General features: G+C 71.2%; 49 protein-coding genes, 4 tRNA genes and 1 pseudogene. 26 read left to right on the top strand and 28 right to left on the bottom strand.

Annotation, left to right across the window (positions count from 1 at the left end):
• Positions 1 to 653: 653 nt before the first annotated feature.
• The 3 genes from AC529_RS11210 to AC529_RS11200 all read right to left on the bottom strand — a co-directional run bounded on the left by AC529_RS11210 (position 654) and on the right by AC529_RS11200 (position 7103).
• Complete coding sequence (locus AC529_RS11210) at positions 654 to 3506, bottom strand: FAD-binding and (Fe-S)-binding domain-containing protein (protein ID WP_068756349.1); 2853 nt, start codon at positions 3504 to 3506, stop codon at positions 654 to 656.
• A 43-nt stretch (positions 3507 to 3549) separates the two neighbouring features.
• Positions 3550 to 4752 carry a serine/threonine-protein kinase gene (locus AC529_RS11205; RefSeq protein ID WP_068756348.1) on the bottom strand — a complete coding sequence of 401 codons (1203 nt, stop codon included), beginning with the start codon at positions 4750 to 4752 and terminating at the stop codon, positions 3550 to 3552.
• A 680-nt stretch (positions 4753 to 5432) separates the two neighbouring features.
• Complete coding sequence (locus AC529_RS11200; protein WP_068756346.1) at positions 5433 to 7103, bottom strand: serine/threonine-protein kinase; 1671 nt, start codon at positions 7101 to 7103, stop codon at positions 5433 to 5435.
• 245 nt (positions 7104 to 7348) lie between these two features.
• Between AC529_RS11200 and AC529_RS11195 the strand changes: the two genes are divergently transcribed.
• Both AC529_RS11195 and AC529_RS11190 read left to right on the top strand, forming a co-directional pair.
• On the top strand, positions 7349 to 7651 hold the full coding sequence (locus AC529_RS11195; protein ID WP_083948145.1) for a TFIIB-type zinc ribbon-containing protein: 303 nt from the start codon (positions 7349 to 7351) through the stop codon (positions 7649 to 7651).
• 11 nt (positions 7652 to 7662) lie between these two features.
• On the top strand, positions 7663 to 8298 hold the full coding sequence (locus tag AC529_RS11190) for an AAA family ATPase (protein ID WP_068756342.1): 636 nt from the start codon (positions 7663 to 7665) through the stop codon (positions 8296 to 8298).
• Positions 8299 to 8324: 26 nt separating this feature from the next.
• Here the strand turns inward: AC529_RS11190 and AC529_RS11185 are convergent, their stop codons facing one another.
• From AC529_RS11185 to AC529_RS11180, 3 genes are read right to left on the bottom strand one after another with little or no spacing between them, the layout of a single operon-like run.
• Positions 8325 to 10577, bottom strand: a complete 2253-nt coding sequence (locus tag AC529_RS11185; RefSeq protein WP_068756340.1) for a heavy metal translocating P-type ATPase — start codon at positions 10575 to 10577, stop codon at positions 8325 to 8327.
• Complete coding sequence (locus tag AC529_RS20140; RefSeq protein WP_157080189.1) at positions 10574 to 10762, bottom strand: hypothetical protein; 189 nt, start codon at positions 10760 to 10762, stop codon at positions 10574 to 10576. The genes AC529_RS11185 and AC529_RS20140 overlap by 4 nt, the downstream gene beginning before the upstream one ends.
• Positions 10763 to 10808: 46 nt before the next feature.
• The gene (locus AC529_RS11180; RefSeq protein WP_083948143.1) at positions 10809 to 11603 is read right to left on the bottom strand and encodes an ion transporter; all 795 of its coding nucleotides are present in this window, start codon (positions 11601 to 11603) and stop codon (positions 10809 to 10811) included.
• A 196-nt stretch (positions 11604 to 11799) separates the two neighbouring features.
• Here AC529_RS11180 and AC529_RS11175 point away from each other — a divergent pair, with 196 nt between their 5' ends.
• From AC529_RS11175 to AC529_RS11165, 3 genes are all read left to right on the top strand, one after another.
• Positions 11800 to 11985 carry a hypothetical protein gene (locus AC529_RS11175; protein WP_068756338.1) on the top strand — a complete coding sequence of 62 codons (186 nt, stop codon included), beginning with the start codon at positions 11800 to 11802 and terminating at the stop codon, positions 11983 to 11985.
• 124 nt (positions 11986 to 12109) lie between these two features.
• Positions 12110 to 12592, top strand: coding sequence for a DivIVA domain-containing protein (locus tag AC529_RS11170; RefSeq protein ID WP_068756336.1), 483 nt, complete (start codon positions 12110 to 12112; stop codon positions 12590 to 12592).
• Positions 12593 to 12662: 70 nt separating this feature from the next.
• Complete coding sequence (locus tag AC529_RS11165) at positions 12663 to 12878, top strand: hypothetical protein (protein WP_068756334.1); 216 nt, start codon at positions 12663 to 12665, stop codon at positions 12876 to 12878.
• Positions 12879 to 13043: 165 nt separating this feature from the next.
• On the opposite strand, the gene AC529_RS11160 is transcribed toward AC529_RS11165, so the two are convergent.
• The 4 genes from AC529_RS11160 to AC529_RS11145 form a co-directional block, all read right to left on the bottom strand.
• Positions 13044 to 13117, bottom strand: a tRNA-Phe gene (locus tag AC529_RS11160).
• A 25-nt stretch (positions 13118 to 13142) separates the two neighbouring features.
• Positions 13143 to 13217: transfer RNA gene (locus AC529_RS11155), tRNA-Asp, on the bottom strand.
• 112 nt (positions 13218 to 13329) lie between these two features.
• Positions 13330 to 13402 (bottom strand) — tRNA-Glu (locus AC529_RS11150).
• Positions 13403 to 13505: 103 nt separating this feature from the next.
• The gene (locus AC529_RS11145) at positions 13506 to 15098 is read right to left on the bottom strand and encodes a metallophosphoesterase family protein (protein WP_232306701.1); all 1593 of its coding nucleotides are present in this window, start codon (positions 15096 to 15098) and stop codon (positions 13506 to 13508) included.
• Between the two features lie 89 nt (positions 15099 to 15187).
• On the opposite strand from AC529_RS11145, the gene AC529_RS11140 reads away from it, so the two are divergent.
• Together AC529_RS11140 and AC529_RS11135 are read left to right on the top strand one after the other, a co-directional pair.
• Positions 15188 to 15532, top strand: a complete 345-nt coding sequence (locus AC529_RS11140; protein WP_068756333.1) for a metallopeptidase family protein — start codon at positions 15188 to 15190, stop codon at positions 15530 to 15532.
• A gap of 179 nt (positions 15533 to 15711) precedes the next feature.
• Complete coding sequence (locus AC529_RS11135; protein WP_083948141.1) at positions 15712 to 17076, top strand: MFS transporter; 1365 nt, start codon at positions 15712 to 15714, stop codon at positions 17074 to 17076.
• A 16-nt stretch (positions 17077 to 17092) separates the two neighbouring features.
• On the opposite strand, the gene AC529_RS20135 is transcribed toward AC529_RS11135, so the two are convergent.
• The 3 genes from AC529_RS20135 to acs form a co-directional block, all read right to left on the bottom strand.
• Positions 17093 to 17233, bottom strand: coding sequence for a hypothetical protein (locus AC529_RS20135; protein WP_157080188.1), 141 nt, complete (start codon positions 17231 to 17233; stop codon positions 17093 to 17095).
• Positions 17230 to 17490, bottom strand: a complete 261-nt coding sequence (locus AC529_RS11130; protein WP_068756331.1) for a PspC domain-containing protein — start codon at positions 17488 to 17490, stop codon at positions 17230 to 17232. The genes AC529_RS20135 and AC529_RS11130 overlap by 4 nt, the downstream gene beginning before the upstream one ends.
• 234 nt (positions 17491 to 17724) lie before the next feature.
• Positions 17725 to 19698, bottom strand: a complete 1974-nt coding sequence (gene acs / locus AC529_RS11125) for an acetate--CoA ligase (protein ID WP_068756329.1) — start codon at positions 19696 to 19698, stop codon at positions 17725 to 17727.
• A 313-nt stretch (positions 19699 to 20011) separates the two neighbouring features.
• Between acs and AC529_RS11120 the strand changes: the two genes are divergently transcribed.
• The 7 genes from AC529_RS11120 (at position 20012) to AC529_RS11090 (ending at position 28351) form a co-directional block, all read left to right on the top strand.
• Entirely contained in the window at positions 20012 to 21007 is a 996-nt protein-coding gene (locus tag AC529_RS11120) for a sensor histidine kinase (RefSeq protein WP_198156409.1), read from the top strand.
• On the top strand, positions 21007 to 21801 hold the full coding sequence (locus AC529_RS11115) for a LytR/AlgR family response regulator transcription factor (protein ID WP_068756894.1): 795 nt from the start codon (positions 21007 to 21009) through the stop codon (positions 21799 to 21801). Before AC529_RS11120 ends, AC529_RS11115 begins: the two co-directional genes overlap by 1 nt.
• Positions 21801 to 22151: a hypothetical protein gene (locus AC529_RS11110; protein ID WP_068756326.1), complete on the top strand. Its 351-nt coding sequence runs from the start codon at positions 21801 to 21803 to the stop codon at positions 22149 to 22151. The genes AC529_RS11115 and AC529_RS11110 overlap by 1 nt, the downstream gene beginning before the upstream one ends.
• A 29-nt stretch (positions 22152 to 22180) precedes the next feature.
• The gene (locus AC529_RS11105; protein ID WP_068756892.1) at positions 22181 to 23839 is read left to right on the top strand and encodes a sodium/solute symporter; all 1659 of its coding nucleotides are present in this window, start codon (positions 22181 to 22183) and stop codon (positions 23837 to 23839) included.
• A 264-nt stretch (positions 23840 to 24103) separates the two neighbouring features.
• A complete protein-coding gene (locus AC529_RS11100) occupies positions 24104 to 24454 on the top strand; it encodes a DUF485 domain-containing protein (RefSeq protein WP_068756324.1) in 351 nt (116 codons plus the stop codon).
• 5 nt (positions 24455 to 24459) lie between these two features.
• Positions 24460 to 26064 (top strand): solute symporter family protein, encoded by a 1605-nt coding sequence (locus AC529_RS11095; RefSeq protein WP_198156408.1) that lies wholly within the window; start codon positions 24460 to 24462, stop codon positions 26062 to 26064.
• Positions 26065 to 27148: 1084 nt separating this feature from the next.
• On the top strand, positions 27149 to 28351 hold the full coding sequence (locus tag AC529_RS11090) for an MFS transporter (RefSeq protein ID WP_068756321.1): 1203 nt from the start codon (positions 27149 to 27151) through the stop codon (positions 28349 to 28351).
• A 467-nt stretch (positions 28352 to 28818) separates the two neighbouring features.
• On the opposite strand, the pseudogene erm reads toward AC529_RS11090, so the two are convergent.
• Both erm and AC529_RS11080 read right to left on the bottom strand, forming a co-directional pair.
• A pseudogene (gene erm / locus AC529_RS11085) lies at positions 28819 to 29568 on the bottom strand (23S ribosomal RNA methyltransferase Erm); the annotation flags it as partial.
• Between the two features lie 211 nt (positions 29569 to 29779).
• On the bottom strand, positions 29780 to 30499 hold the full coding sequence (locus tag AC529_RS11080) for an RDD family protein (protein WP_083948137.1): 720 nt from the start codon (positions 30497 to 30499) through the stop codon (positions 29780 to 29782).
• Positions 30500 to 30947: 448 nt separating this feature from the next.
• Between AC529_RS11080 and AC529_RS11075 the strand changes: the two genes are divergently transcribed.
• Positions 30948 to 31023: transfer RNA gene (locus AC529_RS11075), tRNA-Lys, on the top strand.
• A gap of 365 nt (positions 31024 to 31388) precedes the next feature.
• Here AC529_RS11075 and AC529_RS11070 read toward each other — a convergent pair.
• Together AC529_RS11070 and AC529_RS11065 are read right to left on the bottom strand one after the other, a co-directional pair.
• Positions 31389 to 31802, bottom strand: a complete 414-nt coding sequence (locus AC529_RS11070; protein ID WP_068756317.1) for a nitroreductase family deazaflavin-dependent oxidoreductase — start codon at positions 31800 to 31802, stop codon at positions 31389 to 31391.
• 66 nt (positions 31803 to 31868) lie between these two features.
• A complete protein-coding gene (locus AC529_RS11065) occupies positions 31869 to 32300 on the bottom strand; it encodes a MarR family winged helix-turn-helix transcriptional regulator (RefSeq protein WP_083948136.1) in 432 nt (143 codons plus the stop codon).
• A gap of 164 nt (positions 32301 to 32464) precedes the next feature.
• Between AC529_RS11065 and AC529_RS11060 the strand changes: the two genes are divergently transcribed.
• Positions 32465 to 32869, top strand: coding sequence for a DUF6069 family protein (locus tag AC529_RS11060; RefSeq protein ID WP_068756315.1), 405 nt, complete (start codon positions 32465 to 32467; stop codon positions 32867 to 32869).
• A 238-nt stretch (positions 32870 to 33107) separates the two neighbouring features.
• Here AC529_RS11060 and AC529_RS20130 read toward each other — a convergent pair whose 3' ends face one another.
• Positions 33108 to 33281 carry a hypothetical protein gene (locus AC529_RS20130; protein WP_157080187.1) on the bottom strand — a complete coding sequence of 58 codons (174 nt, stop codon included), beginning with the start codon at positions 33279 to 33281 and terminating at the stop codon, positions 33108 to 33110.
• A 352-nt stretch (positions 33282 to 33633) separates the two neighbouring features.
• Here AC529_RS20130 and AC529_RS11055 point away from each other — a divergent pair, with 352 nt between their 5' ends.
• The 3 genes from AC529_RS11055 (at position 33634) to AC529_RS11045 (ending at position 35653) form a co-directional block, all read left to right on the top strand.
• Positions 33634 to 34443 (top strand): exonuclease/endonuclease/phosphatase family protein, encoded by an 810-nt coding sequence (locus tag AC529_RS11055; RefSeq protein WP_068756314.1) that lies wholly within the window; start codon positions 33634 to 33636, stop codon positions 34441 to 34443.
• A 134-nt stretch (positions 34444 to 34577) separates the two neighbouring features.
• A complete protein-coding gene (locus AC529_RS19635; RefSeq protein WP_198156394.1) occupies positions 34578 to 35438 on the top strand; it encodes a helix-turn-helix domain-containing protein in 861 nt (286 codons plus the stop codon).
• Positions 35439 to 35467: 29 nt separating this feature from the next.
• Positions 35468 to 35653, top strand: coding sequence for a DUF397 domain-containing protein (locus AC529_RS11045; protein ID WP_332307056.1), 186 nt, complete (start codon positions 35468 to 35470; stop codon positions 35651 to 35653).
• A 109-nt stretch (positions 35654 to 35762) separates the two neighbouring features.
• Here the strand turns inward: AC529_RS11045 and AC529_RS11040 are convergent, their stop codons facing one another.
• The 7 genes from AC529_RS11040 to AC529_RS11015 form a co-directional block, all read right to left on the bottom strand.
• Positions 35763 to 36728: a hypothetical protein gene (locus tag AC529_RS11040; protein WP_232306700.1), complete on the bottom strand. Its 966-nt coding sequence runs from the start codon at positions 36726 to 36728 to the stop codon at positions 35763 to 35765.
• Between the two features lie 193 nt (positions 36729 to 36921).
• On the bottom strand, positions 36922 to 37830 hold the full coding sequence (locus tag AC529_RS11035) for a thiopeptide-type bacteriocin biosynthesis protein (RefSeq protein ID WP_083948133.1): 909 nt from the start codon (positions 37828 to 37830) through the stop codon (positions 36922 to 36924).
• Between the two features lie 31 nt (positions 37831 to 37861).
• On the bottom strand, positions 37862 to 38983 hold the full coding sequence (locus AC529_RS11030) for a lanthionine synthetase C family protein (protein ID WP_269745544.1): 1122 nt from the start codon (positions 38981 to 38983) through the stop codon (positions 37862 to 37864).
• Between the two features lie 122 nt (positions 38984 to 39105).
• Positions 39106 to 42060, bottom strand: coding sequence for a lantibiotic dehydratase (locus AC529_RS11025; protein WP_269745543.1), 2955 nt, complete (start codon positions 42058 to 42060; stop codon positions 39106 to 39108).
• Between the two features lie 205 nt (positions 42061 to 42265).
• Positions 42266 to 42433: an FxLD family lanthipeptide gene (locus tag AC529_RS19630; RefSeq protein ID WP_083948129.1), complete on the bottom strand. Its 168-nt coding sequence runs from the start codon at positions 42431 to 42433 to the stop codon at positions 42266 to 42268.
• A 64-nt stretch (positions 42434 to 42497) separates the two neighbouring features.
• Positions 42498 to 43742, bottom strand: a complete 1245-nt coding sequence (gene fxlM, locus AC529_RS11020; RefSeq protein WP_068756887.1) for a methyltransferase, FxLD system — start codon at positions 43740 to 43742, stop codon at positions 42498 to 42500.
• Positions 43743 to 44423: 681 nt separating this feature from the next.
• Positions 44424 to 44960 (bottom strand): NUDIX hydrolase, encoded by a 537-nt coding sequence (locus AC529_RS11015; protein ID WP_068756305.1) that lies wholly within the window; start codon positions 44958 to 44960, stop codon positions 44424 to 44426.
• 722 nt (positions 44961 to 45682) lie between these two features.
• Here AC529_RS11015 and AC529_RS11010 point away from each other — a divergent pair.
• Positions 45683 to 46066, top strand: coding sequence for a hypothetical protein (locus AC529_RS11010; RefSeq protein WP_157080186.1), 384 nt, complete (start codon positions 45683 to 45685; stop codon positions 46064 to 46066).
• Positions 46067 to 46372: 306 nt separating this feature from the next.
• Positions 46373 to 46672 carry a hypothetical protein gene (locus AC529_RS11005; protein ID WP_068756301.1) on the top strand — a complete coding sequence of 100 codons (300 nt, stop codon included), beginning with the start codon at positions 46373 to 46375 and terminating at the stop codon, positions 46670 to 46672.
• A gap of 30 nt (positions 46673 to 46702) precedes the next feature.
• Here AC529_RS11005 and AC529_RS11000 read toward each other — a convergent pair whose 3' ends face one another.
• Entirely contained in the window at positions 46703 to 47119 is a 417-nt protein-coding gene (locus AC529_RS11000) for an SSI family serine proteinase inhibitor (protein ID WP_068756299.1), read from the bottom strand.
• A gap of 303 nt (positions 47120 to 47422) precedes the next feature.
• Here AC529_RS11000 and AC529_RS10995 point away from each other — a divergent pair, with 303 nt between their 5' ends.
• The 3 genes from AC529_RS10995 (at position 47423) to AC529_RS10985 (ending at position 49718) form a co-directional block, all read left to right on the top strand.
• Complete coding sequence (locus AC529_RS10995; RefSeq protein ID WP_232306698.1) at positions 47423 to 48148, top strand: phosphotransferase; 726 nt, start codon at positions 47423 to 47425, stop codon at positions 48146 to 48148.
• Between the two features lie 36 nt (positions 48149 to 48184).
• Positions 48185 to 48805, top strand: a complete 621-nt coding sequence (locus AC529_RS10990; protein ID WP_068756297.1) for a class I SAM-dependent methyltransferase — start codon at positions 48185 to 48187, stop codon at positions 48803 to 48805.
• 94 nt (positions 48806 to 48899) lie between these two features.
• Positions 48900 to 49718 (top strand): SAM-dependent methyltransferase, encoded by an 819-nt coding sequence (locus tag AC529_RS10985; RefSeq protein ID WP_068756296.1) that lies wholly within the window; start codon positions 48900 to 48902, stop codon positions 49716 to 49718.
• Positions 49719 to 49855: 137 nt separating this feature from the next.
• Here the strand turns inward: AC529_RS10985 and AC529_RS10980 are convergent, their stop codons facing one another.
• Positions 49856 to 50200 carry a histone-like nucleoid-structuring protein Lsr2 gene (locus tag AC529_RS10980; protein ID WP_068756294.1) on the bottom strand — a complete coding sequence of 115 codons (345 nt, stop codon included), beginning with the start codon at positions 50198 to 50200 and terminating at the stop codon, positions 49856 to 49858.
• A 601-nt stretch (positions 50201 to 50801) separates the two neighbouring features.
• On the opposite strand from AC529_RS10980, the gene AC529_RS10975 reads away from it, so the two are divergent.
• The gene (locus AC529_RS10975; protein WP_068756292.1) at positions 50802 to 51989 is read left to right on the top strand and encodes a serine hydrolase domain-containing protein; all 1188 of its coding nucleotides are present in this window, start codon (positions 50802 to 50804) and stop codon (positions 51987 to 51989) included.
• Between the two features lie 7 nt (positions 51990 to 51996).
• Here AC529_RS10975 and AC529_RS10970 read toward each other — a convergent pair whose 3' ends face one another.
• Positions 51997 to 52467, bottom strand: a complete 471-nt coding sequence (locus tag AC529_RS10970) for a DUF4442 domain-containing protein (RefSeq protein ID WP_198156392.1) — start codon at positions 52465 to 52467, stop codon at positions 51997 to 51999.
• A 701-nt stretch (positions 52468 to 53168) separates the two neighbouring features.
• Here AC529_RS10970 and AC529_RS10965 point away from each other — a divergent pair.
• Positions 53169 to 53777: a hypothetical protein gene (locus AC529_RS10965; RefSeq protein WP_232306697.1), complete on the top strand. Its 609-nt coding sequence runs from the start codon at positions 53169 to 53171 to the stop codon at positions 53775 to 53777.
• The last annotated feature ends 205 nt before the right edge of the window (positions 53778 to 53982 follow it).

Here is a 53982-nt window from a genome sequence, read left to right as displayed (position 1 = left end):
CGTGCGTGGGGAGCACTCGGGCCACGCCATCTGCACCCCCGCGTAGGCCGGACCATCCCCACGTGCGTGGGGAGCACGGCGGCGGCGCGGATCGCGGCGTCGCGTTCGGCGGACCATCCCCACGTGCGTGGGGAGCACGCATGGTTCTCTGGGGAGCCAACGGTACGCGGAGGACCATCCCCACGTGCGTGGGGAGCACGACTGGGGGGAGTGGTCCGCGTGAGCGCGCCCCGGACCATCCCCACGTGCGTGGGGAGCACAGAAACTGACCTGCGGTTTTTCGGGGCGTTATCTTGCCGTGATCAACCTTGCAGGCAGTCTCAGCCCGTCAGTCACCTTAGACCAATTTTGGCGGAAGAACACTGGCGTTCCGAGCGGGCGGTCGGGTGCTGGAGCCGCTGACGGGGCCCCGGGGGTGGGGGCGATGCGGGCGGGGAAGCCTCCGGTCTGCTCCTGCCGGGAGGCCCGGCAGCCTTGAGGGGCGCGCCGGTGCCTGAGGGGTTGTCGGCTCTCCGGAGCGCTTCCCCCGGAAGCCCGCCGACTCCCTTTCCCTGGCGGTTCACCTCCTGGGGAACCAGCGCCTCTCTTTCTTCCTCTGACAGGCACCGCCCCGGGACCCGGTGCCCACCTTTTCCCAAAAGGGATGTTTGTGGTTATTTGCCCCTTTCTCCCCCTTTCCGCACTTCCCTTCCCCGGAGGAGGGTGGCCAGGTGGACCGGGGTGGCCTGGGGGTGGGCCTGGGCTACCTGGATGCGGCAACTGAAGCCCTCCGTGAGCACCGTGTCCTCCTCGCCTGCGGCACGGACCGCGGGGAGGAGGCCCTGTTCTGCGCAGGCCATGGACACCTCGTAGTGGCCTTCGGCGAAGCCGAAGTCGCCGGCGAGGCCGCAGCAGGCCGCCTGGGGGACCTCGACGCGCGCTCCGGCGCGTTCCAGGAGGGCTCGTTCGGCCTGCCAGCCGGATCCGGCGTTCTGGTGGCAGTGGACCTGGGCGACCACGCGCCCTCCGATGCGGGGCGGCTGCCAGTCGGGGGTGAACTCGGCGAGCGCCTGGGCGAGGGTGCGGACCGCGCCTGCGACCTCGGCGGCCTCGGCGGTGCCGAGCAGGCGGGGCAGCTCCCGGCGCAACTGCTCGGTGCAGCTCGGCTCCAGGCCGACCACGACCGCGCCCGCGCGCACGGCGGGCAGCAGGGCGCGCACCGTGCGCGCCGCGGCGGCCCGCGCCGTGCCGAGCTGGCCGGTGGAGGTCCAGGTGAGCCCGCAGCACAGGCGGGCCGGACTGTCGAGCACCTCCCAGCCCGCGTCCCGCAGCACCGCGCGGCCGTCGGCGAGCACCTCCGGGGAGAAGGCGGGGTTGAAGCTGTCGGTCCACAGCACCGCGCGCGGCCGGTCGGTGGTGAAGCCGCGCCGCAGGGGGACGCGGTCGACGCGGGCGGCGCGCCGCCGGCGGCGGGAGGCGAAGACGGGCAGCGCCCGGCGCCGGTCGATCCCGGCGGCCCGTTTGAGGAGTGCGGCCAGCGGGGAGAGGGCGGCGGCGTTGACGAGCCCGGGCAGGAGTCCGGCGGGTTTCAGCCAGAGGGGCAGCCAGCCGAGCGTGTAGTGGGTGCGGGGGCGGAGCCGTCCCCGGTAGTGGTGGTGGAGGAACTCGGACTTGTAGGCGGCCATGTCCACGCCGACCGGGCACTCCTTGGCGCACGCCTTGCAGGACAGGCACAGTTCCAGGGCCTCGCGCACCTCGGCGGAGCGCCAGCCGTCGGTGACGACCTGTCCGGCGAGCATCTCGCCCAGGACGCGGGCGCGGCCCCGGGTGGAGTCCTTCTCGTCGCGGGTGACCTGGTAGCTGGGGCACATCGCGCCGGTGTGGGCGCGGCACCTGCCGACGCCGACGCAGCGGCGCACGGCGCGGGCGAAGTCGTCGCGGTCCTCGGCGAGGTGGAGGACGGTGCGGACGGGTTCGGCCATGGCGAGGGGGCGCACGTCGGCGTCGAGGGGGCGGGGCCGTACGACCGCGCCGGGGTTGAGGGTGTCGTCGGGGTCCCAGGCGTGTTTGGTGTCGGCGAACGCGGCGAGCAGGGCGGGCGAGTAGACACGGGAGAGCAGTTCGGAGCGGGCCTGGCCGTCGCCGTGCTCGCCGGAGGGCACGCCGCCGTGGCGGACCACGGCGTCGCAGACGGCCTCGGCGAAGCGGCGGTAGCGGGCCACGCCGTCGGGGGTGGTCAGGTCGGTGTTGAGGCGCACGTGCAGGCAGCCTTCGCCGAAGTGGCCGTAGACGGGTCCGCGCAGGCCCTCCTCGCGGCAGATGGCGTCGAAGTCGCGCAGGTAGGCGGCGAGGTTCTCGGCGGGGACGGCGGCGTCCTCCCAGCCGGGCCAGGCCTCGTCGCCGGTGGGCGGGCGGGTGGCGAGTCCGGCGGCGTCCTCGCGGATGCGCCACAGCCGGGCGCGGTCGGCGGGGTCGGTGACGACGAGGGTGGAGCGGACGTGGGGGGCGAAGGCGCGTTCGGCGCGGCGGGCGGCGGCCTCGGCCTCGCCGGGGGTGTCGCCGCCGAACTCGACGTAGAGCCAGGCGCCGCCGTCGGGCAGGTCGGCGACGCGGGGGCCGAGGAGTTCGGTGTCCATGCCCTCCACGGTGAGCGGGTGGTAGGCGAGGAACTCGTGGGCGATCTCGGCGGCGGCGTAGCGGTCGGCGCAGCCGACGAGGAGGAGGGCGCGGGCGGCGGGGGCGGGCACGAGGTCGAGGGTGGCGGAGGTGACGACGGCGCAGCCGCCCTCGGTGCCGACGAGGCTGCGCGCGTAGTTGCGGCGTTCGGGGAGCAGGTGCTGGAGGGGGTAGCCGGAGACCTGTCTGCTGAAGCGGCCCAGTTCGGTGCGGATGGGGGCGAGGTGGCGGGCGGCGACGTCGTCGAGGGCGGCGGTGAGGGTGCGGTCGGGCAGGCCGTCGGGGGTGGTGATGCGGTCGGCGGTGACGGTGCGGCGGCGCCCGTCGGCGGTGACGACGTCGAGGGCGGCGACGTTGTCGGCGGTGGTGCCCCAGGCCACCGAGTGGGCGCCGCAGGCGTTGTTGCCGATCATGCCGCCGAGGGTGCAGCGGTTGTGGGTGGAGGGGTCGGGGCCGAAGGTGAGGCCGTGGGCGGCGACGGCGGCGCGCAGGGTGGCGAGGACGGTTCCGGGTTGGACGACGGCGCGGCGGGCTTCGGGGTCGACGCTGAGGACGCGGTTGAGGTGGCGGGAGGTGTCGACGACCACGCCGGAGCCGAGGGCCTGTCCGCCGCAGGAGGTGCCGCCGCCGCGCAGGGTGACGCCGACTCCGGCGGTCCGGCAGATCTCCAGGACGGCCGCGATGTCGTCGGTGTCGCGGGGGTGGACGACGCCGAGGGGGGCACGGCGGTAGATGGAGGCGTCTGCGGAGTAGAGGGCCCGGGCCAGGGGGGAGAAGTCGACTTCGCCGCGGACGGCGGCGGCGAGGTCGGCGGCGAGGGAGGCGTGTTCCTGGGATGCGACGGTGGTCATGGTCCACGTCTACCCCGCCTCGGCCCCGGCACCGGTGCCGGGGTCAGGGGCCGGGGCGCCAGCACAGGTGCGGGGGGATGCCGGTCTTGCGGAGGTCGTCTTCCAGGAGGGGCGCCCAGTCGGGCCGCCAGCGGGGGTGGCGGGCGCGCATCTCGGCGCGCAGCGCCTGCCACTGGGTGTGCAGGACGGCGGCGGTGGGCCACCAGTCGGGCAGGCGGTCGTAGGCGCGGTCGGCGCGGGCTCCGGTGGCGGTGGGGCGGATGCGGGCGTAGAGCCAGGAGCCGTGTTCGGGGTGGGTTTCCGCGGTGCGCCAGGCGGTGAGGAGGTCGGAGAGTTCGGGGTCGACGGGGCGGCCGTCGGGGTCGAGGAAGCCGCTGCGGGCGGCGGTGGCGGGGTGGGGGTCGTGGTCGCCGAGGTAGGCGACGGCGATGCCGTCGGGGTGGCGGGCGCGCAGCCAGTCGGCGACCCGGTCCAGGGCGGTGCCGGGGTCGGGTGGGGGGCGGTGCTGTTCGGCGGCCTGGCGCATGGCGGTGGAGAGGAGGCGCTGGGGGGCGCCGGTGAAGACGACGCGGCGGTCGGCGGGTTCGCCGTGTCCGGCGGGCAGTTCGGGGCGGGTGGCGCCGGGGGCGACGCCGCAGGTGCGGGCGGTGTCGAGGGCGGCGCGCGGGTCGGGTTCGCGGGTGAGGGCGGTCTCGTCGAGCAGGCGGGTGAGGGCGTCGACGTGGGCGCGGGTGACGGTGCGGTCGCGGGCGGCGCGGTGGAGGTCGTCGAGGGCGCGCACGGCGTCCCGGTAGCGGTGGGGGTCGACCAGGTCGAGGTAGGCCTCCTCGACGCGGCCGCTGCTGTGGCACTGGCCGGGGTCGGCGTCTGCGGGGTGGGGGGCGCGGGCCCAGGCGGTGCCGTTCCACCAGAAGACGTAGGCGACGGTGTCGAGTTCCGTCATGACGTCGTGGAGCCAGTCCCAGGGCAGCCAGTCGGGGGCGCCGGCGAGCAGGTCGACGGGGGGAACGTGGAGGTGGGTGTCGCTGTGGTGGTCGCGGCCGTAGATCACGGCGCGGCCGCCCTGGACCCAGCTCATGCCCCAGTAGCCGGTGCCGGCGTCGATGCTGAGCAGGCCGGTGGAGAGTCCGTCCCGGCCGCACCAGAATCCGAGGTGGGAGAGGTCGGGGACCGCGGCGGCGAGGACCGCCTGGGCGGCGGCTCCGGCCCAGACCGCCTCGGGGTGCTCGGTGAGCGCGGCGACCATCGGCTCCCTCCTTGCCCTACCGGTTCGGTGGCAACCGGTTGGACGCGGTTTCCGAACCGCTGGTTCCCTCTGGAGGGGGTGGTTTTTCCCGTTTTCAACTTCCCGCGGGGCGGAGGGTCTGCCATTTCCGCTGATCACAGGGTGAAAGGGGAAAACCTCAACTTTCCCTACTGAACCCATTGACATCTATGAAGCGTGCCACAAATAATGGGTATCGACCGCTTGGGAGCGCTCCCAAAAGGTCAGGAGAAGATCCCTTGTTGGGCGGTGGCCGCCTTCCTCCACTCCTCCCATCCTCAGGGTGGCCACCGTTCATCCCCCAACAGGAGGTCTTTGAGCCCCCCTCTGACCGGCGGCCCTTCCCGGGAGGGCCGACCCGGTCGGACCGGAACCTTCACCGAGGATGGCTCACCCCCACTTGAGCCACTCCCAGAGGGGCCGGGGTGCGTGCGGGCGCCCCGGCTCTTCACCCCCCGAAGGGCTCGTCTCCGATGGCTTGAGCCAGCCCTGGAAGGGTTGGGGTGCGTGCGGGCGCCCTGACTCTTCGCCACCTAGAGCTCGCCTGGAGACTTGAGCCACCCAGGGGCCGGGGTGCGTGCGGGCGCCCCGGCCCCGACTTCTTTTTGCCCTCTCCTTACCCTCTTTCCCGTCTCTTCACTCCTGTCCCCGTCCGACTCGGCTCACTCGGCGGGCTCGAAGCTCTCCGACATCCGGTCCAGCAGCGCCGCGCCGGTCTCCTCCCAGTCGTCCTCCGGGTAGACCAGGAACAGCGCGTACCCCTTCTTCTCGGTGTGGAAGCCGCGGTTGACCGCGTGCATCTGGCGGCCGTTGCTGGTGAAGGTGAACTCCCAGTCCGAGGCGGTGACGTAGCGCTCCATGGACGGGTGGTCGCTGTACTCGATGCCGATCAGGTCGTAGTTCGAGAAGCGGCCGGAGGCCCCGCGCGCCTGGTTCTCCCAGTCCTCCTTGGCGTCGTCGCCGGGCGAGTCGGTCTGGTCGACCTGGAGGTAGCCGCCGTCGGGGTTGCGGAAGAAGACGCTGCTGCCCCGCCGCTCCACCGACCAGCCCTCCGGGACGTCCAGGGAGAAGCCGGTGGAGTCCTCGTGCCGGGTCAGCGGCGGGCCGGAGTAGTCGTCGCCGTCGTCCCTGTCGTCCTTGTCGCCGTCCTCCGGGGCGGGCTGGGACGGCTCCTCCGGCGCGGCCTGCTGCCCGTCGGACTCCGGCTCCGGTTCGACGGTCTCCTCGTGGGAGGTGGTCTCCGCCTGGTCGCCGCCCGAGCGGCTGCCCAGCGCCGGGGGCACCAGCAGCACCACGGCGGTGATCACCGACACCACAACGACCAGCGCCAGGGCCACCAGGCCGGCGGTGACCAGCCCGCCGCCGCGCCGCCCCGGCTGCTCCTGCGGCGCCTCGTCCAGCGCCAGCGCGCTGGTGTCGTCGACGGTCATGGTGGGGTCCGACTCGGACTCGGGGGCCTCGCGGACAGGGCGCGAGGAGCTCGACGAGCCCGTCGGGGACGCGCTCATCACCACCCGCTGCAACTCCTCGACGGCCTCATGGACCGTGGGGCGGCCCTGCGGGTCCTTGTCCAGCAGCCGCTCCAGCAGCGGGCGCAGCGGCCCCGCCTGCACCGGCGGGGGCACCTCGTCGACCACGACCGCGGTGAGCGTCGCCATGGGCGTGGCGCGCTGGAACGGCGGCTTGCCGTGGACGGCCGCATACAGGGTGGTGCCCAGCGCCCACATGTCCGCGGCCGGGCTGGCGGGCTCGCCCCGCGCCTGCTCGGGCGCCAGGTAGCTGGGCGAGCCGAGCAGGCTGCCCGTGCGGGTCAGCTTGCTGCTGCCCTCCAGGTAGGCGATGCCGAAATCGGTGAGGACGGCCCGGTCCCCGCGGGCCACGAGCACGTTGCCGGGCTTGATGTCGCGGTGGACGATCCCCCGCTGGTGGGCCACCGACAGCGCCGCGGCCACCTGGAGCCCGATGTTGGCGGCCCGCTCCGGGGTGATGGTCCCCTCCTCCTTGATGATCTGGCTGAGGGAGCGGCCCTGGACGAGCTCCATGACGATCCACGGGAATCCGTCCTTCTCCACCACGTCGAAGACGGTGATGATCGACGGGTGGCTGAGCTGGGCTGCGCTGCGGGCCTCCCGCAGCATGCGGGCGCGCAGGACCTCGATCTCCTGCGGTGGCAGGTGCTCGTTGATGGTGAGCTCCTTGATGGCCACCGGCCGGTCCAGGAGTTCGTCGATCCCTTCCCAGACGCGCCCCATCCCTCCCTCACCGATGAGACTGTGCAGCCGGTAGCGACCGGCAAGCAGGAAATCGGGGGGTCGGGGGGAATCATTGCTCATCGGCGGCTTCCTCGGTCCTGGTGCTGGCGCGGCCTACCGGTGCGGCGCCCCATCCGGATTTTAGAAGGATCAGCCCCCCACATCCCCATTCCTGCGGGCGCTGTCGCCGCCTTCGTCTCCGTTCCGTTGGAAAAACCGGGCCGACCTGCGGTCTTTTGACGACGAAAGCGGAGCAACCGGTTTTGGTCGCGCGGTTTGCCCGGCGGCCTTGCCCGCCCCGGCGCCGCGCCGCATACGATGGCACCGTGATTTGTCCTAAGTGCCAAGGCCGCATGCGCACCTTCGACCGCATGGGCGTCCACATCGACCAGTGCGAACGGTGCCGGGGCATCTTCCTCGACGCCGGCGAGTTGGAGCAGATCGTCGCCGCCGAGCAGCGCCACTACGCTCCTCCCCCGCCGCCGCCTCCGCCCCACGGCGCACCGCCCCCTCCGGCCTACCACCACCGGCCGGACTCCCCCGCCCCCTACGGCTACTACGCCGACTCCCCCGGCCCCTACGGCTACAAGCGGCGCCGCAAGAGCTTCCTCGAGGAGCTGTTCGACTAGACCACCGGTCCGTGAACCTGATGATCTGCGCCCGCTGCGGCGCGTACACGGACACGCCCGTGGTCGAGCCGGACGGGCCGGTGCTCCGCTGCACCGAGTGCGGGCACCGGCAGCCGTTCCGCAGGCTCCCGCTGTTCTCCGTGACCGGCCCCAGCGGCACCGGCAAGTCCACGGTGGGGCGGCTGCTGACTGAGTGGCTGTCCGACCGCTACGTGGTGGTGGAGCAGGACGTGCTGTGGGTGGGCGGGCTGCGCGACCACTCGCCCGACCACCGGCTGTTCCGGTCCACCTGGCTGCGGATGGCCGCGATGATCCACCAGAGCGGGCGGCCCGTCGTGCTGTGCGGCACGGTCGTGCCCCCGGAGTTCGAGCCGCTGCCGGAGCGGGCGCTGTTCTCCGAGATCCGCTACCTGTCCCTGATGTGCGACCCGCAGGTGCTCGCCGAGCGGCTGCGCGCCCGCCCCGCCTGGCGGTGCTGGGACGAGCCGCGCATCGCGGAGATGCTGGAGTACGCGGAGTGGATCCGGCAGAACGCCGCGACCATGTCCCCGCCCGTGGAGCTGCTGGACACCACGCACGCCTCCGTGGCGCAGACCGCCAGGGCCGTGTGCGCCTGGATCACCGGGCAGCCCTTCCCCGGGGGCTGACCGGGACGGACCGCCGCCGCGCCGGGTCAGTCCGCGGCGGAGGGGCGGAAGCCGCGCAGCCGCAGGCTGTTGGAGACCACGAAGACGCTGGACAGCGCCATGGCCCCGCCCGCGATCATCGGGTTGAGCAGGCCGACGGCGGCCAGCGGCAGCGCGGCCACGTTGTAGGCGAAGGCCCAGAACAGGTTGCCCTTGATGATCGCCAGGGTGCGCCGCGACAGGCGGATGGCGTCGGCCGCGGCGCGCAGGTCGCCGCGGACCAGGGTGAGGTCGGCGGCCTCGATGGCGGCGTCGGTGCCGGTGCCCATGGCCAGTCCCAGGTCGGCCTGGGCCAGGGCGGCGGCGTCGTTGACCCCGTCGCCGACCATCGCCACCGTGCGGCCCTCGTCCTGCAACCGCTTGACCACGTCGACCTTGTCGGCGGGCAGGACCTCGGCGACGACCTCGTCGATGCCGACCCGCTCGGCGACCGTGCGCGCCACGGTCGCGTTGTCGCCGGTGAGCAGGATCGGCCGCAGGCCCAGCCGACGCAGCCGGGCCACGGCCTCGGCGCTGGTGGGCTTGACCTCGTCGGCGACGGTGAGGACGCCGCGCGCCCGGCCGTCCCAGGCGACCGCGACGGCGGTGCGCCCCCCGGCCTCGGCCTCCTCGGCGGCCCGCGCCAGCTCCTCGGGCAGCTCCACGGCCCACTCGGCGAGCAGCGCGGCGCGTCCGACGACGACCGCGCGGCCCTCGACCACGCCCTGCACGCCCAGTCCGGCGGTGGCGGCGAAGTCGGCCACCGGCGGCAGGTCGCCGAGGCGGTCGGCGGCGCCGCGGGCCACGGCCCGGGCGACCGGGTGCTCGGAGGCGTGCTCCACGGCCCCGGCCAGGCGCAGCACCTCGGCCTCGTCCTCGCCGTCGGCGGCGACCACGCCGGCCAGGGTCATGGTGCCGGTGGTGACGGTGCCGGTCTTGTCGAGCACGACCGTGTCGACGCGGCGGGTGCTCTCCAGCACCTCGGGTCCCCGGATGAGGATGCCGAGCTGGGCGCCGCGGCCGGTGCCGACCAGCAGCGCGGTGGGGGTGGCCAGGCCCAGCGCGCACGGGCAGGCGATGATGAGCACGGCCACGGCCGCGGTGAACGCCGCCTCCACGGGGCCGCCGGTGCCCAGCCAGAAGCCGAGGGTGGCCACCGCCAGGGCGATGACGACGGGCACGAACACGCCGGAGATGCGGTCGGCGAGCCGCTGCACCGCGGCCTTGCCGCTCTGCGCCTGCTCCACCAGGCGGGCCATCTGCGCGAGCTGGGTGTCGGCGCCCACGCGGGTGGCGCGCACCACCAGGCGTCCGCCCGCGTTCACCGTGGCCCCCACCACGGCGTCACCGACGCCGACCTCGACCGGCACGGACTCGCCGGTGAGCATGCTCGCGTCGACCGCGGAGGCGCCCTCCTCCACCACGCCGTCGGTGGCGATCTTCTCACCGGGGCGCACCACGAAGCGGTCGCCGACGGCGAGCCGGTCGACCGGGACGCGGGTCTCGCGGCCGTCGCGCAGGACGGTGACCTCCTTGGCGCCCAGGTCCATCAGGGCGCGCAGCGCGGCTCCGGCGGTGCGCTTGGCGCGGGCCTCGAAGTAGCGTCCGGCGAGGATGAAGGTGGTGACCCCGGCGGCGACCTCCAGGTAGACGGCGTCGGAGCCGCCGGTGCGGGAGAGGGTGAACGCGAAGGGCTCCATCGTGCCGGGCATGCCCGCGTCGCCGAGGAACAGGGCGTACAGCGACCAGGCGAAGGCGGCCAGGGTGCCCATGGACACCAGCGTGTCCATGGTGGCCTCGCCCAGGCGGAGGTTCTTCCAGGCGGCGGTGTGGAAGGGCAGGGCGCCCCACACCACGACCGGCGCGGCCAGGGCCAGCGAGGCCCACTGCCAGTAGGTGAACTGCAATGCCGGGACCATCGACAGGGCGATCACCGGGACGGACAGCACGGCGCTGACCAGGAGCCGGGTGCGCAGCGCGCGCAGGCGGGCGTCCTCGGGGTCCTCGGCGGCCTGCTCGTCGCGGGGCGGTTCGGGCAGGGCGGCGGTGTATCCGGCCTTCTCGATCGCGGCGACCAGGTCCTCGGGGGTGACTGCGCCGCCGTACTCCACCGTCGCCTTCTCGGTGGCGTAGTTGACGCTGGCGGTGACCCCGTCGAGCTTGTTGAGCTTGCGTTCGATCCGGTTGGCGCAGGAGGCGCAGGTCATGCCGCCGACCGACAGTTCGATCCGGCTGGTGCCGCGGGCGGTGTCGCTGTTCATCGGTCCTCCTGCTCGTGCACGGCCGCGGGCGCGTCCGCGGGGCCGAGCGGGCCGACCAGCGTCCCCGCCCAGAAGGCGGCTCCGAACACGGCGGCGAGCACCAGCCCGTAGACCCCGAGCCTTCCCAGCACGCTCACTCCTGCCTCCTCCCGCTGTCCGCTGCCCGCCGCAGCGGCTTCCCCCACGGAAGCAATATACCCCCACAGGGTATTCCCGGGGGCGGGTGCGCGGTCAGCCGTCCGACTGGCGGGCGAGCGCGCGCAGCTCGGCGACCTCGGCGCGCAGCGCCCGCAGCTCGGTGAGGATCTCCTCGCGCCGCACGTCCTGCGCGGCCTCCTTCTCGTCGTCGCCCTCGTGCTCCAGCGCCTCCACCGCGACCGCGATGAACAGGTTCAGCGCGATGAAGGTGGAGGCGAGGATGTAGCCGACGAAGAAGACCCACGCCAGCGGTTCGTGCTCGGTGACGGTCTTGGCGATCTCCCCCCAACTGTCCCCGGTCATGATCTGGAACAGGGTGAACAGGGAGGTGAACATGTCCCCGAAGTAGTCGGGGGAGACGTCGCGGAACATCTGGGTGGCCATGACCGCCGCCACGTACAGCAGCAGGGTGACCAGCAGCGCGATGGAGGCCATGCCGGGCAGGCCCTTGAGCAGGCCGGCGACGACGTGGCGCAGGCTGGGGACCACCGACAGCAGGCGGAGCATCCGCAGCACCCGCAGCATCCGCAGCACGGCGAACGGCCCCGAGGTGGGCACCAGGGCGATCCCGACGATGATCAGGTCGAACCAGTTCCACGGGTCGGCGAAGAAGGCCCCGCGGTAGGCGTAGATGCGCAGGGCCAGCTCGACGACGAAGAACAGCAGGATCGTCAGGTCCACCAGGCGCAGCAGGGGGCCGTAGTCCGACATCGCCCCCGGTGAGGTCTCGACTCCCAGGACCAGTGCGTTCACCGCGATCAGCGCGATGATGCTCGACTGGAACCAGCGTGCGTCAACAAGATCGCGGACGCGTTCGGGTGCGATCACGGTTCTCCGCTCTCGGTCGCTACGGCGAATTCGGCGGATGAGAGATTACTGAGCGCCTGTTACCCCTGGGATTCCTGGGACTCCCTGAAATCCCCTGTTCTCCTTCCCTTCCGGCTGCTTTCCGCGACCGGTCCGGAACTCTGTGCGCTCTGCGGGCATCGGAGGGGTAGAGGCGGGTCACGGAGGAGGGAGCCCGATGGAGCAGAAGCAGTCGATTCCGCTGGGTCTGGGCATCGGCACCGGGATGGGGATCGCGCTGGGCAGCCTGGTGGGCCTGGCGTTCGGGGTGCTGCCCGTGGGGATCGGGGTCGGTTTCGCGGCCGGTTCGAGCACCGGGATCGTCCTGGGCGTGCTGTTCGGCAGGCGCGATCCCGACAGGTGACCGCGCACGGTGCGTCCGGGCGCGACGGGGACACGTCCGGGCGCCGTGCGGCTCTGGTCGCGCAACGGGAGGGGAACAACCACTGTATGTGATTAGATGATCAAAAATTCAGAAAAGAGTGCATATGGGCGAAACCCCCCACGACAGTGTCCCTACCCCGTCCTTCGACGTCGTCCTGCGCGGCTACGACCGCGCCCAGGTGGACGAGTTCGTCGCACGACTGCGCGCCGCCGACGGCGGCACCTCCCCTCCGGAGCGGCCGGCCTTCGCCGTGGTGCTGCGCGGCTACGACCGCGGCCAGGTCGACCGCTGGGTCTCCGGGGCGACGGGCGCGGCCCCCAAGGAGCGCCGCGCCGAGCCCGGGGGCGTGCGGCTGCCCGGCGCCTACTCGGTCCCCGTGTTCGACGTGGTGCTGCGCGGCTACGACCGCCGCCGGGTCGACCCGCTGCTGCGCCGCGTCGCGGCCACCCTCGCCGGGGACGGCTCCACCGCGCCCGTGACCCGCTCGGAGGTCGAGGGCGTGGAGCTGCGCCCGGCCCTACTCGGCTACGACCGCGCCCAGGTGGACGCCTGGCTGAAAGAGACCCTGCCCCGCCTGCCCGGGTGACGGCCCCCAGCGGGAACCGGTCCCCCGCCGCCGCCGTCGAAGGCGGAGACGACGGTACGCGGAGGTGGTCATGGACCGCAGGAACACCAACGGCGCGGCGGCCGGAGCGGCGGCCGGACTGGGGACAGGGCTGCCCTTCGGCGTCGCCTTCGGAATCGCCGTGGACAACCTGGCAGCGGGCATCGGCGTCGGCCTCGCGCTGGGCGCCGGCCTCTCCGCCGCCCTGGGGGCCGCCCTGGCCCGCCGGAACGCGGGGGAGGAGGGGAAGCCGCCCTCCGAGGAGTGAACGGGCGGCGCCGCCGGGGTCGGGGAAGGCGACCCCGGTCCGGCGCCCAAGCGGCACGGGCTCGCCGGTGCGCCCGGCGGGTCGGCCGCTGACGCGGCGCCGTTGCCGCGCACCGAAAACGCCCGGGACCGTGAGGGTCTCGGGCGTTGGTTCTGCTTGTCGGAGTGGCCAGGGGCGGGGTCGAACCGCCGACCTTCCGCTTTTCAGGCGGACGCTCGTACCAACTGAGCTACCTGGCCCCAGCCACGCTTGACGTGAGCCGAGCGGTCCTGACGGGATTTGAACCCGCGGCCTCCACCTTGACAGGGTGGCGAGCACTCCAAACTGCTCCACAGGACCTTGTTATTCTTTTTGTCCGCTTTGTCCGCGTCTTTCCTGATTCTATCAGGTCTTCCGCGTCCTCCGCGCGGTCTTCATTCTGCCAGACTTCGACAGTGCTTCAGACCGTTCGTACCCCCAACGGGATTCGAACCCGCGTTACCGCCTTGAAAGGGCGGCGTCCTAGGCCACTAGACGATGGGGGCCTCGACGACGACCGAGCCGTCATTTCCCGCTGCGTCTTCCGTCGGGGACGGGTTAAGCATAGGGGACTCGGCGACCAAGTGCCAAAGCGGTTTGCCCGGCACGTCACCTTGGCGACCCGGAGGCGCCGGGGGACGGCACCGGGCTGGGGGAGGCGCTGGCCTCGGGGCTGGGCGGGGCCGTCCCCGACGGCGTCGCCGTCTCCTCGGCGGGGGTGATCTCCCGGTCCGGGTCCTCCTCCAGGTGCCGCTCGATCTGCACCGAGCTGAGGCCCAGACCGCCCAGGGTGATGTCGTCCCACGCCTGCAACCGCTTGGTCTCGGCGTCGAAGTAGAGCACCGACGCCTGGTAGGGGGTGGGCTCGTCGTGCTCCAGGCCCCGCAGCCCCGCGCCGCCCGTGGAGCCCTGCACGAAGAACCGGGTGCCGGTCTCGCGCACCTGTGTCCAGCGGTTGTGGCCGTGCCCGGACAGCACCAGCGGCACCAGCCCGCTGAACGCCTCGCCCTGCAACGGGTCGTGCAGCACCGCCACGTCCACCGGCACGCCGGCCTCCTCGACACGGCGCGCCTGCTCCGCGCCGATCGCGGCGACCTCCTCCTCGGTCGGGTTGTCCAGCGCCTTGTCCGGGGTGTAGCGGGGGTCCCCGGCGCCGTAGAAGCGCAGCCCCGCCACCTCCACCACGTCGTCGTCCAGCACCACCGCGTTGGGCTGGGCGGCGACCGCGCGCTGGGTGCCCATCGAGTCGTGGTTGCCGCGCACCCACACGTAGGGGACGTCCAGGTCGGCGATCCGGTCCATGAAGACGTCCTCGGCGGCGCTGCCGCGGTCGCTGATGTCCCCGGAGTCGACCACCGCGGCCACCTGGAACTGCTCGGCCAGCGAGCCGACGACCTCCCAGGCGGCCGGGTTGAGGTGCAGGTCCGAGACGTGCAGGATCCGGATGGTGGAGGGGTCCTCCTCGTAGACCGGCAGCGCCGACGTCACCTGGTACAACTGCGAGACGTTGGCGACCAGTCCGGCCAGTTGCGCCTGGTACTCGGAGAAGCGGTTGATCACGTCCTCGGCGCTGCCCACCACCTGCGGGGCGCCCGCCAGCAGCCCGGTGTAGCGGGGCTCGGCGATCGCCCGCGGGTTGAAGGTGAGATAGGCCACCCCGCCCGCCGCGGCCAGCATCGCCAGCGCGGTGAGCGCGCTGCCCAGGCAGCGCAGCCAGTTGCGGAAGAGCAGCAGGGACACCAGGGCCGCGGTGCCCACCGAGAACAGCACGGCCCGCCAGGCCAGGGCGACGACCCCCTCTTTCAGGTCCGCGACGATGCTCGCGCCGAGCCGGTTGATCGAGTCCGGGTTCTGGAACATCTCCTCGGCGGCGGCCAGCCGGATCTCGGCGATCGTGGCCTCGAAGCGCAGCGGCGCGGCGTGGGTGTCGAAGGCGAGCTTGCCCAGCGGGGCGATGTTGATGACGGTCTCGCCGCGCCACGACGGGCTGACGCTCAGGTCGACGTCGGCCGGGCCGACGGGGGTGAGCACCTGGCCACCCACGGCCAGCCCGACCCACCCGCCGACGATCCCGGCGAGGACCACCGCCGCGGCGCGCCAGAACCGCCCGCGGCGCACCCGGCCGAGCCCGGCCCGCAGCCTCCGCCAGGTCTCCCGGTGGAAGGCCCGGCCGATCCAGGCCGGGACCGCTCGCCGCTCCACAGCGCCGCCTCCCCAGGTCGCCAGTGCTTCCGGACGCCGCTGCCCGGTCTCCTTCGCTTTCCCTACCCCCGTGGCGCACAATACGGGATGTGCTCCAAACCTCCCGCCGCCACTTCGAAGAGCTCGTCGCGGACGCCCTGGACTCCATTCCACCCGAACTGACCGACTACATGGACAACGTGGTGATCACCCTCGCCGAGGACCCGCCCGAGCCGGGCCTGCTCGGGCTGTACGAGGGCGTGCCGCTGACCGAGCGGGGGGACAGCTACAGCGGGGTGCTGCCGGACCGGATCCTCATCTACTGGAAGGAGATCCTCGCGATCTGCGACACCGCCGAGGACGTGGTGGAGGAGGTGCGGATCACCGTGGTCCACGAGATCGCCCACCACTTCGGCATCGACGACGAACGGCTGCACGAGCTCGGCTGGTCCTGATCCGTCGTCATTTGCGGGGACAACCTTCGACACCATCAGCCGATCCCGGTTTCGGCGACGGAAAACGACAAACAAGTCCGCGATATTTCCATAAACCGCTTGCCAATCCCGCCTTCACCAGGGACGCTATGTCATCGAGTAGCAACTCAAAGTGATTGAGCGCGAGGGATGGGCGAAGAGTGCACAATCCGCGGGCGGGCGGCTTCGGCCATGGCATTCCACGACAGAGCGACGGCCGGCACGAACGGCTGCCCCCGATCGACGACCCCGCTCCCACCGGTTCCCCCGCATCCCCCGACCCCCCCTCCTCCGACTGGCGCCGAGGCTACCGCGACGTGCTGCGCCTCGGCGAGTTCCGGGCCCTGTGGCTGGCTCACGCCCTCTCGATCACCGGCAACTACCTGCTGAACATCGCCGTCACGGTGCTGGTGTTCCAGCGCACCGACTCGGCGCTGGCCACCGGCCTGACCCTGGCGCTGACGTTCCTGCCGCCGCTGATCGCGGGGCCGCTGCTGTCGGGCCTGGCCGACCTGCTGCCCCGACGCCGCGTCATGATCGCCAGCGACCTGGTGCGCGCCGCCCTGGTCGGGTGCATCGGCATCCCCGGGCTGCCCCTGGAGGTCATCTGGCTGCTGCTGTTCTGCTCGGTGCTGCCCACCATCCCCTTCGGCGCCGCGCGGGCCGCACTGCTCACCCAGATCGCCCAGGGGGAGCGCTTCGTCGCCGGGTCCACCCTGATCAACGTCACCTCCCAGGCGGGCTCCCTGGTCGGCCTGGCCGCCGGAGGGGTCCTGGTCGCCCTCGTCGACGCGCGCCCCGCCGTGCTCGGCAACGGGCTGACCTTCCTCGTCTCGGCGGCCATCGTCACGCTGTGGGTGCGGCCCCGGCCCGCCCCGGCCGCCTCCCCCGAGTCCGACCGCCCCACCCTGTGGCAGATCACCCGGGACGGGCCGCGCCTGGTCTTCCGCGACCCGCGGCTGCGCACCCTGGCCCTGCTCGCCTGGCTCGCCGGCTGCTACATCATCCCCTACGGCACCGCCACCCCGATGGCCGCCGAGATCGGCGGCGGACCGGCGACCGCGGGGCTCATCATGGCCTCCCCGGCGATCGGGGCGGTCCTGGGCGGGCTCCCGCTGACCCGCCTGGTCCCGCCGCGGGTGCGCACCCGCCTGCTGGGCCTGCTGGCCGTGGTCGCGTCGCTCCCGCTGACGGTCTGGATCCTCCAGCCGCCGCTGTGGGCGATGGTGCTGCTCCTGGTGGTCTCCGGCATGGCCGCCTCCTACCAGTTCGTGGCCAACGCCACCTTCGTGCTGTGCGCTCCCCCGGTCGGCCGGGGCGTGGCGTTCGGCCTGGTGGCGGCGGGCCTCCAGGTCGCCCAGGGCATCGGCATCGCGCTGGCCAGCTTCCTGGTGGAATACACCAGCCCTCACCTGGTGGTCACCGTGGGCGGCGTCGTGGGCACCGTGGGCGCCGCGGCCCTGGCCCTGCCCTGGTCCCGCCTGGCCGCCGGGGCCGTGGAGGCGATGCACGGCGGCCCGGAGTGACCGCGGCGCGGCCGGGCTACTCGGCCTTGTCCCTGCGGGGCTCCTCCTCGGACCGCTGTGCGGCCTCGGAGTCGTCTCCCGGCTCCCCCGCCCGCTGGAACAGATCCCTGGGGAGCCGGGAGACCCGCCCCGACAGGGCGCGCAGGGTCCAGCTCACAGCCGGGACTCCTTGCCCTGGAAGGTGCGGATGAGGTGCTCCAGCACCGAGGAGCCCGTGCCCTCCTCGGGGATCACCAGCCAGGCGATGAGGTAGAGCAGCACGCCGCTGCCGCCCAGCAGGGTGAAGACGGCGAAGGCGAGCCGGATCAGGTTGGGGTCCACGCGCAGGAACTCGCCGATGCCCCCGCACACGCCGGTGAGGATGCGGCTACTCCTGCTGCGTCGCAGGGTCTTTCTCGTCAGGTTCTCGCTCATGTCTTCAGCCTGCCCGCTACGAGCGGTTCTTCCCATCGGGAAGCACCCTGGAGCGTCCCTGAACCGACCCTGAAGGGGCGGAGAGCCGACCCGCGGTCCCGGGGTCCCCGCACTGCGGCTCCCTCGGGGCGCACCGGGACCGCGCGCCGTGGGTCCGGGGTCTCCGGCCCCACGGCGACGGGGCGCCCCGGCCCCTGCCCCGGTGCGCCCCGCCAGACTGTGACAGGCCTCGGCTCAGTCCTCGGACGAGCCGCTCTTGAGGCCCTTGGCGATGAGGTCCATCACCGAGGAGTCGGCCAGCGTGGTGACGTCGCCGATCTCGCGGTTCTCGGCCACGTCGCGCAGCAGGCGGCGCATGATCTTGCCGGACCGGGTCTTGGGCAGCTCCGGCACCACCATGATCTGGCGCGGCTTGGCGATGGGGCCGATCTCCTTGGCCACGTGGTCGCGCAGCGCCTTGATCGCCTCCTCGCCGCTGGCCTCGTCCTGGGCGACGCCGCCGCGCGGGATCACGAACGCCACGATGGCCTGACCGGTGGTCGGGTCGGAGGCGCCCACCACGGCGGCCTCCGCCACCGTGGGGTGCGACACCAGTGCCGACTCCACCTCGGTGGTGGAGATGCGGTGGCCGGAGACGTTCATCACGTCGTCGACCCGGCCCAGCAGCCAGATGTCGCCGTCGTCGTCGTACTTGGCGCCGTCGCCGGCGAAGTAGAAGCCCAGGTCGGCGAAGCGCGCCCAGTAGGTGTCGCGGTAGCGCTCCTCGTCGCCCCAGATGCCGCGCAGCATCGACGGCCACGGCTGGTCCAGCACCAGGTAGCCGCCGGAGCCGTGCGGGACCTCCTCGCCCTTCTCGTTGACGACCTTGGCGCTGATGCCCGGCAGCGGACGCAGTGCGGAGCCCGGCTTGAGCGCGCTGGCGCCGGGCAGCGGGCAGATCATGATCGCGCCGGTCTCGGTCTGCCACCAGGTGTCGACGATCGGCAGCGAGCCGTTGCCGATGTGCTTGCGGTACCACAGCCACGCCTCGGGGTTGATCGGCTCGCCGACGCTGCCCAGCAGGCGCAGCGAGGACAGGTCGTAGCCCGCGGGGATCTGCTCGCCCCACTTCATGAAGGTGCGGATGAGGGTGGGGGCGGTGTAGTAGATCGTCACCTTGTACTGCTGGACGATCTCCCAGTGGCGGCCCTCGTGCGGGGTGTTGGGGGTGCCCTCGTAGACGACCTGGGTGGCGCGGTTGGCCAGCGGGCCGTAGACGATGTAGCTGTGCCCGGTGACCCAGCCGATGTCGGCGGTGCACCAGTAGACGTCCTTGCCCGGCTTGTGGTCGAACACCACGTGGTGGGTGTAGGCGGCCTGGGTGAGGTAGCCGCCGGAGGTGTGCAGGATGCCCTTGGGCTTTCCGGTGGTGCCCGAGGTGTAGAGGACGAACAGGGGGTGCTCGGAGTCGAAGGCCTCGGGGGTGTGCTCGGTGGACTGGGAGTCCACCAGGTCGTGCCACCACAGGTCGCGGCCCTCGGTCCACGGCGCGTCGATGCCGGTCCGCCGGACCACGATGACGTTGCGGACCGTGTCGATGCCCTTCAGCCCCTCGTCGACGTTCGCCTTCATCGGGATGGCCTTGCCGCGCCGGTACTGGCCGTCGGCGGTGATGACGACCTTGGCGTCGGCGTCCTCGACCCGGGAGCGCAGCGCGGCCGGGGAGAAGCCGCCGAAGACCACGCTGTGCACCAGGCCCAGCCGGGCGCAGGCGAGCATGGACACGATCGCCTCGGGGATCATCGGCAGCTGGATGGCCACCCGGTCGCCCGCCCGCAGCCCCAGGGAGGACAGCGCGTTGGCGGCCTTGCAGACCTCGTCCTTCAGCTGGGCGTAGGTGATGTCGCGGGTGTCGCCGGGCTCCCCCACCCAGTGGATGGCGACCTGGTCGCCGTGGCCGTCCGCGACGTGCCGGTCCACGCAGTTGTAGGCGACGTTGAGCCGTCCGCCCACGAACCACTTGGCGAACGGTGCGTTGGACCAGTCCAGGACCTGCTCCCACCGGGTCTCCCAGTGCAGGCGCTCGGCCTGTTTCTCCCAGAAGGCCTCCCGGTCGGCTTCCGCCTCGGCGTAGAGGTCCGCGGTGGCGTTGGCCTGCGCCGCGAACGCCTCGTCGGGAGGGAAGACCTGGCTCTGCTGCATCAGGTTCGCGAGTACTTCGTCGCCCATGTCAACTCCTGACCGGTGTGATGCCCGCTACTGCCCCCAACCGTAGGACGTGATGTGCGTCATAGGAAACAGGCAGTGCGGCGAAGTGCGTCCCTGCTGCGACGGAAAGCACTCCAGGCGGGACGAACGGTCGGCGAGGGCTCCTCGTGCGGCCGATCACAAATTACTATTTACGTTCACGTATCCGTCTCACGGGAGTCGATCAGTCGCGCCGATGCTGAGGCCGCACCACGAACCGTCGGCCGGTCCACCGTCCCGTCACGAGCCGTCCGTGCCGTGGCGGACTCGACCGCGCCACGATCCCATCGGGGTGCTGCGCTGCGCACGCGCCGTCGTGGACGACCTCCGTGACGGACTGTCGGGACCGGGCGCCCGCCGGGCCGCACGACGGCTGCGGCGGCTGCTCAACGCCCCCGGCCTGGGACTGGCCGATCTGTCCGGTTCCCTGGTGTGGTCGGGCCGCGCGGCCGACTCCGAGGCCGTCTCCGCACTGGTCGACCAGGTGCTGCGCGGCGAGACCGCCAAGGACCGGCCGCCCCTGATGGCCGCACCCGTCTACGCGGGCGACGGGATCGCCGGAGCCCTGGTGGTCGTGGGCCAGGTCCGCCGCTCCGCGGTGCGCGAGGCCGCCTCATGGGTCGCCGACGCCGTGGAGCGCGGCCGTCTGGAAGCCTCGGCCGACCGGGCCGAGCAGGCGGAGCTGCGCGCGCTGCGCGCCGAGATCTCCCCGCACTTCGTGTACAACGCGCTGACCGTGATCTCCTCGCTGATGCGCTCGGACCCCGACCAGGCAAGCGAGCTGATGCTCGACTTCGCCGACTACACCCGCTACAGCCTCGCCCAGCGCGGCGACTACACGACGCTGTCCGACGAGTTCCACGCGATCGAGACCTACCTGGCCCTGCAACGGGCGGTCCTGGGCGACCGCCTGCGGGTGCAGGTCCGGGTCGCCCCCGAGGTGCTCGGGGTGGCCGTGCCCTACCTGGTCCTGCAACCGCTGGTGGAGAACGCCGTGCGGCACGGCATCGAGCCCCGGGCCGGGACCGGGCTGATCCAGGTCACCGGGGAGGCGCAGGGCAACGACTGCGTGATCAGTGTGGAGGACGACGGTGTGGGTATGGACCCCGAGCACGCCCGGGACATCCTGGCAGGTCGGGGCGGCTCCGACAGCGTCGGCTTGGCGAACGTGGACCGCCGTCTGCGCCACGTCTACGGTCCCTGGTACGGACTTGTCGTGGAGACCGCGGTGGGCGCGGGCACCCGGGTGATCGTGCGCGTCCCCAGATTCCAGCCAGGAGTGATGCCGTGATGCTGCCCTCCCCCAGCGGCCTGCGCGTACTCGCCGTCGACGACGTTCCCTTGGCGCTGACCGAACTGTGCCGCCTGCTGCGCGCGGCGCCGGAGGTCGGCGAGGTGGTCGCCGCCGACGACCCGATCAGCGCGCTCCGGAGCATCCAGGGCGACCGGTTCGACGCCGTGTTCCTGGACATCTCGATGCCCGGCCTGGACGGGGTGGAGCTCGCCTCGCTGCTGGCCAAGCTGAGCGACCCCCCGGTGATCGTGTTCGTGACCGCCCACGAGGAGCACGCGGTCACCGCCTACGGCATCGGCGCGGTCGACTACCTGCTCAAACCGGTGCGGGCCGAGCGGCTGGCCACGGCGCTGACCAAGGTGGTGCGCATGGCGTCGGCCAGCGGCTCCCCGGCGGCGCAGGGTGCTGTGCGGCGGCCGGACGCGATGGCGGTGCTGCCGGTGGAGACGGCGGGGCGCACCCGCTACGTGCGCCGCAGCGACGTGCGGTTCGTCGAGGCCAACGGCGACTACGTGCGGCTGCACACGCCTGACGGGGTGCACCTGGTGCGGATGCCGATCTCCCGGCTGGAGGAGTACTGGTCGGACTCCGGCTTCCTGCGGGTCCACCGCGGCTACCTGGTGGCGCTGGGCGCGATCCGGGAGCTGCGCAGCGACTCGGCGGGCGGCCTGCTGGCCCACACCGACCTGGGCGATGTCCCGGTGAGCCGCCGCCACGCGCGCGAGCTGCGCGAACAGTTGCTGCACGCGGCCCGCACCGGCATGTTCGACGGCTCCGACCGGGGGGTGTGATGCCGCAGCGTCCCAAGCGGGTGGCGGTGACGAGCCCGCAGACCCGGCTGGCGCACCTGCGGGGCAGGGCGCGCGGCCGGTGGCGGGTGCCGCGGCTGGACCCCGAGGACGCCGAGCGCGCGGAGCGGCTCTACCGGCTCCAGCGCCGGCAGGGCCTGCTGGCGCTGGTGGCGGGCGCGGCGGCGCTGGTGGGGCTGCCGCTGGTGTTCGCGGCCTGGCCGGTCCTCGACGAGGTCCGGGTGTGGAGCATTCCGCTGTCGTGGCTGATGCTGGCGGTGCTGCCCTACCCGACCATGGCCGCGCTGGCCTTCTGGCAGTTGTACCGGGCCGAACGGATCGAACGGCGTTGACGGTGACGTTGCTCGCGGTCGCCGCCGTCATGGTGGTGACCCTGCTGATCGGGTTGCACGGGGTGGCGGCCATGCGCACCACCTCGGATTTCCTGGTGGCCTCGCGGCGGGTCTCGCCGCTGCTCAACTCGGCCGCGGTGTCGGGGGAGTACCTGTCCGCGGCGTCGTTCCTGGGCGTGGCGGGCCTGGTGGTGCGCGACGGCATCGGCGCCCTGTGGTACCCGGTGGGGTTCACCGCGGGCTACATCGCGATGCTCATCCTGGTGGCCGCGCCGATGCGCCGCTCGGGGGCGCTGACCGTGCCGGACTTCGCCGAGGCGCGGCTGGCCTCGCCCGGACTGCGCCGCCTCAGCGCGGCGGTGGTGCTGGTCATCGGCGCGCTCTACCTGGTGCCGCAACTGCGCACCGCCGGGCTGGTGCTCAGCATGGTCAGCAGCCTGCCCTACTGGGTGGGGGTGGTCATCGCGGGCGTGGTGGTGAGCGCGACGCTGGCGCTGGGCGGGATGCGCGCCGCCACCTACGTGCAGGCGTTCCAGTTCCTGGTGAAGCTGCTGCTGTTCATCGTCCCTGCGGTGTGGCTGGTCGCGGCGGTGACGCCCGAGGAGCGGCACACGGCCGTGCACCCGGTGGAGTTCACCCACTTCACCGAGGACACCACCGTGGAGTTCCGGGTGGACGTCACCCTGGAGACGTCGGAGGCGGTGACGGCCGCCACCCCCGACGGCGGCGAGGTGGTGATCGGCCCGGGCGAGGTGACCGTGGAGGCAGGGCAGACCCTGGTGTTCCCCGAGGGCGCGCCCGTGCCCGAGGTGAACGGCGGCGGCACCCCGGGCGGCGAGCAGTGGCACCGCCCGCTGCTCAACCTGAGCGACTACGGGCATCCGCTGCTGGCGACACTGGCGATGCTGACCGCCACCGCGCTGGGCACGATGGGGCTGCCGCACGTCCTGATGCGGTTCCACACCAGCCCCGACGGGCGCTCGGCCCGGCGCACCGCCGCGTTCACGGTGGCGCTGCTGGGGGTCTTCTACCTGTTCCCCGGGGTCTACGGGGTGCTGGGCCGGGTGCTGGTGCCGGGCCTGTACCTGTCGGGCGTCACCGACACCGTGGTGGTGGCGCTGCCGTCCCAGGTGTCGCCCGGCTGGGTGGGCGCGCTGATGACGACACTGCTGGTGGTGGGCGCGTTCGCGGCGTTCCTGGCGACCTCGGTGGGGCTGCTGCTGGTGATCTCCGGGGCGATCTCCCACGACCTGCTGCCCGGCGGGCTGCGCCGGCTGCGGATCACGGTGCTGGCGGCGGCGGGCGTGCTGGTGCTGCTGGCGCTGCCGTCCGCACCGCTGGCCGCGGGAATGCTGGTGACCTGGGGGTTCACGGTGGCGGCGTCGACGTTCTGCCCGCTGCTGGTGCTGGGCATCTGGTGGCCGCGGCTGACCCGGACGGGGGCGGTCAGCGGGGTGCTGGTCGGGCTGGCGGGCACCCTCGGCGCGATCGCGATGGCGCTGTTCGGCCCGCCGCTGGAGGGCTGGCAGGCGATCCTCGTCGCCCAGCCCGCGCCGTGGACGGTGCCGCTGGCGTTCACCACGATGGTGGTGGTCTCGCTGCGCGGCCAGGCCCCGCCGTGGTCGCGGACCGCGATGCTGCGCCTGCACCTGGACGAGCCGCCCCGCACCAGCCCGCCCAACCGGTAGGCGGTAGGCTCCGGTCCTCCGGGGGACGCGCGGGCGGACCTTCGGCCCCGCTTCCGCCACCCCTCCAGCCCTACCTGAGCGTAGTTCTACTGCTCCGGACCGCCTCGACACGTTCATATGCCGTTCGTCGACCGCTGGTCGTACGTCTCGTCGCACAACTCGTCGTTCGAGCCGCCGGGTCTTATCGGCCCTACCCCACCCCACCTACTGTGGCGCAAGCCACAGTGTTCTCCCGCACACTCTCAAGGCTGGGGAGGTCCACCCGTGACCCATACCGACTACGGCAAGTCCGTCCGCCAGGGGCCCGAACCCAACTGGGAGGCGGTCCAGGCGGGCCCGGAGTTCACGGAGCTGCGCCGCAGACTGCGCGTCTTCGTGTTTCCCATGACCGCGTTCTTCCTGGTCTGGTATTTGCTCTACGTCCTGGTCGCCGCCTACCTGTCCGACTTCATGGCGATCAAACTCGTCGGCAACATCAACGTCGGCATCGTCTTCGGTCTGCTCCAGTTCGTCTCGACCTTCGTCATCACCGGCCTGTACGTGCGCTACGCCGGCAACCGCCTCGACCCCATCGCGGACAAGATCCGCCACGAGATCGAAGGTGAGGACAAGTGACCGACATGCACTTCGCCCAGGTCCTGGACTCGGTCAACCCGGTCCTCAACTTCAGCGTCTTCGCCGCGTTCGTCCTGATCACCCTGGTCATCGTGTTCCGGGCGAGCCGCAACACCAAGACCGCCGCGGACTACTACGCGGCCGGCCGGTCCTTCAGCGGCGCCCAGAACGGCCTGGCGATCGCGGGCGACTACCTCTCCGCCGCGTCCTTCCTCGGCATCTGCGGCGCCATCGCCGTCAACGGCTACGACGGCTTCCTCTACTCGATCGGCTTCCTGGTGGCCTGGCTGGTGGCGCTGCTGCTCGTCGCCGAGCTGATGCGCAACACCGCCAAGTTCACCATGGGCGACGTGCTCGCCTTCCGCATGCGGCAGCGGCCCATCCGCGCCGCGGCGGCCCTGTCCACCCTCGCGGTCTCCTTCTTCTACCTGCTGGCCCAGATGGCCGGTGCGGGCGCACTGGTCAACCTGCTGCTGGGCATCGAGGGCGAGGCCGCGCAGAACGCGATCATCGCCACCGTCGGCGTCGTGATGATCCTCTACGTGCTCATCGGCGGCATGCGCGGCACCACCTGGGTGCAGATCATCAAGGCGGCGCTGCTCATCGCCGGCGCCACCGGGATGACCCTGTGGGTGCTGGGCATGTACGGGTTCAACTTCTCCTCCGTGCTCGCCGACGCGGTGGCCATGGAGGGCGGCAAGGGCGAGGCGCTGCTGGCCCCGGGCGCCCAGTACGGCATCAACGCGCTCACCAAGCTCGACTTCCTGTCGCTGGGCCTGGCGCTGGTGCTCGGCACCGCCGGCCTGCCGCACGTGCTGATGCGCTTCTACACGGTGCCCACCGCCAAGGAGGCGCGCCGCTCGGTGGTCTGGGCGATCGGCCTGATCGGCCTGTTCTACCTGCTCACCCTGGTGCTCGGCTACGGCGCGGGCGCGCTGGTGGGCGCCGAGGAGATCACGGCGGCCCCCGGCGGCGTCAACTCGGCGGCCCCGCTGCTGGCCCTGGCCCTGGGCGGACCGGTGCTGCTCGGCTTCATCGCCGCGGTGGCCTTCGCCACCATCCTCGCGGTGGTCGCGGGCCTGACCATCACCGCGTCGGCGTCCTTCGCGCACGACATCTACTCCAACGTCATCAAGAAGGGCAACACCGTGCCCGGCAGCGAGGTGCGGGTGGCCCGCATCACCTCCCTGGTGATCGGCGCGGTGGCGATCCTCGGCGGTATCGCCGCCAAGCAGCAGAACGTGGCCTTCCTGGTGGCGCTGGCCTTCGCGGTGGCGGCCTCGGCCAACCTGCCGACCATCCTCTACACGCTGTTCTGGAAGCGGTTCAACACCCAGGGCGCGCTGTGGAGCATCTACGGCGGCCTGATCGTCACGATCACGCTGATCGTGTTCTCCCCGGCGGTGTCCGGCTCGGAGAAGGCGATGTTCCCCAACCTCGACTTCGCCTTCTTCCCGCTGTCCAACCCGGGCCTGATCTCCATCCCGGTGTCCTTCTTCCTCGGCTGGCTCGGCACCGTGCTCTCCAAGGAGCACGACGCCAAGAAGCACGCCGAGATGGAGGTCCGCTCCCTCACCGGAGCCGGGGCGGAGAAGGCCATCTCCCACTGACCCAGCCACACCCCGAGACCGCCCCGGTGCTTCCTCCCCTCCGGGGCGGTCTCCCCCTGCGACGCTCCCGGCGCCGAGACGCTCGTCCTACGTCCCCAATCCCTCGGTGCCGGGAGTGTCCCCGTCCCAGGACGCCGTCGGGGGCCGTCACGGCCCGGCCCCCGACGGCGTTTCGCGTGACGGCCCGCCCGCTGCCGCGGCCCCTCCCCCGTGAGGCGCCGCGGCAGCGAAAAGATTTCCCGCCTCCCTCGAGGGAACGGCTCCCTGCCCGATTCCGGGAACGGGATCCGCCACCCGCCGGGCCGATTCGCGGCGGCCAGGCCGTGCGGCCGACCGCCCGAAATATGCTCCGGCAAAGAATCCCCGGCCGCGCGGACCGCCTCTTTCCGTCCAACTCCACCACGGCGTCACCGAAGTTCGAACGTGTTGCGACCGCCGGAAACAACGCTGTCGGCCATGGACACGACGACAAGCAGAGATTTCGACGCCGCGGAAAGCACCGTGGTCTCCCGGTCGACGGCCCGCCGCCCGGCGATCCGCACTCCACTCGGCGACGAGGAGCCGCTCCCCGGCGACAGCCGGGCACGGCCGCGGCACCAGCAGCCCGGACAGGCCTCCCGAAGACCGGAACGCCGCCCCGCGCCCCTGCCCGCCGCACCCCGGCACCACCGGCGCCCGAGGCTTCGCGCAGGTGAGAGGGTCGGCCGCCCCGGACTGAGCCCGCGTCCCCCGCCCACGGCCCGGCGTCGGCCCCGGCACCGACCGCCCCCGTCAAAGGCCCGCCGGACGCCCCGGCGCACCACCGGCGTCCCCCGCGCACGGGACGCCCGCGACAGCGGCCTCCCCACAGGGCCGCCCCCCGGCGGCACCGGCACGCGCCGCGCACACCCGCCGAATAATCGAGGCGCCCGTTCCCTCGCGAGAAGCCACAAACCGTTGCGGAAACGGGGATTCAGCCCTCGAACCCGCTTTTCCCACAGGCCATCAGGCGGTTTCTGCGGAAACGAAATTCTGCGAACCACCAATACGACAGACCAACTCGTGGTCCACTTACTCTATGAAATCGGATGATTACTTCCATGTAATGAGTCCAGTTCACAGGACCGCCCATAAGACCACCACCCCCCTGGTGGTCCTGTGCGTCACCGTCACCCTCAGCCGCGGCGCGCTCTACTACGCCTTTCCGGTGCTGGCCCTGCCCATCAGCGCAGACACCGGCTGGCCGCTCGCGGCGACCATGATCGTGTTCTCCGTCTCCCAGATCCTCGCGGCCCTGGCTGGCATCCCGGTCGGCCGGTGGATGGACCGGAAGGGACCGCGCGCGGTGATGACCCTCGGGGCCGCCGTCGCCGTGCCCGCCCTGGTCGCCGTCGCCTTCGCGCCCAACCTGTGGTGCTTCGCCGCGGGATGGCTCGTGGCCGGCTCCACGATGGCCGCCCTGTCCTACTCCCCCGCGTTCGCCGCGCTCACCCGCTGGCACGGACCCAACCGGATGCGGGCACTGACCACCCTGACCCTGGTCGCCGGACTCGCCAGCACGGTCTTCGCCCCCCTGGCCGCCGCCCTCGACCACTGGCTGGGCTGGCGGGAGACCTACCTGGTGATGGCCGCCGCCCTGCTGGTCACCGCCGTGCCGCTGCACGCCTTCGCGCTGCGGCTGCCCTGGTTCCCGTCCCCGGAGCGGCCGGAACGGACCGCCGTGTTCCGCCCCGTCGCCATCCGCTCCGTCCTGCGCAGCAGGGCGTTCGTCCTGCTCTCCGCGGCCCTCACCCTGAGCGCGTTCGGCATCTACGCGGTCCCCATGAACCTGGTGCCGCTCCTCGCCGAACGCGACCTGGGCACCGGCGTGGCGGCGTGGGTACTGGGCATCGGCGGGGTCGGCCAGCTCCTCGGCCGCCTCGCCTACAGCCCGCTGCACCGGCGCGCCAGCACCCGCACCTGCTCGGTCACCGTCCTCGGCGTCGGCGCGGCCACCATCCTGCTGTTCGCGGTGGTCCCCGGACCGGTCACGGCACTGTTCCTCATCTCCGCGCTGGCGGGAGGCGGCCGCGGACTGTTCATCCTGCTCCAGGCCACCGCCGTCAGCGACCGGTGGGGCACCGCCCACTACGGAACCCTCAGCGGCATCCTCCAGGCCCCGGCGACCGTCGCCATCGCCCTGGGCCCCGGAGCAGGCACCCTCCTGGCCGGACTCCTCGGCAGCTACCCGCTGCTCTTCACCCTGCTCGCAGCGGTCACGGCGACCGGCGCCCTCCTGGCGGCGGGCTCGCTTCCCTCCCGCACCTGACAACCGACCCGAGGCGCCGCTCCACCGGGGAGCCCGCGGCGCGGCGGTCACCCCCTTCCCGCAACCCAGCAACCCGCCCCCACACGCTCCCCCGCACAACCCCCGACGGGCTCGCCGACCCTTCCGGCCCGCCCCGCCCGGAGACGGCGCCCGACCGGCCGCCACGGCGACGGCCCGCCCGAAGCCGCCCACCGCAGCGGCGAGCACCCGCATTCGCCGCCGACTCGCAACGCGGCCGGCCCCGGGGCAGAGCATCGCCCCGGGACGAGCAGAACCGCGCGACCACGAGGCCCCGACCCCGTGGTCGCGCAGGACGGACCGCCCACAGCTCACCCCCGCGAGCGGCCCCCACCGCCGACCGCCCCCGGCGGCGACGAACCGCTCCCCCTGCCGCGGCCCCGCCGCCGAGCAGGCGTCGCACCCCCGCCCCGCGGCCCCGCCGCAGCCTCCCCGGGCCGCACCCGCGCCCACAGATCGGCCCACTGCCGTGCGGTGAGATCCCTGGGCAGCACCTGCGGGGACAACCGGTGGGCGCGCAACCAGTCGCGCAGCACGGAACGGGGCACCTGCCCGGTCCGGACGAGCACCTCCCCGAGCCCGCGGCCCGGCCCGGTGAACACCCGGGACACGAACCGCTGGTATCCCCCCAGGTCGGCCACCAGGGGCTCGGGCCTGCGCACGGCCGTCAGCAGCCCGCCGTCGACCGACGGGACCGGCCGGAACGCGCGGGCCGGAACCCGCGCGTGCACGGCGAACTCGTACCAGGGCCACCACGAGGCGGTCAGCAGCGACGCCCCGCCGACCCCGGCCCGACGGCGCGCCACCTCCCACTGCACCACCAGGACCGCGGTGTGCCAGTGCCGCGCCGCGAGCAGGCGCCGCAGCGCGGCCGTGGTGAGGTGGAACGGGAGGTTGCCGACGACGACGTGCGGGACGTTCGGCAGCCGGAACCGCAGCAGGTCGTCGTTGACGACGGTGACGTTCCCGGTGACGCGCCGCCGCAGCCGCCGGGCGCGCCGGGGGTCGAGTTCGACGGCCGTGACGGGGCGGCCCAGCCGGCCCAGGGGGACGGTGAGGGCGCCGTCGCCCGCGGCGAGCTCGACGATCGGCCCGCGGGTCGCGGCGACGAGGCGTTGGATGTCGGCGATGACCGCCCGGTCGGTGAGGAAGTTCTGACCGAGTTCGTGGCGTCCGCCGTGACGGGAAGGAGAGGACATGGGTGTGGCTCCGCGTGGCAGGTGGAGCCGGGCAGCGTGAGGCGCCGCACCGGCGTGGGACCCGGATGCGGCGAAGCCGAGAGGCGATGGTCGGCCCGCCGCTAGGCGCGGCGGAGCCGGATGAAGAACGCTGCGAATGCACCCATGCGGTGCATCGTAACAGGACTCCGGGACGGCGGCACCTCCTTTTCCGCCGCCCCGGGCGGCACGGTCACCCCGCCTGCGGCGGCACCGGGGAGGGGGCACCGGGCGCGGGGAAGGCCGCGGGCTGCGGCGGGTAGAGGTCCCGCAGCCGCTTCTCGTCGACGACCACGGTCCCGGCGAGCTTGTCGTGCAGGCACTGCCGCTTCGGCCGGTCCCACAGCAGCCACAGCACGTTGAGCTGCCCGAGCAGGGGAATCCAGTTGACCAGGTGGTAGAAGCTCGGGGAGTAGCACAGCGCCCGCAGCGCGGCCCGCCCGGAGGAAGGGCGGCCGCCGTCGACGGCGTTGACGACGCGCAGGCCGACCACCCGCTTGCCGATGCTCTGGCCGTTGGAGCGGAGCAGCAGCCACTCGTAGAGGAAGCCCACGCTGACCAGCGCCCCGGGCAGGAAGACCGCCTGCCAGACGGGCGCGTTCTCGAGGTCGCCGCCGTTGAGCAGCAGGACCGCGGTGACGGCCAGCCCGGCCGCGAACCAGCAGACCGTCGTGACCAGGCCGTCGATGATGCGGGCGCCCAGCCGCACCAGCGGGTCGGCCAGCGGCAGCACCGGCGGGCTGCCCGGCAGGGGAGCCGGCACCTGGTAGAGCCGGTCGGGAGGAACCGGCGGCGCCACCGCCTGCGGGTAGGGGGCCGACGGCGCAGGAGCGAAGTGCGGGGGCTGCGGGCCTGTCTGCGGCGCACCGCCGTCCTGGGGCGGCTGGGGCGGTGGAGGCTGTTGGGGGTGCATGGAGGTTCTTCCCTGCTTGCTCGGGACGGTGCGACGGTCCGCCGTCCGCGCGGCGCGGGGGAGCCGAGGCCCGGCACGGGGGTGCGGCCGTCCCGACCGGGAAGCGTGCTCGGGGGCGCTCCACCGCCGGAGCGGTCCGGGCCGCGGCCGGGAGCGCCACCAGCGCAGCCGTCCCGCCCGCGCGGGGCTCGGTCGCTCCGGGGTCCCCCTCCGCCTCCGCGGACACCGTCGCTGGAGTCAGACCGCTCCCCACAGTAACGCCCGGGGCGTGCGGCCTCCAACGCCGCCGTCCTCATCCGGCCATGCGCTCCCCCCGGGGCAGCGCCCGCGCCCCGACCTCCTCCGATGGACGGCACAACCCCGGTCTTACGCCCCCGGATGCCGCACTCTGCCCAAAAACCCGTTACGCTTAAGGGGCGTGTATGGCACCCTGAGCGGTGTATCGCGCGGGCCATTAGCTCAACTGGCAGAGCAGCGGACTTTTAATCCGCGGGTTCAGGGTTCGATCCCCTGGTGGCCCACCACACAGCCCCAGGTCAGAGCCGGTTTCGTCGGCTCTCCGGCCTGGGGTTTCGTCGTGTGTCGGCTCCTGGGGCCGCACTCCCCGCATCCGCGCAGGCCAGGCCCCTGGACAGGTGCTCCACCGGCCGTGCGCGGACGGTACCTTTCAGTCCTCGACGTTCGGGGTGACCAGACCGTCACGGTTGATGACCGCCGGTCGTGCGGTTCCCCGTTTGCTAGCTGAGGCAATCTGCTTGGCCCGGACCGTGACGAGGTGCCCCCGTAGTCCAGCAAGGTCGGTGTAGGGCGGCCCTCACCGCGGCAGCTCCCGCTGCCCGAGGACTGCTCGGGCAGCGGACAGCCGCGTCCGCCCACCGGCGCGGCCGGGTCAGGTCCGACGGCGCAGCGCGAGGACCGGGATCGTCCGGGCGGTCTTCTTCTCGTACTCGCGGAAGCCGGGACGCTCGGCCTTGAACCGCTCCCAGGCGGCGTCGCGCTCCTCCCCGGTGAGCTCCTCGACCCGCACGTCGACGACGCCGTCGTCGGGGGTCTCGATCGTGGTCTCCGGGTGGGCGAGGAGGTTGTGGTACCAGGCCGGGTTGTCGGGGGCGCCGCCCTTGGAGGCGGCGACCAGCCAGGTGTCGGGGTCCTGGCGGACGTGGACGAGGGGGTTGACCCGTTCGATTCCGCTCTTGGCTCCCCGGTGGTGCACGAGGACGAGGGTGCGCCCGAAGGGCGCCGAGGTGACGGTGCCCCCGTTGGCGCGGAACTCCTCGATGATCTTCCGGTTGAAGTCGTTCATGGTTCCTGTCCTCCTTTCTCTGCTGCTCAGGCGGCTTTGTCCGGTCTCGGCGCGCAGCGTTCGCGGTCAGGTCCGCTGCTCGCCGAGGAGCGCTTGGAGGAGGGGACGGAGCTGGGCGCGCTGGGCGTCGTCGAGCCGCTGCAGGACCAGCGCGCTGTTGGAGACGCGGTCGGCGATGTCGGCGCGCAGCCGCCTCCCGGCGGGTGTGAGCTGGAGCAGTTTGACCCGGCGGTCCCGGCCCGGGGTCCGCTCCGCCAGTCCTCGCTGCTCCAACTGGTCGGCGATGCCGGTGATGTTGGAGCGGTCGCACGCCAGCCTGTCGGCCAGCTCCCGCATGGGCATGGGGCCGTCGAGGCTCGCGACAGCCCGCGCGAGGTGCGCCGGGAGCCCGATCTCCCCGGCCGTGCGGGCGAACACCGCCTTGGACTCCTCGGCGACGCGGACCAGAAGTTCGGCCAGCTCACGTGCTTCCCGCAGGCGTTCTTCCGAACTCGTCACAGGACCGAATATACGAGGACCAGTCAATAGTTGACTCAGTCACGAAATGTGTTTTACCTTCCGAGAAAGCCACAGCCCCGGCAAAACACCCCGATCCCCACACGGCATCCACCACGAGCGTCCCCGAGCCCGGCCCCCAGGACTCAACACTGAAAAGAGACCGCATGGCCCCCACCGCCCAGCCCAATCCGCGGACCATCACAGGACGCAACATCGCCGTCGCCGCCGCTGCGGCGGCCGCCGTCGACCTGGTCGTCTACGCCGCCGCGTCCGCTGCGGGCGCCACCTGGGAGGCCAGCGCGCCCTCCCCGGTCAGCCCTGTCGCCGTGGTGGTCTTCTCTGTCGTCCCGCTCGTCGCGGCAGCGCTCGTGGTCGCGGCGATCGCCCGGAAGAAACCCGGGTTCCAGCGCTTCGCCCACTGGTTCTGCCTCGCGTTCGCGATCGTCACGGTCGCCGCCCCTGTCCTCGCGGCGCCGCAGTTCCTCACCGCAGCCAGCCTCGGCCTGATGCACCTGGTCGTGGGCGGTGCCTGGTACTGGCTCTCCCACCCCGGCAGGCGCACCGCCTGACCACGGGACGGCCTCGCGAGGGCCTCCGTCCGGCCTCGCCGACCGGCAGGCCGACAGAGTCAGCCCTCGGCAGCGGCCCCGTGGGAAGCCCCGCGAGGACGCCTGACTCTACGGCTTCCCCGTGACAGGTCCGGACCCGCACCGACGCCCTGCGCGGGTGCGGGCCGATCCCCACTCGGACGGCCTGGGTACCCGGCACGGGCGGCGGGTCGGCACCAGAACGTCCGGGGCGATTCCGTCAGTCTCCTCCGACCAGTTCCTCCCAGGTCCACGCCCTGGCGGGCGTGCCGTCGGGCTCACGACCGTAGGGCTTGAGGGCCGCGGAGAGCTCCCGGAGCGCGCCCGCGTCCAGAGCCCGACGCTCCAGTCTCCGGGCCTCCTCGTCCTGCCCGATCCGGCACAGATCGCTCAACAGGCAGCCGACGCCGAACGGGTCGACCAGGTCGACGCGGCCGGCGGGAGCACGTGCCGACAGGCTCTGCGCGGCCCCGTCTCGGCCGTCCAGGCTCAGTTCCCTCAGCAGACGTGCGCCCCGCCCGGGTCGACCAGGTCGACGTGGGCGCCGGGGTCGCGTGCCAGCAGCACCTGTACGGCCTCGTCCGATCGGCCTCGCGCAGCGCGTCCAAGCAGCACGGCCACTTCGCCCGGGGCGATGAGCGGGGCACGGGATGCTGGACCAGGTACGCCGGATCACGGCCGGTGCCCGGCGCGGACCCGGCTCCGGCGGCACAGTGTCTCCTGACGGACCCCGGAGGGGAAGCGACATGAGCGCAGTCGTCCCGGCCCAGACGAGCCTGCTGGACACGGCTGCTCCCGCACAGCGGCACGGCACCGGCACGGTGGGACTCGTGGCCTTCAACGCCCAGCACGCCTCGCCCGAGCGCTCCCGCGCCCAAGCCGACTGGCTCGCCGCGCACAACTGCGCCGACATCGTGGTGGCCAGCGAGGTCTCCGGCAGGCACGCCGCCCTGGCCCAGGCGCTCTCCGAGCACGGCTACGACGTCCTGGTCCCCGACAGCGGCGGGGACTACCGGGTCGTCCTCGCCTCCCGCGTCGGCGAGCTCTCGCCGCTGCCGGACCTGCGGCTCGCCCACCTGCCGCACCGGGCGGTGACCGCGCAGCTCGCTGTGGACGGGGTCCGGCTCGCGGTCATGGGCCTGTACGTGCCCTCACGCGGCCCGCGCGAGCGGCGCAACGTCGACAAGCGGCTGGTCCAGGAATCCGTCACTGCCCTCCTGCCCGCGCTGGCCGCGACAGCCGCCGAGATCACCGTGGCCGCCGGGGACCTCAACGTGGTGGAACCCGGCCACCGCCCCCACCACAGGGTCTTCGGGGCCTGGGAGTACGACTTCTACCGCGCCTTCGCCGCCCACGGCCTGACCGACGCCTTCCGCCACCTGCACCCCGACCTGCTCGACCACTCCTGGTACGGGCGCTCCGGCGACGGCTACCGCTTCGACCACACCTTCACCACCGCACCCGAGCGCGTCCTCTCCTGCGCCTACGACCACACTCCCCGGCACCTGCGGCTCAGCGACCACGCCGCAATGGCCACCGTGGTGACCACCAGTTGACCCCGGTTCCCCGCACAGCCTGGTGGTGTCGCACATGCTCCGAGCGGGATCACGACGGCCTGCCCCCAACCGACCGCACTTTCTCCCCCATCACTGCAACCGGCTACCACGCTGACAGGAAGGCAGGGCTTCCGTTGATCGGAGATGAACCGTCACTGCGGCAGCGCTGGCTCGGGTCCAGGCTTGCCCAACTGCGTCGAGAACTCGGCCTTTCGCTGCAAGAGGCGTCGAACCGCGCCGAACGCTCCACCGCCTCGCTGAGCAGGATCGAGAACGGCCTGGTAGCGCTACGCCCTCGCGACGTGCGCCCGCTCCTGGACGCCTATGGGGTCGTCGACACCGACCTGCGGGAGACACTGATCGCGGTGGCCGGAGAAGTACAGGCGGAGCGGCGCGGCTGGTGGGTGGAGCACAACGACCGCCTCTCCCCCTCCTATCTCGACCTGGTACGCCTGGAGGCGACCGCGACCCGTATCCGCACCTTCGAGGTCGGCGTCTTTCCAGGGCTGCTCCAGCACGAGCGTTATGCGCGTGCAGTGATCCGAGCCACCAGCGGAACCTCACTCAGCGAAGAAGAGATCGACCACTTCGTCTCCGTGCGCAAACAGCGCCAGCAGATCCTCACCAGAGACAAGGACCCGGTCGACTTCCACGCCGTCATCCACGAAACCCTGCTCCACCAGTGCCTGGACGAACCCGACGTCCGCACCGACCAACTCCGCTGTCTGGTGGAGCATGCCGAACGCCCCAACGTCACCGTCCAGGTCCTGCCGCTGACCGCCGGCACCCATCCGGCGCTCACCGGAGCCTTCGCCCTCCTGACCATGCACCGGCTGGAAATCGCCCACGTCGAACTCATGACCAGCGACGTCTCCATCGAGGAGCCCGCCAGCATCCAGCGCTACCAGAACGCATTCGCCGTCCTCACCGAACTGTCCCTGTCCCCCGAAGCATCGGCCGAACTGCTTTCCAACAAAATAGACATCGAGGGATGAAAAACCTGGAAGCAGACAAGGTGAGTCCGGTGGAAGACCTGTCCTGGTACAAGAGCAGCTACAGCACAGCGCAGAGCAACTGCGTCGAGGCAGCTCTCCTGCCCTCCGGCGGCATGGCGCTGCGCGACTCCAAGAACCCCGAGGGCACGGTCCTGCACTTCACCGGTGAGGCGTGGACAGCCTTCCAAGAGGCCCTGCGCGCCGGTGAACTCTGAGAACCACCGCAGCCTCCCCAAGCAGGTCCCATCCCTCGTGTTCCGGGGCGCACGAAGCCGACCTCGGTCAAGGGCCGGTGTTCGTCCGGAGAAGCCAACGTTCTCTCACTCATCGGCTGACTATGCGGGCGATGGTCTTTTCAGCGCTGGTCAGTGCGGTGGTGAGGTCGTCCAGCAAAGCTGCGGGAAGTGTGCCGCGGTTGAGCGCGCACGCATCGACCAGGTCGTTTAGTTCCTGCACCTGAGCAGTGGTGAGAAGGCCGCGACAACCGCTGTGATCGAGCAGGTCGCGGGCGACGTAACCGTCCCGTGAAGCAGCCGGACTGCCGATGAGACCGGTGGCTATCCGGCGTGCATGGGGGTTACCGACCGCGCCGAGGGCGTCGATGAAGGACAGGCCCAGTCGGGTGTGAAAGACTGCCAGGCTCGACGCCGAGATGTCGAGTACGTGGTACTTGTCCAGCAGGAATCCCGGATCCGCATCGTCTGGACTACCGCGTCGACAGTGGAGGGTGAGGCAGGCAGTCACCGCGTTCTCCCAGGGCTCCCCGGGCTCGGTGTCGTCCAGGAGAACGCGGGCTCCGCCGCTGTCTCTGGAGACGATGTGAGCGATGACGGCGATCTGGCGGCCGTCGAGCATGCGGTGGCCGATGCCCCGGTAATCCCCCAGACGTTGGCACGCCTCCTGCCAGAGTCCGGCAGCAGCGAGTGCTCTGGAACCGGTGGCCAGCAACACCGCCCACAACCAGCGGCGTACCTGCTGGTGTGCCTCTTGCGAGTCGGTGAGGTGAGCGGGAATTTCGACGCCGTCGACAGTGGCGTCGACACGAGTGGAGACCGCCGTGTAGAGGGCGTCGACAAGGTCGGCGGCGCGTCGGCCCTGACCACCGCGGATGTGAAGGCGGGCGAGGTTGATCAGTGGTTCGAGGGCATGACGTGCCGCTTGGGCCCCCAGAGGGTGAGCGCGGAGGTAGACGTTCGCGTGCCGATGACACCACTGCCGGGCCAGATCTGGCAGACCGCAGTCCGAAGCGAGGAGCGCTGCCAGGTTGTGTACGGCTGAGGCAGCGGCCAAGTCGCTGTCCCGTTCGGCTGCGCGGGCCCGGTCGCACAGGTCCGCCACGCGCTGGGCAAGAGGAGTGCAGACCGGGCGAGGGCGAGCGACGAGCGGGAAACGGGAAGCGAACAGCTCAATGGGGTGTACTTCTTCACGTCTCTGGTGCCTGCTGTCCGGGGTGGCACTGTGTGCGGGGGCCGCCGTGGTGGCGTCACTTCCTGTCACCGCGGGCTCCTGGAAGTCTCAGCGGCGTCATAGTGGTAGGCCATTCGTCACGATCCAGGACTACTGTCTTGGCGGTGTGGGCGATCAGGCTTTGCACGGTGTATGGCAGGCCGAGCCGGTTCCAGTGGAAGATGATCTGGTGAGCGAGGACGGCTCGTAATCCGCGGGTGAGTAGACCGTTTCGAGCAAGGCCACCTAGTCTCTGACCGGCTTCAGCGAAAGCGACAGCCCATTCGGTCAGAAAAGCCAGCGGTCCGTTCTCGCGCAGGAGAGGGCTTGTGGGGCCTGCGTCCACGGTCATCAGCCGCCGTAAGTCGGCTTCCAACCTGTTCATCCGCTCCGCAGGGATGTCGGGAGGATCCGGACGGATTCCGGCGACGCGTGCCCAGACGTCTCCTTGTTCGTACCAGTCCTGTCCTGCCCCGCGCATCAGCATGCTGCACAGCAGAACAGACAGTTCGCGCCGCTGGTCGCCGTGGCCGGTGGGCGGGACGTCCTGACGGCCGAGGTAGGCGAGGACGTGTCGGCTGTCGACGTGGAAGAGACGGTGGGTCAACTCCATGCCCAACGGACCGCCGAAGGCGTGTATCTCCGGCTCGTAGATGGTTGGGGCCCAGCCGGCGATGTGACCGCCGTCTCGCAACGCGTCGAGTCTTTCGTGGAGGAAAACCACTGTTTCCTGGCCGGTGCCGTGTGCTACCAGGAAACGAATCCGCCAGCAGGGGGCCTTTCTGACGAAGAACCATGCCCTGGTCCTTCCAGCGGTCTCTGCGCCGGTCATTATCGGACCGATGTGGACGGCACCGACGTGTTCGGCCACGGAGTAGTCGGCGAAGTTGACGGTCACCTGGTGCCACAGGGCGTCTTCCCGTACCCTTTCGGGGGCGTGGTTCATGCGCTCAGGGGTCCTTTCATCCGATTCCCGATCAGATGAGAAGCAGACAGGCGTCCCAACGGCTGATTGGGGCGGTACCGGTTCCAGCGGTGTGCAGGGCGAGCGCCACGCCTGCGTGCCCGTCGAGGAATTCGACATCTTCGGGCAGGGATGGGAGCTGGGAAAGCAGTCGCGCCGCAAGCCTGGGCAGCTCCTGTGCGATGTCCGGTGTGCTGGCGTCATCCGCCATCCGCCACGCGGCCTGGAGCAGTCCAGCCGTGCCGTGGCACAAGCCGGCGTCTGGGAGCAGGTTGAGCTGCGCGGGGTCGCGGAGGCAGCCGAGCATAGCGGCCTCGGCTGTGCGTTGCCGTTCGAGGTCACCAGTGGCCAAGCCCGCAAGTTGCTGGGCTCTGGCGAGCCCGGGTGTTCCGTAGCACCACGACGGACGTTGGCGGCTGGATGCCTCTACGTGCTTTCGACGGGCCTGTTCACGGGTGACGAATCCCGGCCACCACGGGCCGCAGGGGTGTTCCTGCTGCCATACGTCCAACCAGGCGCAGATACGACCGATGGCCTCGGTGTGCCCTTCGACTGTGATTCCTTTCAGCGCAGCCAGTGACAGCAGTGCCAGCGGGGCCGCGATGCCGTGTGACATGCCGAGGTTGCCGTGGCCTCCGGGAAAGTCCGGTGCAGGATCACCGTTGAGGGAGACGTCGGTCCACCATCCCGGTAGGTCGTCGGCGTGCTCCGGAAGCGGTTCGGTCAACCTGACGAGGTAGGCCAGCACGGCCTGTGTGATCTCATGATCGGGGTGGCGTAGCAGGTGGTAGACGCCGAGACCGGTCAGGCCGCGAACCAGATCGAACTCGGCCATACGGGGCCGGATTCCCTGGTCGATGCGGGTGTGGGCTTGGCTGAGGCGATGACGGGTCATGGCCGTGATGGCGGTGTCGAGTTGGGTGAGAGCATGCCTGTACCTGCTGGACCGGCCTGCGGCGGCACGGATCACGAACGCCAAGGCGGGAACTCCGAAGTACAGTCCGGCGTTGGGACCAGCGCTCAACTCCTCGTGCACGGCAGCGGACAGCCATGTGTGCACGGTCGTCCAGTCACCATGGCCGGTATAGGCGCGTTCAATGTGCAACAGGGCGATTCCCGCCGCTCCCCCGGCCAGTGACTGGGGACGCCGACGTCCTCTCCCCCCTGAAGCGACGCCACGACTACCGATTACGGACGGATCGACCAGGCGTGAGGCAACAGCGCTGGCCGCGGCCAGCGCTTCCGAACAAGGGCTGTTCATAGGGCTCCTTGGGTTCGCGCTGTCCAGCTCAGGGCGGCGGCGCGGGACAGACGACGGCAGGCCCACTCCGAGTCCGGGGAAATGCCCACCATGCGGGCATGGTGCAGGTGCAGAAGGTCTGCAAGCACCGTGTCCGGGGAAATCTGCTTCTCGGCGGTGAGTGCCGCGCGGTACCGGAGAAGCGCCGCGCGCCGCAGTTCCCACGACGCCGCGATGTCTTCACCACCTGGCACCTCCAGAAGCGCGGACCGTCCGCGACTCGGGTCTGCCAGGCGGATCATCTGGTCGCGTGTTTCGCGAGACGGTGCGGGAGCTGAAGATGCGCGCCAGTGACGAATCAGCCAGCGCATTCCGTCACTGACGCTGCCTGCGACCGTGACGGCGATGTCGACCATGCTGGCGGCAGTGACGGCGTGCAGATGCGGGCCCTCACGGTGGTCGACCGCTCGCAGTTGCGCGACTGCTGCGGCAGAATCGGCGGCAAACACCGACTCTGCTGCAGCCATGGCCACGTCCTGTCCGAAGCGCCCGGTCTCCGGATAGTAGGTGTCGAACTGCACCTGGCTCACGAGGCCACGCTCGTACAGCTCAGTCGTCCACGCGGTGACCCGAGCAGCGACCTGCCCGAAGTCGTCGGCTTCCCGAAGTCGGATACGCAAGCGCAGATGCTTGTCCGGATCGTGGTAGCGGAGAAACCACCACTCGGGTTCCTCTTCCCACGCGGCCAGCAGGGCTGGCAGATGCGAGGTCAAAAGAGCGGTCTGCCGGCCGGGGTTCCCGTACAGCTTGACGTAGAGCCACTCACTGCTTCCGGGAAGGTGCCCGTGGGCACGGCTGAGCACGCACCTCGACCAGGTTCGCTGCGGTGCAGCGGGTGGAGCTGTGGCGGCTAGGGGGATGACGATGTCGTGAGCGCGTCCGTCGATCCACCCCATCTCATCTTCTTCCGGTGCCTCGCGTATGGTGGCGTGTCCGTTGCGCGCCAGGTCGGCCCGGAGCACAGCAAGATGGGCGGACTCGTCCAAGTCCAGGCGGATTCGGCGATCACCGTCGCCGAGATAGACCGAGGCGGGCACACGAAACTGGTCCCGCCACGCGTCCCACCTGTCCTTCCAGTTCCGCCATGGTTCGGCAGAACCGGGAAAGTCTGTCGCAGTCAGCGTCCACATAGCCGGAGACAGAATCGAACGCCGGTAGCGGATTCTGGGCAGGAACGGCAACCTGCTGGCCGCTCCCCAGGAAAACGGAACGCACGCTGCCGTACGAGCCGTAGAGATTTCGCAGAGGAACCGCAGGAGCGGTTGAGCGTGGTGGGTGAGTTCCACAGCGCTGAACAGGATCGGCTCCACCGGCTGTCGGCGGGACACAGAGACCAGGTAGAGCCGCTGGGCATCAGCGGTCACCGCGAGGTCGTCCAACGAGACGGCTTCCTTGCCGTCCGGGCACTGTTCGGCCAAGGGGACCAGGAGAGGCAGCACAGCGGGACTTCTTGTGATGTTCTCGGCCCGCCGGGACACCGTTGGGCCGGACACCTGCACCCGCAGTGCGTTCTGACAGACTGCGGGTAGTTCGGCGTAGGCCCGGAACATTCGTTCCTGGTCACCCGTGTCGAACAGGTCGAGAAACCGCCCGGCCGTGGTGCCAGCCGCGCGGGACATTCCGGTGACCGCAAGTCGGAACTCGCCTCGACCGAGCGCACCGGTACTGGGCGAGTAGATGCGGCACCGGAGTTCGGTATGCGGCTGCACCCGGTACTCGCCAAGGCTGGCAGCCGCAAGGTTGTCGACCAGTGCGTCGTCGATGACGACTTCGGTGTGCTGCTGCACCGCGGCGTTCTGCGCCAAGACGAGCAGGGCCATGTCGCGTTTGGACAGGCCGGGAACGCTCGGAGGAGCCAGACGTGAATTCCGGTAACCGTGGGGGAAACCGAGACCGCTGTCGGCATCGAGCAGTTCCCGGATGCCGACCAGGGAGCCGAGTCCGTACCGTTCGCAGAACCTTCGGTGGTAGTCCTGCCAGGCCGGAGTTCCGTGGGGGTGCGGTCCCAGCCTGGCCAGCGCCTCCGCCGTACGCTCGGCTTCCCGCACCACCGCATGCGGCAGGACCAAGTCACCGTCGAGCCGAAGATCCACCGCGATCGGCCGCTCTGCGGTACAGAGGGCAGCCATTCCCCGGGAGACATGCGATCGAAGACTGCGTCCCCGCAGAGGAGGGGTCGCGTTGTGGTGGAGCAGATCGGCGTGGATCCCGCACAACTCGTCCAGCAGACCTGCCGCCCCCTGCACCGTGTCGGCTTGTACCGCGGTCAGCGCTTCAATGACGTGGCCCAGCGGGTCGGTGACCGTCATCGGTGGACGCAGACTGGTGACCAGGAGACGATGTTCCACCAGCCTGGTCAGCATTTCGTTGATCACAGAGTCCGGCTTGTCCGGAAAGTTGGATGCCAGTTTGTCGGCCAGGTCCCCCAGACGAACCGGGGTCTGAGCAGCCTGAAAAACGGTGTGAACCGCTTCGGTGTAGCGGACCGATACTTCTGCGGGCCCGGTTCCGTGCACCGCTCCGCTCTGCCAACATCCCACCACCAGCCGTCCGTCCCGAACGAACGCAAGGTTGTTGCGCACGACCAGTAGTCGGTACCTCAACTCGGGGATGGCTTCCAGACGCGTGATCACTCCGTCGAGCCAGGTGGAGTCGACCCGCGCGACGGCGCGATGCCCTCCACCGAACCGCACCGCAGGTGTGTGACCGAGCCGGACAGGTGCCACCCCGGAGAACAGACCGAACGGTGTCGCCCGGCTTGTCGACCGTAACAGGTACCGAATCAGCGACAGCACCGCTCGGCGGACCTCTTGCCTCCGCACTCGGCTCCCCTGACACACCTCTTGGACTCGACGAGCCAGGTCTGGGCTGGCGATCTCGACACTCGCCGCGAACCCGTCGGATGCCCACACCTGCCGCAGCCAGTCCACCCAGGACGTCAGGTTTTTCTCCGCGTCATCGGTCAGGTCCGGCCACGGTGGCACGCTTCCGGGGCAACGGGCTGCTGCTCGCACCACGGCCGCGTCCACGAACCTGTACAAATCCACTCCTCAGGGTTGGGTACTCGCGGGGTGGCGTCCGCCACCCCGCGGCGTATGGGAGTCGAGGCTGGAGGGGTCAGCAACCGCTCTGGGCCGGGCAGGCACTCTCGCAGGTGGTCCCGCACCCGTCGTCGGTGAGCCGCATCAGGTCGTTGATGACGGGACCGGACTCGACGATGCTGATGTCGAGGTCGAACTGGGTGTTTTCCCCATCGATCGCGGTCTGAGGGGTCTGGACGGTCATGCATTCCTCCTCGTAGTGACGTTGCCCGAAATGTTCCAGGGCTTCCGGCCCGGCTTCCCTGCGGTCAGGGCCAGGAGACGACGATGCGGGTGTGCTTCTTGTCGACGACCCTTCCGGCGGGAAGTGCGGCATCGGGGGTGGCTGCGGGAAACACCTCAATGCGCGCTCCCGGTCCCCCGCGGTGGTCGCGGTCCCAGGTCCGGATGTGGTCGATGTACTCCTCGGCGAGGCGTTCGGAGTCGGGGCCGTGTGCGTAGGCGCCGAACTCGAACCTGGTGCGGCTCTCGTCGACCGGACGTGCCGAGGCCCGGTAGACGAAACTGCTCCCCGACACGATCGCTTTGCCGCCGTACAGCGCAGACCTGCTGGTCAGCCCGCTGTCGACCGCCTCTTTCGTGGCTTTGACCAAGCCGAAGCCGTCGGCCACGGTGGCGATCCACAGGTCCAGGTCGTGGAGTGGCTCGCTGTCGCCGAACTCCATGCCTCCCCAGCGCTCGGTCCGCGGTCCGAGCAGGGCCTTGCGCAGGCCGTCGGTGTCAACGGGCCGGTCGGTGTCGATCAGCAGGCTGACCCTGTCCTCGTCCAACGTGACCACCTGCTCGCTGTGGGCCTCGGCTCCCTGCATCGGCACGAAGGAGCAGAGCTGGTAGTCCCGGCTCACCAGGCGCTCACCTGCACGCTCGAAGGCCACCGAGCGCGTCAGCCCGCGCAGCCGCAGCGGAACGACGAGCCTTCCGTCCTCGGTGAGCTGCTCGATCCATGCGGGTGGGATGTCCCATGCGCCCGCGGTGACGATGATCCGGTCGAACGGGGCGTGTTCTGGAACACCGTGGGCGGCGTCGCCCAGCGCCACGTCGACCCACCCGTATCCGGTGGCGTCGAGGTAGCGTCGGGCTCGGCCGGTGATCTCCGGATCGATGTCGACGGAGACCACTCTCCCGGTCCGACCGACCAGTTCGGCGATCAGTGCCGCGTTGTAGCCGCCGGAACCGATCTCCAGTACCCGCATGCCCGGTTCGATCCGGGCCTGCTCCAGCATCACGGCCTGGATCTCCGACGCGGACACCACGCTGGTGGCCGTCCCCGCACCGTCCTGCTTCCGGTGCAGCGTGGTCATGGTGGCGTAGGCCCGCTCCAGCGGCTCGCCCGGGGCGAACAGGTGCCGCGGCACCACGCTGAAAGCAGCAGCGACCGGATCGCTGCGGACCGCTCCCAGATCACGCAGTTCACCCACCATCTTCTCGCGCAGGTACTCAGCGCGGTCGGTCTCGCCGGTGCTGCTGGTCTTCGTATCTTGATGTTCTCTCATTCGGTGGTCTTCCGCGTTCTGGGGCCGGCGGGAGAAGTCCACCGGCTGGAGGTGCACGGGGAATCCGGTCTTCGTGAAATTGGGTTCCCTCTCCTCGTCTTCACCGAAGTGGTACGCGGAGAGGTGACGTGAAAACGAGTTTCTGGGCACGGGGCATGGAGGTCCATGCCGAGCTGTCATAAATTTCGGCGTACTTCTTCACACCACCAAGAAAGAGCCGCTTTTCACACCATTTGACCAGTTTGCCGCTTTTCTGGCCTCAAGGGTTCCCTGTGAAGACGGAAGAACCTATGTGGAGAAACCTTCGACAGAATTGAGAGGATCTGGCAGGCGGCTCCATCATCGTGGCAGGCCACGCCAGCCCCGAAGGCCCTCCGGTGGTGCCTTCCCGGTAGCGATCTGACCCTCAGGCATCAGCGCTGTAGAAAGCCTGGGCAAGGACATGAGTGGTCGAAGGCCCTGCCAGGACACTTGCCCGGCGCTCGAAACACCGAGCGACGGAACTCCGGGCAGGCCGGAAGTAGAAGTCGGACATCACAGCCACGGCTTCACCCCGCTCTCACGGCAGGGCCACGCCGTGACCGTCCGGTGCCCTTGGCGGACAGACGACTCGACGACCATCCTTGGACAGCCGATCCGCAGAGCCTTCCCCCTGGGAGCCCTTTGGTCTTCTGGCGCTGTTCACCCCTGGCGGGTCCGGGTGACAAGAAGGTAGAGCAGCGCGTTCATGGTGGTGCCGGAGACTATTTCGCGTCGGGCTACCAGATCGGGCACGCTGGCCAGCGGCACCCAGTCGATGCGTTCGGCCTCCCAGTCCTCTGCGGGTGCTCCGACGTGTTCGGCGGTCTCGGCGAGGAAGACGTGGTGCTCGGAGTCGGAGATGCCGCTGGAGGGTTGGACGTAGACCAGGGGCCGCAGCGGGCCCACCCGCCAACCGGTTTCTTCTTCCACCTCGCGGGCCGCCGCAGCCTCGGGGCTCTCCCCGTCCTTGATGCCCCCGATGGGGATCTCATAGCCCCAACTGTCGGTGATGAACCGGTGCCGCCACAGCAGAAGGACCTGGTCGCGGTCGTTGAGCACCACTGCACCGGCTCCAGGAGCGGAGCGGATCAGACGGTGGGACAGGTGGCGTCCGCCAGTGATCTCCACGTCGGCGAGTCGGATATCCAGCCACTGGTCCTGGTACAGCGGTTTCTCCGAGTGGACGATCCAACGCATGCCACGGCCCTCCGGTCCCGACAGTCTTTTACTGTGTCCAGACAATCACAGAGCGAGGGCCGACTTCGGATCACCCCTGAAAGAGCGGATTCGGATGTGATTTCGGACCCGGCGATTGCTGGACAGGAGCGCACCGGCCCTGCATGACCGAAGCGGACAGTGGTGGGGAAACATCCCGAATTGATCCGGCAGTCCACTCGACTGAGAGTCAAGGATTTGTGGCAGCCACCCCCGAGGGTGGCTGCCACGGCTTGCGGTCAGTGGGCTTGCCGAAGGTGGCGGAGTTGCGATCCTCAGCCACCCCGAAGGGTGGCTGCCACAGCACCTGAAGTGCGCAAATGCCCTGTCCCTCGGTGCCCTGCACCACGATGGAAGCAGACAAAAGCCTCAACCGGACACAGACCTCCTTGGGAACCTCCCCGGAGATCCATGACCACTCCAGGTTCCCAACCACGGCCCCAAGCAACACGGCTCTGCGCCAAAGGTGCCGGGCCGGATGCTACCCCAGCCCTCCGACAATCTTCGGGCTGATTTCCAGAGCTCGAAGCAGCAAAGGGTGTCAGTTCCGGTCGACCACTGAAACCGCGTGCCTCCCGCTTTCGACAGGACGCCTCCTGAGGTGGGACCTCCGGTACCGCGCGGGAGGACGAGTCGGCAGACCGGATGCGGCCGCTGCAACCGACGAGCTGTAAGGCAGCGGTCCGGCGGGAACAATCCATGTCATGTCTTCTGCAACCAGGTGGTTCCTGGCCGCCGCGGCGGCGGTGGCGATAGTGGCCGGTCTGGCCCTGGGCCTGTGGCTGGGCGGCGGCCCCACCCAGCGCACCGGCTGGGAGGCCGCCGGATGGGCCGCGGGCATCATCTGCGCCCTGGCCCTCACCACCACCGCCGTCGCCTGGGCCGCACGCCGCACCCACAACTCCGACACCCCACCGCCAACCCCCGCCGGCGACCTCATCGACCAGAGCAACACCCGCGCAGGCAGAGACATCATCGGCAAACAAGGCCCGGCCGCCCCCGACCCCGCAGGGGGAGACCACATCGTCCAACGCGGTGCCCGCGCAGGCAGAGACGTCATCGGCAAACAACACAACCAACCTCGCTGACCTCCCCTCCCCCGTGTCCCCCCGGCGCGGCCCCCCGTGTCCCTGTCCGCTCCCCACACCCCTGGGCGAAGGCGCTGGTCGGCGCCTCGCGGACAGCGGGCGCCGACGCTTCCGGCGGGCAAAGCCTTTGACGCCGCTTGCGGCACCGAGCATCGTCGGGGCGCCGCAGCTCCGCCCGGACGGCGCGCCGCCGCGGCCTTCCCCCGCCGGCGAACCGCGCGACGGCCCGGGCCTTCCCCGCCCCGGAGGACGGCGCAGCCCTGCCGACCGACTCGCCCCCGCCCCGGGTCCCGGCCCGGAAGCCCCATGCCCCCTTCCCTGCCCGCCGACGGAGGCGGCCCCGCCCAGCCCGGTCCCCCCGGGGGTGCGGGGGCGCGCTGGGCGGCGGCCCGTGCGGGCCTCTCCGATCCGGACAGCACCGCCCGCCTGCTGCGGGTGCTGCGCGGTGTGGGTGAGGGAGGAGGCCGCGTGGGCCGCGGCGGGGCGGGCTCTGGACTCCGGGGGCTCCTGGAGCCGCCCGCGTCGCTGCTGCCGTGGGGCCGGGAGCCGGACGGCTCCCCCGCCGGGCCGTGGACCTGGGAGGCGGCGGCGGAGGAGCTCGGGTGAGCGCGGCCCCGGCCGCACGCCGTGGCCGGGTCAGGCCGGGAACACGCCGTCGGTGGCGGCGCTGCCACTACAGCGGTCGCCCATGACGCGCGAGTAGTAGACGCCCCTGCCGTCCCAGTGGCCGACCGCGATGAACCGGACCGGCCAGATGACGGGCGGGCAGAGGGCGAAGCGGGTGGGCAGGGCCTCGAAGTCGCCGTCGACCGCGCGCAGGGAGTCGCAGGCGGCCTCCGGGGTGGGGTGGGTGCCTCCGTCGGGGCCGCACTCCAGGGTCAGGACGTCGCCCTGGGAGGAGGGGGTGCCCTCCAGCGGCTGGATGACGAGGGTGAGGAAGGCGTGCGGGTCGTCGGCCGGGGAGTCGGCGGCGGCCGGGGTCGAGGTGAGGGGGACGAGGCAGGCGGCGACGGCGAGGGCCGCCGCGGTCCGGCTGAGCGCGGGAAAACGCATGGGGGCCTTTCCGCTGGGACGGGACGACGCGGTGTGGGTGCTCCCACCGCCCCGGCTCCCGTCTCTTCCGAGGCGGCCCACGGCGTTTCACTGTAGGCCGTTTCCTGCCGTCCGAAAACCCTCCGCGTCCGCTTCCCTGCCCGCTGTGACGGTCGGGCGGTTTTCCCGCCGCGGTCCCGGCGGGCAGAATCCCGTCGGCGGACCGTTGGCGGAGGGGAGCACGGGGGTGGAACAGGAGCGTCTGGTCGGCGGGGTCAACACGGTGACGCGCATCGGTTCCCGGGTGCACCGTCCTGCCGGGCCGTGGTCGCGGCGGGTCCAGGAGCTGCTGCGGCACGTGCGGGAGCGCGGGTTCTCGGGGGCGCCGGAGCCGTTCGGGTTCGACGGGCAGGGCCGCGAGGTGCTCTCCTTCCTCGAGGGGACGGTGCCCGACTATCCGCTGCCGCCCGCCGCGGCCGGTACGGCGGCGCTGACCGGGGCGGCGCGGCTGCTGCGCGCGCTGCACGACGCGACCGTGGACTTCCCGTTCGGGGCGGTGGCTGGCAGTTCCCGGAGCGCGCCCCCGTGGAGGTGGTCTGCCACGGGGACTTCGCCCCGTACAACTGTGTGCTGCGCGGCTCGGAGGTGGTGGGGGTCATCGACTTCGACACCGCCCATCCGGGCAGTCGGGTGTGGGACGTCGCCTACGCCGCCTACCGGTGGGTGACGCTGACCCGGCCGGACCACGTGGAGGCGCTCGGCTCCACGGCGGAGCAGTTGGTGCGGGTCCGCCTGTTCTGCGACGCCTACGGGTTGGACTGGGAGGGGCGGGGGCGGCTCGCCGACGTGGCGGTGGAGCGCCTGGTGGCGCTGGTCGAGCACATGCGCGCCCAGGCGGCGGCGGGCAACGCGGCGTTCCGGGGCACCTGGCCGCCGGGCACGACCGGCTGTACCTGGAGGACGTCGAGTACCTGCGGGAGCACCGCGGGGCGCTCACCCGGGCGCTGTTGGAGCCGTGAGGCGCGGGGGTGCTGCGGCGGGCGGTGGTGACGCGGAGTTTAACCGGGCCGGGCCAGACTTGCGGGCATGGCCGACAGCTACTGGAACCACAACACGCACTACCACCGGCTGGTGCTGGACGCGGTGCCGCAGGGCTGCGCCTCGGCGCTGGACGTGGGCTGCGGGGACGGTCTGCTGGTGGCGCGGCTGGCGGAGCGCGTCGGTCGGGTGACGGGGGTGGACCGCTCGGCCGCGATGGTGCGGCTGGCGCGGGAGCGCACCGCGCACCTGGCGGGGGTGACCGTGGTGGAGGCGGACGTGCGCGACGCGGTGGGGGGAGTGCTGTGCGAGGGCGGGTACGACTTCGTCAGCGCCCTGGCGGTGGTCCACCACTGGGGGTTCGCCGACGCGGTGGGCACGCTGGTCCGTCTGCTGGCCCCGGGCGGGGTGTTGGTGGTCGTCGGGCTGGCGGCCGACCGCACCCCGGTGGACTGGCTGGTCAGCGCGGCCGGGGTGCCCGTGTCCCGCTGGCTGGCGTGGCGCAACGGCGGCAAGCGCGATCCGGCGGGGATGCCCGTGGCCGAGCCGGACCTGTCGTGGGGCGAGGTGCGGGCGGCGGCGCGGCGGCTGCTGCCCGGCTGCCGGTTCCGTCGTCATCTGCTGTGGCGGTACTCGATCGTGTGGCAGAAACCCGCGCAAGCCTACTGAATCAGTAGTTTTTGGTGGGGCATGGTTGCGACAAAGGGCATTACCATGTCGGTCATCTTCCCCCATTCCTCCTATGTGGACGAGGATTGCGCCGATGAGTGACGACCGATACGAGACCTGGCCGCCCCCCGAACTCGACTTCGACAAGCCCACCATCGCCCGCGCCTACGACGCGCTGCTCGGCGGCAAGGACAACTTCGCCGCCGACCGAGCCCTGGCCGAGTACGCCTGCCAGCACATTCCCGGGCTCAAGGAGTCCGCCGTGGAGAACCGGAAGGTGCTCGTCCGCGGGGTGCGGTTCCTCGCCGGTGAGGCGGGCATCGACCAGTTCCTCGACCTGGGCAGCGGCCTGCCCACCGTGCAGAACACCCACGAGGTCGCCCAGTCGGTCAACCCGGACGCGCGCGTCGTCTACGTGGACATCGACCCGATGGTGCTGGCCCACGGGCGGGCGCTGCTGGCGAAGAACGACAACACCTCGGTGGTCACGGGCGACGTCCGGGACACCAAGGCCATCCTCAACCACCCCGACGTGCTGCGGATGATCGACTTCAGCCGTCCGGCCGCGATCATGCTGGTGGGCATGCTGCACTACCTGTCGCCCGACGTCGTCGACGATGTGGTGGCGGCCTACCGGGACGTGCTGGCGCCGGGGAGCTACCTGTTCATCACCTCGCTGGTCGACACCGGGCTGCCCGCGCAGCAGGAGCTGGCCCGCATCACCCGGGAGAACCTGGAGGAGGGCTGGGCGCGCACCCCGGAGGAGATCGAGCGGCAGTTCGGCGACTTCGAGCTGGTGGAGCCGGGTGTGGTCTACACGGCGCTGTGGCGGCCGGACGAGCCGGTCGACCCCGACAGCCTGACTCCGGGGGAGCAGTTGGGAATGACCGGAATCGGTTTCAAGAAGCCCTGACCGACGGGTTCCGCGGCGCCGCCCCCGTTTTCGAAAGCGGGAGGGGGCTGTCCCTGTGCGGGGCGTCCGGAACTGTCGGGAAACCGTGAAGGGGACGGAGTTTTCCGTCCCCTTCACCGGTTACCGAGAGTGCCGGTTCACCTGTGTGCGGCTTCGTATTCGTCGACGATGGACTTGGGGATGCGCCCGCGTTCGCTGATCGGCTTGCCCTGTTGCTGGGCCCAGGCGCGGATCTGGGCGCTCCGTTCCCGGCTGAGCACGGTGCGCTGTTTTCCTTTGGCTTTGCCTTTGGCTGCTCCGCGCTTGGCCGGAACCTTACGGGCGGCTTCGATAAACGGGGCGAGTTCTTCACGCAGTCTCTTGGCGTTGGAACTGCTCAGGTCGATCTCGTAGGAGGAGCCGTCGAGCCCGAAGGAGACCGTCTCCTCGGCCTCGCTGCCGTCGAGGTCGTCAACGAGAAGGACTTGGACTTTCTGTGCCATGAATCTCTCCTGAGGAAACCGAAAATCAATTGCCTTGTCGGCTGGTACCCCCCTTCATCCCCTTCTCGCGGAGATCAAACATGGCGGGGAGAACCACTGGTCCGGATTCCCTGAAAACAGCAGAATTATCGCCGGTGCTCCGGCTCTCCCCTATACCCGGCTCCGTCCCCGCGTGACCGGTCCCCGGGTTTGCCGGGCGGCGTCGGAGGATCGGTCTGCTGGTCTGCTTCGCTCTTCTGCGGAACAGCGCGGGGCCTGTCCCGCGTGTCCTGTTCCGGGAGCGTACCGCCGTTCGGTGCGGGAAAGCCGTTCCGCCACGGGATTGGGGACGGGCCGTGGGAGAAGTGCCGGTCCGGCGGAGTCGGCGGTCGGGGGCAGCCGGATCTGCGGTCGGGAAAAACGAACACCGCCCTCCCGTTTCCGATATCCGTCCGCGGCCCGAACGGAGACGGCCTGTCCCGCCGGGGGTGTCGACCGGTTCCGGACGGCCCGGAACCGGATGTTCCTGCACAGGAGGAACAAAAATCACGGGCGTCTCCTCCGGCGTGATTGTAAGGTGGCCGTCCGAAAACCCGTGGCCGTGATTGTCGGAGGAGCGCCGGTGGCTGGCGGACTGTCCCGCTCCGGCCTGGACCGCCTGCACGAGGTCCTGGCCGCCCGTGTCGCGCGCGGCGAACTGCCCGGCCTGGTGGCGCTGGTCCACCGCGGGGGCGCGACGCACGTCGAGGCGATCGGCGCGACGGCGGTGGGGGGCTCCGCTGCGATGCGCCGCGACACGGTCTTCCGTGTCGCGTCGATGACCAAGCCGGTCGTCGCGGTGGCCGCGATGGTCCTGGTGGAGGAGGGCCGGCTGCGGCTGGACGCCCCGGTGGACCCGTTCCTGCCCGAGCTGGCCGACCGCACCGTGCTGCGGCGCGTCGACGGGCCGCTGGACGACACCGTTCCCGCGCGGCGGCCGATCACGCTGCGGGACCTGCTGACCATGCGCTGCGGTTTCGGCCTGGTGCTGGACCCGCCGGGCACGCCGATCCAGCGGGCGCTGGACGAGGCCGGGCTCTCCCCCGGGCCGGACCCGTTCCCGTACTCGGCCGACGAGTTCCTGCGGAGGCTGGGGGAGCTGCCGCTGGCCTCCCAGCCCGGGGAGGCGTGGCTGTACCACACGGGCTTCGACGTCCTGGGGATCCTGGTCGAGCGTGCTGCCGGGCAGCCGTTGGAGTCCTTCCTGCGGGAGCGGGTCTTCGAGCCGATCGGGATGCGCGACACCGGGTTCCACCTGGCGCCGGAGCAGGCGGACCGGCTGCCGGCGTGCTACCTGACCGATACGGCCACCGGCGCGCCCGTGCCGATGGCCGATCCCCACGACTGGCACCGTCCGCCGGCCTTCGCGTCGGGCGGGGCGGGTCTGCTCTCCACCGCCGACGACTACCTGGCGTTCCTGCGGATGCTGTTGGACGGGGGCCGCTGCGCGGGCGGGCGGGTGCTGTCGCGCCGCTCGGTGGAGCTGATGACCGCCGACCAGCTCACCCCGGAGCAGCGGGCGGGGGCGGCGGCCCTGCTGGGCGAGGGCACCGGCTGGGGGTTCGGGGTGGCCGTGGCGCTGCACCGCACCCCGGAGGGGGGTGGTGCGGGCCGGTTCGGCTGGGACGGCGGCCGGGGCACCAGCGGCCACGCCGATCCGGACAGCGGGCTGGTGGGCGTCCTGCTGACCCAACTGGGGATGGACTCGCCGCACTCCCCCGGGCTGTTCGCCGACTTCTGGGGCGCGGCCTACGGTGCGGTCGACGGGTGAGGGCGGCTCAGCAGCTCCCGCGTTTCCTGCGGACGTAGATCTGTCGGCGCACCTTCGCCACCGGTCGGCCCTCGGCGTCGACGATGCTGGTGGCGTACCACTTCAGGAACTTCTCCCCGGTGCTGGTCGCGGCGCGGATCCGTGCCACCTCCTCGGGCGGCAGCGTCATCGTGGAGGTGAGCGTGCCGCGCCCGGGGGAGACGAACTCGATCTCGGCGGCCTTGTCCCAGACGATGTAGCCGCGGCCGAGCTGTTTGAGGGCCAGCAGCGTGAAGAACGGGTCGGTCATCGCCGACAGGGATCCGCCGAACGCCGTGCCGAAGATGGTGCGGTTGAGCGGGCCCAGCTTGAGGCGGACGGTGGCGCTGCTCCAGTCGTCGGCGATGTGGACCACCTTGATGCCCGCGCACCGGTAGGTGGGCCACAGGTTCATCAGCCGCCGCAGACGTGCCGGGCTGGCGTTCTTGAGGGGGTTCACGACGGTGTCCTCTCCCGGGTCCGCCGCGGACGCGTCGGCGGCCCGTCCGAAAACCGGTCGGTGTTCTCGGCCGAAATCCGGGGACCAGGTCCGGGTCGTGCCCTGCTGGTGCGGCGGGGCGCCCGGTGCCCGTCCTGGTGGGGCGCGTCGGCGGGGGAGGTCGGGGGGAGGCGCGTCGGTCGTTTCCGGCTGCGGGCGGCGCTTGGCCGGGCCGGGCGGCTCCGGCTGTTACAGTCATACAGAAAACACCAAAAAGGCGTACCGCAATCGGTTCCGCCCGCCTCCGTTTTTGTTCCGTGCCATCTTCACCGATCCGTTCGGACGACGCAGCCCGCGGACGATACGGAACCCTCCCGAGCAGCCCCGAGCAGAATCGGACGAATTCGAACACTGGTGCGTACGTGCACCGACGCACCGGCGCCGACCGGGGGGCCGCTGACCCGCCCAGGGAATATTCAGACCGGACATAGCGGACTCGCTCCTTGTGCCGGGGATTGCGCCTCGCGACCGTTCCGGTAACTTCTTTCCCACGGTTCATGACTTTGCGGAGGGATTCACCGTCTCTTCTCCACGGCGACGGCCCGCCGATTCCGGGCCGTGTCCGGGCAGGCGACCTATTCACTTTCGCGTCCAAGGAGTAGTGACTCCGTGATCGTTTGTCTCAGCACCAGCGCGTCCGCCGGAGTCCGGGAGGTGCGGGTATGACCCCTGATCTGCTCAGCCCCAGCGGTCCGAACGTCTCTCTGCGCCGGTCCGCGCCGTCGACCGTCTACCAGGTGGCGCCCGACGCCCTGCCCAAGCGGGTGCGGCGAGGCTCCGACGGGAGGTACTACGGCGAGGTGCCCTTGGTCCCCGTCCCCGCCGACGAGATCGACCGCCGTGACCGGGAGGCCCGGGGCCGCGGGGGGCCGGACCGGCCGCCTCGTCCCACCGCAGTTCCTGACCTGGACGGACACGACAACCGCCCCAACCCCATGGCCGTCACCACTCCAGCGGAGTTCGTGGCGGCCATGCGCCTGTTCCGTCGGTGGGCGGGCAACCCCTCCTACCGGAAGATGCAGCGCAACTGCGGCAACCGGTGCTCGGCCACCTCCTTCCACACCGCGTTGACCCAGGACAAGCTGCCCAAGCTCTCCCTCGTCGAGGCGTTCATCGCCGCGTGCGGCGGCGACGACGAGGAGTACCGCCGCTGGGCCACCGCCTGGCGGAGACTGGAGCTGGGCGGGCACAGTCCCGGCCACCGTCCCGGAGCCCCGCCGCCCCGGCCGACCCGGCGCCCCGACTCCTGCCCCCGGGAGGAGTCGGCGTGACCCGGCCGGGAAGGGCGCTCTCCCCGCGAGCGCGCTCCCCGGAGGAGAGGCTGTCTCCCCGCCCCGCCCGGTCCGGCGGCGCACTCCCCGCGGGCCCGGGCCGAACCCCGCCGCAACGGGAGCCGCAGCCGCGTCCTGACGCGCCTGCCCCGGCAGGCCGGGGCCGCAGCGGCCCTGCCGGGGCAGGCCGGGACCGCGGCGGCCG

It is taken from the genome of Thermobifida cellulosilytica TB100 (assembly GCF_001517975.1).
GTDB lineage: Bacteria > Actinomycetota > Actinomycetes > Streptosporangiales > Streptosporangiaceae > Thermobifida > Thermobifida cellulosilytica.
The sequence above is the reverse complement of the archived record's forward strand: the minus strand, read 5'-3'. Positions and strand labels throughout refer to the sequence as shown.

Coding starts and splice junctions, on each gene's coding strand:
- AC529_RS11210 (WP_068756349.1), bottom strand. CDS start 3,506: ATGACCACCGTCGCATCCCAGGAACACGCCTCCCTCGCCGCCGACCTC.
- AC529_RS11205 (WP_068756348.1), bottom strand. CDS start 4,752: ATGGTCGCCGCGCTCACCGAGCACCCCGAGGCGGTCTGGGCCGGAGCC.
- AC529_RS11200 (WP_068756346.1), bottom strand. CDS start 7,103: ATGAGCAATGATTCCCCCCGACCCCCCGATTTCCTGCTTGCCGGTCGC.
- AC529_RS11185 (WP_068756340.1), bottom strand. CDS start 10,577: ATGAACAGCGACACCGCCCGCGGCACCAGCCGGATCGAACTGTCGGTC.
- AC529_RS11175 (WP_068756338.1), top strand. CDS start 11,800: ATGGAGCAGAAGCAGTCGATTCCGCTGGGTCTGGGCATCGGCACCGGG.
- AC529_RS11170 (WP_068756336.1), top strand. CDS start 12,110: ATGGGCGAAACCCCCCACGACAGTGTCCCTACCCCGTCCTTCGACGTC.
- AC529_RS11165 (WP_068756334.1), top strand. CDS start 12,663: ATGGACCGCAGGAACACCAACGGCGCGGCGGCCGGAGCGGCGGCCGGA.
- AC529_RS11130 (WP_068756331.1), bottom strand. CDS start 17,490: ATGAGCGAGAACCTGACGAGAAAGACCCTGCGACGCAGCAGGAGTAGC.
- acs (WP_068756329.1), bottom strand. CDS start 19,698: ATGGGCGACGAAGTACTCGCGAACCTGATGCAGCAGAGCCAGGTCTTC.
- AC529_RS11115 (WP_068756894.1), top strand. CDS start 21,007: ATGCTGCCCTCCCCCAGCGGCCTGCGCGTACTCGCCGTCGACGACGTT.
- AC529_RS11110 (WP_068756326.1), top strand. CDS start 21,801: ATGCCGCAGCGTCCCAAGCGGGTGGCGGTGACGAGCCCGCAGACCCGG.
- AC529_RS11105 (WP_068756892.1), top strand. CDS start 22,181: ATGGTGGTGACCCTGCTGATCGGGTTGCACGGGGTGGCGGCCATGCGC.
- AC529_RS11095 (WP_198156408.1), top strand. CDS start 24,460: ATGCACTTCGCCCAGGTCCTGGACTCGGTCAACCCGGTCCTCAACTTC.
- AC529_RS11090 (WP_068756321.1), top strand. CDS start 27,149: ATGAGTCCAGTTCACAGGACCGCCCATAAGACCACCACCCCCCTGGTG.
- AC529_RS11080 (WP_083948137.1), bottom strand. CDS start 30,499: ATGCACCCCCAACAGCCTCCACCGCCCCAGCCGCCCCAGGACGGCGGT.
- AC529_RS11070 (WP_068756317.1), bottom strand. CDS start 31,802: ATGAACGACTTCAACCGGAAGATCATCGAGGAGTTCCGCGCCAACGGG.
- AC529_RS11060 (WP_068756315.1), top strand. CDS start 32,465: ATGGCCCCCACCGCCCAGCCCAATCCGCGGACCATCACAGGACGCAAC.
- AC529_RS11055 (WP_068756314.1), top strand. CDS start 33,634: ATGAGCGCAGTCGTCCCGGCCCAGACGAGCCTGCTGGACACGGCTGCT.
- AC529_RS11035 (WP_083948133.1), bottom strand. CDS start 37,830: ATGAACCACGCCCCCGAAAGGGTACGGGAAGACGCCCTGTGGCACCAG.
- AC529_RS19630 (WP_083948129.1), bottom strand. CDS start 42,433: ATGACCGTCCAGACCCCTCAGACCGCGATCGATGGGGAAAACACCCAG.
- fxlM (WP_068756887.1), bottom strand. CDS start 43,742: ATGAGAGAACATCAAGATACGAAGACCAGCAGCACCGGCGAGACCGAC.
- AC529_RS11015 (WP_068756305.1), bottom strand. CDS start 44,960: ATGCGTTGGATCGTCCACTCGGAGAAACCGCTGTACCAGGACCAGTGG.
- AC529_RS11010 (WP_157080186.1), top strand. CDS start 45,683: ATGTCTTCTGCAACCAGGTGGTTCCTGGCCGCCGCGGCGGCGGTGGCG.
- AC529_RS11005 (WP_068756301.1), top strand. CDS start 46,373: ATGCCCCCTTCCCTGCCCGCCGACGGAGGCGGCCCCGCCCAGCCCGGT.
- AC529_RS11000 (WP_068756299.1), bottom strand. CDS start 47,119: ATGCGTTTTCCCGCGCTCAGCCGGACCGCGGCGGCCCTCGCCGTCGCC.
- AC529_RS10990 (WP_068756297.1), top strand. CDS start 48,185: ATGGCCGACAGCTACTGGAACCACAACACGCACTACCACCGGCTGGTG.
- AC529_RS10985 (WP_068756296.1), top strand. CDS start 48,900: ATGAGTGACGACCGATACGAGACCTGGCCGCCCCCCGAACTCGACTTC.
- AC529_RS10980 (WP_068756294.1), bottom strand. CDS start 50,200: ATGGCACAGAAAGTCCAAGTCCTTCTCGTTGACGACCTCGACGGCAGC.
- AC529_RS10965 (WP_232306697.1), top strand. CDS start 53,169: ATGACCCCTGATCTGCTCAGCCCCAGCGGTCCGAACGTCTCTCTGCGC.